General features: G+C 45.8%; 51 protein-coding genes and 1 pseudogene (2 of these 52 cut by a window edge). 29 read left to right on the top strand and 23 right to left on the bottom strand.

Features of this window, described 5'->3' with window-relative positions; all coding sequences use genetic code 11:
- Positions 1-486: the 3' portion of a sugar O-acetyltransferase gene (locus DWX33_RS04850; RefSeq protein ID WP_057317191.1), read on the top strand. It extends 99 nt beyond the left edge of the window; 486 of the gene's 585 nt are visible here — the last part of the coding sequence; the start codon falls outside the window, past its left edge; its stop codon occupies positions 484-486.
- Between the two features lie 80 nt (positions 487-566).
- On the opposite strand, the gene DWX33_RS04845 is transcribed toward DWX33_RS04850, so the two are convergent.
- The gene (locus DWX33_RS04845) at positions 567-1,460 is read right to left on the bottom strand and encodes an AraC family transcriptional regulator (protein WP_122379932.1); all 894 of its coding nucleotides are present in this window, start codon (positions 1,458-1,460) and stop codon (positions 567-569) included.
- 168 nt (positions 1,461-1,628) lie between these two features.
- Between DWX33_RS04845 and DWX33_RS04840 the strand changes: the two genes are divergently transcribed.
- The 5 genes from DWX33_RS04840 to DWX33_RS04820 all read left to right on the top strand — a co-directional run bounded on the left by DWX33_RS04840 (position 1,629) and on the right by DWX33_RS04820 (position 6,904).
- Entirely contained in the window at positions 1,629-2,405 is a 777-nt protein-coding gene (locus DWX33_RS04840) for a DUF1080 domain-containing protein (RefSeq protein WP_005854859.1), read from the top strand.
- A 21-nt stretch (positions 2,406-2,426) separates the two neighbouring features.
- On the top strand, positions 2,427-3,590 hold the full coding sequence (locus DWX33_RS04835) for a Gfo/Idh/MocA family protein (RefSeq protein ID WP_005854857.1): 1,164 nt from the start codon (positions 2,427-2,429) through the stop codon (positions 3,588-3,590).
- Positions 3,591-3,659: 69 nt separating this feature from the next.
- A complete protein-coding gene (locus tag DWX33_RS04830; protein ID WP_122379931.1) occupies positions 3,660-4,574 on the top strand; it encodes an endonuclease/exonuclease/phosphatase family protein in 915 nt (304 codons plus the stop codon).
- Positions 4,575-4,604: 30 nt separating this feature from the next.
- Positions 4,605-6,086, top strand: a complete 1,482-nt coding sequence (locus DWX33_RS04825; RefSeq protein ID WP_005864916.1) for a Gfo/Idh/MocA family oxidoreductase — start codon at positions 4,605-4,607, stop codon at positions 6,084-6,086.
- Between the two features lie 2 nt (positions 6,087-6,088).
- On the top strand, positions 6,089-6,904 hold the full coding sequence (locus DWX33_RS04820; protein WP_044544664.1) for a sugar phosphate isomerase/epimerase: 816 nt from the start codon (positions 6,089-6,091) through the stop codon (positions 6,902-6,904).
- A gap of 137 nt (positions 6,905-7,041) precedes the next feature.
- Here the strand turns inward: DWX33_RS04820 and lon are convergent, their stop codons facing one another.
- Positions 7,042-9,513, bottom strand: coding sequence for an endopeptidase La (gene lon / locus DWX33_RS04815; RefSeq protein ID WP_005854849.1), 2,472 nt, complete (start codon positions 9,511-9,513; stop codon positions 7,042-7,044).
- Positions 9,514-9,601: 88 nt separating this feature from the next.
- On the opposite strand from lon, the gene DWX33_RS04810 reads away from it, so the two are divergent.
- Positions 9,602-10,315, top strand: a complete 714-nt coding sequence (locus DWX33_RS04810) for a tRNA1(Val) (adenine(37)-N6)-methyltransferase (protein WP_036612898.1) — start codon at positions 9,602-9,604, stop codon at positions 10,313-10,315.
- On the opposite strand, the gene DWX33_RS04805 is transcribed toward DWX33_RS04810, so the two are convergent.
- Positions 10,300-11,271, bottom strand: coding sequence for a diacylglycerol kinase family protein (locus DWX33_RS04805; RefSeq protein ID WP_005854843.1), 972 nt, complete (start codon positions 11,269-11,271; stop codon positions 10,300-10,302). The genes DWX33_RS04810 and DWX33_RS04805 overlap by 16 nt on opposite strands.
- Before the next feature lie 198 nt (positions 11,272-11,469).
- Here DWX33_RS04805 and DWX33_RS04800 point away from each other — a divergent pair, with 198 nt between their 5' ends.
- The 3 genes from DWX33_RS04800 (at position 11,470) to DWX33_RS04790 (ending at position 14,815) form a co-directional block, all read left to right on the top strand.
- Entirely contained in the window at positions 11,470-12,657 is a 1,188-nt protein-coding gene (locus DWX33_RS04800) for an aminotransferase class I/II-fold pyridoxal phosphate-dependent enzyme (RefSeq protein ID WP_005854840.1), read from the top strand.
- A 174-nt stretch (positions 12,658-12,831) separates the two neighbouring features.
- The gene (locus tag DWX33_RS04795) at positions 12,832-14,322 is read left to right on the top strand and encodes a regulatory iron-sulfur-containing complex subunit RicT (protein WP_009018220.1); all 1,491 of its coding nucleotides are present in this window, start codon (positions 12,832-12,834) and stop codon (positions 14,320-14,322) included.
- On the top strand, positions 14,243-14,815 hold the full coding sequence (locus tag DWX33_RS04790; RefSeq protein ID WP_029257204.1) for a gliding motility lipoprotein GldH: 573 nt from the start codon (positions 14,243-14,245) through the stop codon (positions 14,813-14,815). The genes DWX33_RS04795 and DWX33_RS04790 overlap by 80 nt, the downstream gene beginning before the upstream one ends.
- On the opposite strand, the gene rodA is transcribed toward DWX33_RS04790, so the two are convergent.
- From rodA to DWX33_RS04745, 9 genes are all read right to left on the bottom strand, one after another.
- On the bottom strand, positions 14,775-16,220 hold the full coding sequence (gene rodA, locus DWX33_RS04785) for a rod shape-determining protein RodA (RefSeq protein ID WP_005854836.1): 1,446 nt from the start codon (positions 16,218-16,220) through the stop codon (positions 14,775-14,777). The two genes, DWX33_RS04790 and rodA, sit on opposite strands and share 41 nt — an antisense overlap.
- Complete coding sequence (mrdA, locus tag DWX33_RS04780; protein ID WP_122379930.1) at positions 16,210-18,078, bottom strand: penicillin-binding protein 2; 1,869 nt, start codon at positions 18,076-18,078, stop codon at positions 16,210-16,212. Before mrdA ends, rodA begins: the two co-directional genes overlap by 11 nt.
- Positions 18,068-18,586 carry a rod shape-determining protein MreD gene (mreD, locus tag DWX33_RS04775; protein ID WP_005864903.1) on the bottom strand — a complete coding sequence of 173 codons (519 nt, stop codon included), beginning with the start codon at positions 18,584-18,586 and terminating at the stop codon, positions 18,068-18,070. Before mreD ends, mrdA begins: the two co-directional genes overlap by 11 nt.
- A complete protein-coding gene (gene mreC / locus DWX33_RS04770; protein ID WP_122379929.1) occupies positions 18,579-19,433 on the bottom strand; it encodes a rod shape-determining protein MreC in 855 nt (284 codons plus the stop codon). The genes mreD and mreC overlap by 8 nt, the downstream gene beginning before the upstream one ends.
- Before the next feature lie 102 nt (positions 19,434-19,535).
- Positions 19,536-20,555, bottom strand: coding sequence for a rod shape-determining protein (locus tag DWX33_RS04765; protein WP_005854830.1), 1,020 nt, complete (start codon positions 20,553-20,555; stop codon positions 19,536-19,538).
- An 11-nt stretch (positions 20,556-20,566) separates the two neighbouring features.
- The gene (gene purH, locus DWX33_RS04760; RefSeq protein ID WP_122379928.1) at positions 20,567-22,090 is read right to left on the bottom strand and encodes a bifunctional phosphoribosylaminoimidazolecarboxamide formyltransferase/IMP cyclohydrolase; all 1,524 of its coding nucleotides are present in this window, start codon (positions 22,088-22,090) and stop codon (positions 20,567-20,569) included.
- A gap of 722 nt (positions 22,091-22,812) precedes the next feature.
- Positions 22,813-23,907 carry an acyltransferase gene (locus tag DWX33_RS04755; protein ID WP_122379927.1) on the bottom strand — a complete coding sequence of 365 codons (1,095 nt, stop codon included), beginning with the start codon at positions 23,905-23,907 and terminating at the stop codon, positions 22,813-22,815.
- A 614-nt stretch (positions 23,908-24,521) separates the two neighbouring features.
- Positions 24,522-24,872: a DUF86 domain-containing protein gene (locus DWX33_RS04750; protein ID WP_036612916.1), complete on the bottom strand. Its 351-nt coding sequence runs from the start codon at positions 24,870-24,872 to the stop codon at positions 24,522-24,524.
- Entirely contained in the window at positions 24,865-25,161 is a 297-nt protein-coding gene (locus tag DWX33_RS04745; RefSeq protein WP_005854828.1) for a nucleotidyltransferase family protein, read from the bottom strand. Before DWX33_RS04745 ends, DWX33_RS04750 begins: the two co-directional genes overlap by 8 nt.
- A 196-nt stretch (positions 25,162-25,357) precedes the next feature.
- On the opposite strand from DWX33_RS04745, the pseudogene DWX33_RS04740 reads away from it, so the two are divergent.
- The 3 genes and pseudogenes from DWX33_RS04740 to DWX33_RS04730 all read left to right on the top strand — a co-directional run.
- Positions 25,358-25,852 (top strand): annotated as a pseudogene (locus tag DWX33_RS04740) (Bro-N domain-containing protein); the annotation flags it as partial.
- Between the two features lie 160 nt (positions 25,853-26,012).
- A complete protein-coding gene (locus tag DWX33_RS04735; protein WP_005864892.1) occupies positions 26,013-27,629 on the top strand; it encodes an ABC-F family ATP-binding cassette domain-containing protein in 1,617 nt (538 codons plus the stop codon).
- Entirely contained in the window at positions 27,626-29,494 is a 1,869-nt protein-coding gene (locus tag DWX33_RS04730) for an LTA synthase family protein (protein ID WP_005864890.1), read from the top strand. The genes DWX33_RS04735 and DWX33_RS04730 overlap by 4 nt, the downstream gene beginning before the upstream one ends.
- A 63-nt stretch (positions 29,495-29,557) precedes the next feature.
- Here DWX33_RS04730 and rny read toward each other — a convergent pair whose 3' ends face one another.
- From rny to hpt, 9 genes are all read right to left on the bottom strand, one after another.
- Complete coding sequence (gene rny, locus DWX33_RS04725) at positions 29,558-31,096, bottom strand: ribonuclease Y (protein ID WP_005854819.1); 1,539 nt, start codon at positions 31,094-31,096, stop codon at positions 29,558-29,560.
- Positions 31,097-31,203: 107 nt separating this feature from the next.
- Positions 31,204-31,494 (bottom strand): cell division protein ZapA, encoded by a 291-nt coding sequence (locus DWX33_RS04720; RefSeq protein ID WP_005864888.1) that lies wholly within the window; start codon positions 31,492-31,494, stop codon positions 31,204-31,206.
- 5 nt (positions 31,495-31,499) lie between these two features.
- Positions 31,500-31,793 carry a hypothetical protein gene (locus DWX33_RS04715; RefSeq protein WP_122379926.1) on the bottom strand — a complete coding sequence of 98 codons (294 nt, stop codon included), beginning with the start codon at positions 31,791-31,793 and terminating at the stop codon, positions 31,500-31,502.
- A 150-nt stretch (positions 31,794-31,943) separates the two neighbouring features.
- Positions 31,944-32,144, bottom strand: coding sequence for a winged helix-turn-helix domain-containing protein (locus DWX33_RS04710; RefSeq protein ID WP_005854813.1), 201 nt, complete (start codon positions 32,142-32,144; stop codon positions 31,944-31,946).
- A gap of 122 nt (positions 32,145-32,266) precedes the next feature.
- Complete coding sequence (locus tag DWX33_RS04705) at positions 32,267-32,956, bottom strand: B3/4 domain-containing protein (RefSeq protein ID WP_005854811.1); 690 nt, start codon at positions 32,954-32,956, stop codon at positions 32,267-32,269.
- Positions 32,957-32,983: 27 nt separating this feature from the next.
- Positions 32,984-33,811: a peptidoglycan editing factor PgeF gene (gene pgeF, locus DWX33_RS04700; RefSeq protein ID WP_005864883.1), complete on the bottom strand. Its 828-nt coding sequence runs from the start codon at positions 33,809-33,811 to the stop codon at positions 32,984-32,986.
- Positions 33,783-34,943, bottom strand: a complete 1,161-nt coding sequence (gene obgE / locus DWX33_RS04695) for a GTPase ObgE (protein WP_005864880.1) — start codon at positions 34,941-34,943, stop codon at positions 33,783-33,785. The genes pgeF and obgE overlap by 29 nt, the downstream gene beginning before the upstream one ends.
- Before the next feature lie 15 nt (positions 34,944-34,958).
- Positions 34,959-35,531, bottom strand: a complete 573-nt coding sequence (locus tag DWX33_RS04690) for an adenylate kinase (protein ID WP_005854805.1) — start codon at positions 35,529-35,531, stop codon at positions 34,959-34,961.
- Between the two features lie 36 nt (positions 35,532-35,567).
- Positions 35,568-36,104, bottom strand: a complete 537-nt coding sequence (hpt, locus tag DWX33_RS04685) for a hypoxanthine phosphoribosyltransferase (RefSeq protein ID WP_010183721.1) — start codon at positions 36,102-36,104, stop codon at positions 35,568-35,570.
- Positions 36,105-36,227: 123 nt separating this feature from the next.
- Here hpt and DWX33_RS04680 point away from each other — a divergent pair, with 123 nt between their 5' ends.
- The 5 genes from DWX33_RS04680 (at position 36,228) to DWX33_RS04655 (ending at position 42,355) form a co-directional block, all read left to right on the top strand.
- A complete protein-coding gene (locus DWX33_RS04680) occupies positions 36,228-37,739 on the top strand; it encodes an NAD(P)H-hydrate dehydratase (protein ID WP_122379925.1) in 1,512 nt (503 codons plus the stop codon).
- A gap of 539 nt (positions 37,740-38,278) precedes the next feature.
- Positions 38,279-39,547, top strand: a complete 1,269-nt coding sequence (locus DWX33_RS04670; protein WP_048927652.1) for a DUF1080 domain-containing protein — start codon at positions 38,279-38,281, stop codon at positions 39,545-39,547.
- A 29-nt stretch (positions 39,548-39,576) separates the two neighbouring features.
- Positions 39,577-41,091 (top strand): Gfo/Idh/MocA family oxidoreductase, encoded by a 1,515-nt coding sequence (locus DWX33_RS04665; RefSeq protein WP_005854795.1) that lies wholly within the window; start codon positions 39,577-39,579, stop codon positions 41,089-41,091.
- A 21-nt stretch (positions 41,092-41,112) separates the two neighbouring features.
- Positions 41,113-41,967, top strand: a complete 855-nt coding sequence (locus tag DWX33_RS04660; protein ID WP_048927651.1) for a sugar phosphate isomerase/epimerase — start codon at positions 41,113-41,115, stop codon at positions 41,965-41,967.
- 97 nt (positions 41,968-42,064) lie between these two features.
- Positions 42,065-42,355: an RNA polymerase sigma factor gene (locus DWX33_RS04655; protein WP_008778163.1), complete on the top strand. Its 291-nt coding sequence runs from the start codon at positions 42,065-42,067 to the stop codon at positions 42,353-42,355.
- A 116-nt stretch (positions 42,356-42,471) separates the two neighbouring features.
- On the opposite strand, the gene DWX33_RS04650 is transcribed toward DWX33_RS04655, so the two are convergent.
- Both DWX33_RS04650 and DWX33_RS04645 read right to left on the bottom strand, forming a co-directional pair.
- Positions 42,472-43,341: a FecR family protein gene (locus DWX33_RS04650; protein ID WP_122379924.1), complete on the bottom strand. Its 870-nt coding sequence runs from the start codon at positions 43,339-43,341 to the stop codon at positions 42,472-42,474.
- A gap of 82 nt (positions 43,342-43,423) precedes the next feature.
- Positions 43,424-43,681, bottom strand: coding sequence for a sigma-70 family RNA polymerase sigma factor (locus DWX33_RS04645; protein WP_005854787.1), 258 nt, complete (start codon positions 43,679-43,681; stop codon positions 43,424-43,426).
- An 81-nt stretch (positions 43,682-43,762) separates the two neighbouring features.
- On the opposite strand from DWX33_RS04645, the gene DWX33_RS04640 reads away from it, so the two are divergent.
- From DWX33_RS04640 to bioC, 11 genes are all read left to right on the top strand, one after another.
- Positions 43,763-47,164 (top strand): TonB-dependent receptor, encoded by a 3,402-nt coding sequence (locus tag DWX33_RS04640; RefSeq protein ID WP_121773338.1) that lies wholly within the window; start codon positions 43,763-43,765, stop codon positions 47,162-47,164.
- Between the two features lie 17 nt (positions 47,165-47,181).
- Positions 47,182-48,828 (top strand): RagB/SusD family nutrient uptake outer membrane protein, encoded by a 1,647-nt coding sequence (locus tag DWX33_RS04635; RefSeq protein ID WP_122378797.1) that lies wholly within the window; start codon positions 47,182-47,184, stop codon positions 48,826-48,828.
- Between the two features lie 88 nt (positions 48,829-48,916).
- A complete protein-coding gene (locus tag DWX33_RS04630) occupies positions 48,917-49,657 on the top strand; it encodes an endonuclease/exonuclease/phosphatase family protein (RefSeq protein WP_036651545.1) in 741 nt (246 codons plus the stop codon).
- Positions 49,658-49,817: 160 nt separating this feature from the next.
- Positions 49,818-50,885: a DUF4831 family protein gene (locus DWX33_RS04625; protein ID WP_008773393.1), complete on the top strand. Its 1,068-nt coding sequence runs from the start codon at positions 49,818-49,820 to the stop codon at positions 50,883-50,885.
- Positions 50,886-50,911: 26 nt separating this feature from the next.
- The gene (locus tag DWX33_RS04620; protein WP_057326691.1) at positions 50,912-52,567 is read left to right on the top strand and encodes a peptide MFS transporter; all 1,656 of its coding nucleotides are present in this window, start codon (positions 50,912-50,914) and stop codon (positions 52,565-52,567) included.
- Positions 52,568-52,598: 31 nt separating this feature from the next.
- On the top strand, positions 52,599-53,063 hold the full coding sequence (locus DWX33_RS04615) for a hypothetical protein (RefSeq protein ID WP_122379923.1): 465 nt from the start codon (positions 52,599-52,601) through the stop codon (positions 53,061-53,063).
- A 6-nt stretch (positions 53,064-53,069) separates the two neighbouring features.
- Complete coding sequence (gene bioB, locus DWX33_RS04610) at positions 53,070-54,053, top strand: biotin synthase BioB (RefSeq protein WP_122379922.1); 984 nt, start codon at positions 53,070-53,072, stop codon at positions 54,051-54,053.
- On the top strand, positions 54,050-55,330 hold the full coding sequence (gene bioA / locus DWX33_RS04605) for an adenosylmethionine--8-amino-7-oxononanoate transaminase (protein WP_122379921.1): 1,281 nt from the start codon (positions 54,050-54,052) through the stop codon (positions 55,328-55,330). The genes bioB and bioA overlap by 4 nt, the downstream gene beginning before the upstream one ends.
- A gap of 30 nt (positions 55,331-55,360) precedes the next feature.
- Positions 55,361-56,524 (top strand): 8-amino-7-oxononanoate synthase, encoded by a 1,164-nt coding sequence (locus DWX33_RS04600; protein ID WP_122246720.1) that lies wholly within the window; start codon positions 55,361-55,363, stop codon positions 56,522-56,524.
- 44 nt (positions 56,525-56,568) lie between these two features.
- Positions 56,569-57,234: a DUF452 family protein gene (locus DWX33_RS04595; protein WP_122379920.1), complete on the top strand. Its 666-nt coding sequence runs from the start codon at positions 56,569-56,571 to the stop codon at positions 57,232-57,234.
- A protein-coding gene (gene bioC, locus DWX33_RS04590) for a malonyl-ACP O-methyltransferase BioC (RefSeq protein WP_122379919.1) crosses the window boundary here: on the top strand, positions 57,225-57,671 show its 5' portion. 315 nt of this gene lie beyond the right edge of the window; 447 of the gene's 762 nt are visible here — the first part of the coding sequence; it begins with the start codon at positions 57,225-57,227; its stop codon lies beyond the right edge, outside the window. The genes DWX33_RS04595 and bioC overlap by 10 nt, the downstream gene beginning before the upstream one ends.

Raw genomic sequence — 57,671 nt, 5'->3', positions numbered from 1 at the left:
TTCAAATACAACCAATTGCCCCCCGACCAAGAGGAAGAAAAAGATCGGATTCTAACCTCTTTTCTAGGCAAGAAAGGGAAGAACACCGTTATCCTATCCCCTTTCCAATGCGATTATGGCTATAATATCGAGATTGGGGATAATTTCTTCGCCAACGTGAATCTCGTTATCTTGGATGGAGCGAAAGTTCGTATCGGCAATAACGCATTCATCGCCCCGAACGTAGGCATCTATACCGCCGGCCACCCTTTTGACGTAAAGCAACGTAATGAAGGTCTGGAATACGCTTTTCCCGTGACTATCGGCGATAACGTATGGATCGGTGCGCAAGCCTGTATCCTTCCGGGGGTGACCATTGGCGATAACACGGTAATCGCCGGAGGAAGCGTCGTAACCAAAGATATTCCGGCCAATGTTATAGCCGCCGGCAATCCCTGCCGTGTAATCCGGGAAATAACGGAAGCCGACCGGAATAAATACCGCTAGCCCTAAGCTCCCGTTTAGGGTATCCCTAAGCCCTCGTTTAGGGCAGCCCTAAATTCCCGTTTAGGTTCATCGTAAATATCTCACTTCGGTAACGAGTGCCGGTAATCCTTGGGTGATGTCCCTATTATCTTCTTAAAGATACGGCTGAAATAGTAGGGATCGTCAAAGCCCAGTTTCAAGGCGACTTGATTGATCTTCATATTCGTATGTAATAATAGCTGGCAAGCCCGGTCTATTTTCATATGTAAGAAATAATTCATCGGAGCATAACCGGTTTCCTTGAAGAAAAGCCTGTACATATAAGATTCCGAATAGCCGAAATGAGAGGCCAATTCCTTTAATGTCAATTTATTCTCCAGATTCTCCGTCATGAAGTGGGTCGCCAAACTAATAAAGAACGTATTCTCCGCCTTGCTTTTGGAGAATTTAGCCTCCCTATACGTCTTCACATAGAGGAAAGAGGCGATCAAATGATTGAAACTTAAATTGACGTAATTAACCGTAGCCTCATCCGTCCCGCTCTCCAACACGTTCAATAGTTCATCGAAGAAGGCGATACGGTCGCCGATACGGGAATTATCATCCATGTCGATCGGGATCACCCCTTGCAGTTGATCGCTGATATACTTCGCCTTTTTCCCTTTAAAATGTGCCCAATAAATATACCAAGGATCATGCTCGCTCGAACCATATTGATGGGGCTTCTCTGCCGGGAGGATGAAAAAATGATTCTCGGGTACGACATATCGTTTTCCATCCAACACGTACCAACCCTCTCCTTTGGTGCAATAAATTAAAAGATACTCTCCACAACCGGACGCACGATCAATATAATGGCTTTCCGCCTTCGGAAAATACCCCATAGAGTGTACGACCAAGTCCGCGACCAACGGGTTGTTCAACGCTTGTTCTATAATGTAGAAAGGATAGACAATCAACCGCTGACCGGAAAAACCATGCTTTATTTTCGCCATAAACCAAAACTTTTAGATGGTTACTGAATAACGCAAAGATAATCCATTTTTTTTAGCTAGATACTCTATTATCCAAATCCTTTATGTGCAGTATTTTTGCCAATGAACAAATAAACCATATCAAATGGCGTTATCATAAGGAGATAATCAAACTAAATATTCTAACAGATGAAAAAGATCGTATCTATTTTTCTAGTAACCATTTACGGGATGTGTATGGTTGCATGTGGAAGTCGTTCCTCATCCACGGAAGTAAAAGATAATGTATTAACTGAGGAGGAAAAAGCGGAAGGCTATACCTTGTTATTCAATGGCAAGGATTTTACCGGTTGGAAAATGTTCAACGGGGGTGATGTCAAGGGATGGCAGGTAGAAGACGGGGTGATCGTCGGCTACGGAAACGGTGGTGACGTGATAGCGGATACTACGATCAAGGTAAGTACCGATATCGTTACCGTTAAGAATTACCATAATTTCCAGATCAAATGGGACTGGAAAATCGGAGCGCAAGGAAACTCCGGATTCTTATATCACGTACAAGAAGGACCTAAATACAAAGCTCCTTTTGAAACCGGCCCGGAATACCAGTTGATCGATGACGATAACTATCCTTGGGTCAGCGAGACCGGAAAAGAGGGATTGGAAGACTGGCAGAAAACGGGTTGCAACTACGCTATGTATGTACCGGAAACCAAACAGGTGAACCCTCCGGGAGAATGGAACTCCTCTATGGTACTTTACAAGGATGGATATGTTGAGCACTGGCTGAACGGAGAAAAACTTTTCTCTTTCCAAGAAGGGTCCGAAGATTGGAAGATGCGTCGTTATAGCGGTAAATGGGAAGCTTTCCCCGATTACGGTATCTCTACCACCGGTAAACTTTGTTTTCAGGACCATGGTAGTAAAGTATATTTCAAGAATGTGAAGATTAAGGATTTAGACTAATTGTATTAAGAAATCAATGCCATGAATAGAAAAGAATTCTTTAAAGTATCGGCCGCGGCAAGTCTTGCGTCACTACTATCACCCCTTTCCGCCTATGCGGAGAAATTCGAATCGGAAGGTAAAAAGGTGAAAGTAGCCGTTATCGGTTGCGGAAGTGTATCTACCCAATATTTTCCCCATATATCGAAATGCCCGTATGTAGAAATCGTGGCTTGTTGCGATATCAAACCGGATCGTGCTCAAAAGGCGGCCAAGCAATATAATATACCTAAATGGTACAAGCATATCGATGATATGCTTAGTGGTTCCAAGTTCGACTTGATGCTTACATTGACCGATATGCAGGTTCACGGAGAGTTGAACCGTAAGGCATTGATGGCGGGAAGAAATGTCTGGAGCGAGAAACCTTTGGCGAATTCCTATAAGGAAGGTAAAGAATTATACGATCTCGCTACTAGCAAGGGGCTTCGTATCTGGGGTGCGCCTGCCGTTGTAAACAGTCCTCAATTTGCCTTTATGGCCGAACAAATCAATAAAGGAACCCTAGGGAATCTGGCATGCGCGCACGGACATTACGGACATGAAGGTCCTTCTTGGTCCGCTTTCTTCTACGAACCGCTAGGTGGCAGTATGCCCGACTTAGGAGTCTATAACATCGCTACCCTAACCGGATTATTGGGACCGGCTAAATCCGTTGTTGCCATGACAACAATCGTAACCCCGGAGAGAACCGTAGACGATAAAGGCAAGATCAAAGTTCGAGAAGAAGATAATGCCATGATTATCATGGAACACGAGAAGGGAGTTCTTTCTCATATCGAGTGTGGTTTCAACTATTTCGATCCATACGGACATTTAGGTAAAGGACAGGAGAAAGCGACGATCTCCTTATACGGTTCACACGGCAATATGCATATGGTAGGTTACGACTGGGCACCGAACGGGGTGGACTTATCGACGATGGATCATCCGGTACCCCAACGTTTCGTTCCGGACACCAATGGCTATGTTTGGCAAGAAGGTGCTTCCGATATCAGCAAACACATGGCATTAAACACGGAACCACGTATAAATGTCGAGCATGCGTTACACGTATTAGAGATTATCGAGGCCGCCCGAAAATCACAAGCTACAGGTCAACGCATCCAGCTTGTATCGAAGTTTCCTTGGCCGATGGTAAAATAAATTAAGAAGTCTTAGTAGTGAAAAGAACGGGACATTTAATATATTTGTTCCTGTAAATACCAGAGAAACATGAGGAAGATAAGTGAAATTTTATGCTGCGTAGCCATACTTTGTTGTGCATTGAGCGCATGTAGCGACAAGCCGGCAACGGTAAAAGTCAGTAGTTTCAATATTTGGTTGAATACCCTAGGGGGAAAGCTTCCCCCTAGCCAGACAGCGAAAGTGATCGAGGCTAGCCAGACGGATATCGTAGGAATCCAAGAAGGGCATATCTATGAAGAAGACGGCATCAAGCACGATCATGTGCCGGAAATCGCGGAATCCCTAGGTTTCCACCTTTTCAACCAAGGGGAGGGACATTATATCTTATCTCGTTATCCGGTCGTTGACAGTACGGCTTCCCGCTACGGGGTGAAGATACAGGTAGGCAAAGACAAATTCTGCTGGATGTTTAATTGCCATCTATATTATATCCCGTATCAGCCTTATCAATTGAATGGGATTCCTTATGGCGATTATCCGTTTATCGATACCGAGGAGGAAGCTATCCGGTTCGCCAACGAGGCCCGACGTGAAGAAGTAACTCGTTATCAAAAAGATATACAGCAAGTCATGAAAGAAGGTTATCCTGTCTTTTTAACAGGAGATTTTAATGAGCCTTCTTTCTTGGACTGGACACAACGGGCCGCCGATGCCGGTATCCACAAGATCAAGGTGGAGTGGCCGGCAACCAAGGCTTTCTCTGAGATCGGGATGAACGACTCCTACCGGACAATCCATCCGGACGAGATCTCCACACCCGGCTATACATGGACTCCCGTTCCTAGCGAACAAGAAATACTAGACCGTCTGGATTTCGTACTATATTCCGGATGTAAGGTAACAGACTCATTTATCACAGGCGAAAGCGAGGCCACCTCGGACGTGGTAGTCTCCCCTTACCCTTCAGATCATAGAATGGTAACCTCCTGTTTCAATTTCTAACAGCAACTACTAAAAAACAAATTATACAACATGGAATCAAGAAGAGATTTTCTGAAAAAAGCAGCCGTAGCGGCAGCTGGTCTAACAATCGTCCCCTCTAAAACGATCGCTGGATTAGGCCATAAGGCACCAAGTGATACAATGAATATTGTCGGTATCGGTATCGGTGGTAAAGGCCACCCGAACTTGGTCGGCATGAAAACCGAGAACATCATCGGGCTTTGCGATATCGACTGGAAATACGCGAAGAACTGCTTCGAGGAATTCCCGGACGCAAAACGTTATTGGGACTGGCGAAAGATGTTCGATGAGTTGGGCGACCAGATCGACGGTGTCATGGTAGCTACTCCGGACCATACTCATGCCACGATCGCAGCCACGGCCTTGACAATGGGGAAGCACGTATATTGCCAAAAGCCGCTTACCCACTCCGTTTACGAGAGCCGTTTATTGACAAAACTCGCCGCTAAATATAAGGTAGCGACCCAGATGGGTAACCAAGGGAACTCCGGCGATGGTGTCCGTCAATTATGCGAATGGATCTGGAACGGAGAGATCGGTGAAGTAAAAGAAGTACACGCATGGACCAACCGTCCGATCTGGCCGCAAGGATTACAGCGCCCGACCGAAAAACAACGTTGTCCGAAGACGATGAATTGGGACTTATTTATCGGCCCGGCCGCCATGCGTCCGTTCCATGAGATCTATACCCCTTGGAACTGGCGCGGATGGTGGGATTTCGGAACCGGAGCTTTCGGAGATATGGCTTGCCACGTGCTCGACCCGGTTTATCAATCCTTGAAGTTAGGTTATCCGGATCGCGTACAAGGCCGTTCTACCCAGATCAATACGGAATCCGCTCCTCAATCGGAGGTGGTAGAATTCCGCTTCCCGGCTCGTGACAATCTTCCAAAAGTAGCCTTACCGGAGGTGAAAGTATATTGGTACGATGGCGGTATGCTTCCTCAGCGTCCGGACTTATTACCGGATGGCGTAGATATGATGCGTGACGGTTTGGGTGGATGTATCTTCGTAGGTACTAAAGACACGTTGATCTGCGATTGCGGAGGTTTCAACTCCCGGTTATTATCCGGCCGTGTACCTCAAGTAACCCCCTATTTGCGCCGTATCCCGAACGCTACCGGATACTTTGACGGTTTCCATGAGCAAGACTGGATCCGTGCTTGTAAAGAATCGCCGGAGAACCGTGTGGAAGGAACTTCCAACTTCGCTTATTCCGGACCATTCAACGAGATGGTGCTATTGGGTGTATTAGCGATCCGTCTACAAGGCTTGAACAAGAAATTGATGTGGGACGCCCAAAACATGCGTTTCACCAATATATCCTCTTCCGACGTATTGAAGATCGTAACCAGCGATGATTTCAAGGTGATAGACGGTCACCCCTATTTCGATACGAAATACGCGGAGTTCAATGCGCTAGAGGCTGCCAACGAATATATCAGACATACCTATCGTGAAGGCTGGAGCCTTCCGGAAATGCCGGTATAAGTATGAAACGATATATTATATTAGCACTATGTACGGTCATGCTCCTTGGGCAGGCCGTACAGCTGGCGGCGCAAAAAGCGGACTGGAAGGTGGGTATACAGACTTGGACTTTCCACAATCTTACGTTGATGGAGACCTTGGATAAGACCCAACAACTGGGCATGGGGTATGCGGAGGCTTTCTTTTTCCAAGAATTGGGCGCTCCGTTCCCAAAAGAGACGTATTTAAATTACGACTTGAGCGATGACGACTGCGCTTTATTACGCCATGAGTTCAAGAAAAGGGGAATCAAGCCGATCGCCTTTGGTGTAGCCTCTTATGGGACTAACGAGGAATGGGATAAGTTCTTCGCGTTCGCTCATAAAATAGGCGCGCATATCGTGACTGTCGAACCGGAGTTAAACCAGTTAGACTACATCGAATCCCTCGCCAAGAAGTACGATATGGAGGTAGCGATCCATAACCATCCGAGTCCATGCATTTACGCAAGTGCCGAGGTGGTAGAGAAAGCGCTGAAAGGCCGTTCTTCCTTGATGGGAGTATGCGCCGATATCGGCCATTGGAAACGGGTGGGTGAAGATCCGCTCAAAAATCTCCAGAAGTTATCCGGACGCATCAAGGTGGCACATTTGAAAGACCTCACCGACAAGATGGAAGACGCTACATGGGGAACCGGGATCTTACCGGTAAAAGCGTTCGTCAACGAGCTGAAGCGTCAGCATTTCAACGGGCTTATCTCCATTGAGTACGATGATTTCAAATCCGATATCCAAGAGATACGCAACAGCTTGGAATTCCTACGGAAATGCTCTAAATAGAAGTATACGCTTCCCTTAAAAACACCTATATCGGCGTAGGCCCACACGTATATACGTATAGGCTTACACCGATATTAATATGGGCCTACACGTATATACGTATAAGCCCACACCTATATATGCCTAAAAAGTCGTTATCAGAACAAGGGATTATCCACCTTTTCTCTCAGCAACGCAAGATCTACCACCTGTTGAATATCACTCACATAATGGAACACCAAGCCTTTCAAATACTCCGGTTTGATCTCATTGATATCCTTCTCATTCTCCTTGCAAAGAATCAACTCCTTGATCCCGGCACGTTTAGCCGCCAAGATCTTCTCCTTGATACCACCTACGGGAAGCACTTTCCCACGCAACGTGATCTCGCCGGTCATAGCCAAGTTCTTTTTCACCTTACGCTGAGTAAAGGCGGAGACAAGAGAAGTCACCATCGTTATTCCGGCACTCGGTCCGTCTTTCGGGATCGCCCCCTCCGGTACGTGGACATGCACATTCCAGTTCTCGAACAACTCCTCGTTGATATTAAACTGAGCCGCATGCGCATGGATATACTCAAGTGCCAACATGGCAGACTCTTTCATCACATCTCCCAGATTCCCGGTCAAAGTAAGCTTTGACCCCTTACCTTTACTTAAGCTCGACTCCACGAAAAGAATCTCACCACCAACAGCCGTCCAAGCTAATCCCGTAACCACGCCGGCATAGTCATTCCCTTGATATTTATCGCGGGAATATTCGACCGCCCCTAGATATTCATACAAATCCTCCGGCTTAATGCTCGTCGGGATAGGCTCGTCGCTAGCGACCTTACGGGCTAGCTTACGCATGATTTTAGCGATTTTCTTATCCAATTCCCGGACACCGCTCTCGCGTGTATAGGCTTCAACGATCACTTGTAAGGTTTTCTTGGGGAATTTCACGGAACCTTTCTTCAAGCCGTGTACATCCATCTGCTTAGGCACGAGATGCTTCGCTGCGATCTCTACCTTCTCCTCCATGATATAACCGCTCACCTCGATCAGTTCCATACGATCCAGCAATGGCTGGGAAATCGTATTCAAATTATTAGCGGTAGCGATAAACATCACCTTGCTTAAATCGTAATCGATATCCAGATAATTATCGTGAAACGCGTTATTCTGCTCCGGGTCCAAGACCTCCAATAAAGCGGATGCCGGATCCCCCTTGAAATCATTCGTGATCTTATCGATCTCATCTAAGATAAAGACAGGGTTCGATGTTCCCGCCTTCTGTATATTCTGGATGATACGTCCGCACATAGCACCGATATAGGTACGACGATGTCCGCGGATCTCGGCCTCATCGTGCAATCCACCTAAAGAAACACGTACATATTTGCGGCGCAAAGCCTCTGCGATGGAACGCCCCAATGAAGTCTTGCCGACTCCCGGAGGACCGTACAAACAGATAATCGGAGATTTCATATCCCCTTTCAGCTTCAATACGGCCAGATGCTCGATAATACGCTCTTTCACCTTCTCCAAACCATAATGATCACGATCTAAGACCTTCTGGGCATGAGACAAGTTGAAATTGTCCTTACTATACTCGTTCCACGGCAAGTTAACGATATTCTGGACATATTGCGTCTGTACGGAATAATCCGGAGATTGCGGATGCAATCGTTCCAATTTTCGCAATTCCTTCTCAAAGACCTGCGCTACCTCGGCAGGCCATTTCTTACGACTGGCTTTCTCCCGTAATTCTTTTATCTCCAACTCATTGATATTCCCGCCCAATTCCTCTTGAATGGTCTTGATCTGCTGTTGAAGGAAATATTCTTTTTGTTGTTGATTGATATCCTCATGCGTCTTCATCTGGATGGAAGCTTTCAACTCCACCAGCTGATACTCGCGGTTCAAGATAAAAAGTAACCGATACGCACGCTCTTTTAAGTCCCCGATCAATAACAATTGCTGTTTCTCGGCCGATCCACTCGGTATATTGCTACAAGAGAAATTGACCACATACAAGACATTCTTATTATTCTTGATCGAGAAGATCAAATCCCGGGGAGGTTCAGCCACGGCCCCAAGCATCTTGATGGTCAAATCCTTGATCGTTGAGATCAAAGCCTCGAACTCGCGGTCTGTCTTGTCCGGCTTCGTGTCCTCCAACACGGTGATCTTACCGGAAAGATACGGATCTGTCTCGGTCAACTCATTCAATTCAAAACGTTTCTTACCTTGAAGAATAACAGTAGTACTACCGTCCGGCATCTCTAAGACACGAACGATGTCAGCGATTACCCCGGTTGTATATAAATCCTCTAAGATAGGATCTTCCGTACCCATCTCTTTCTGGCAAACAACTCCGATCAAACTCTTTTTATGTACAGCCTCTTTAATCAGGCGCATCGATTTAGGACGCCCGATAATCACCGGCAAGGCAACACCCGGAAAGAGTACCATATTCCTTAACGGAAGAATGGGTATAGTGTCTCCAACTTTCTCTATTCCTTCTGTGAAATCCTCATCTACATCGCATTCTGTAAGAATTGGCATTACGATACCAATATTGTCATCCAAGTCATCAAACGAATTCTGGCAAAATACTCTCGTCTTTTCTTTCATATATACATTCATCATTGTATATGTTAATACAATAAACGTGCCAAAGTTACAGCTTTTCATTCAATTCTTACTAATTTCGCGGCATACAATCGATAGAGATATGGCAAATCCTTATTTTCAATTCAAGAAATTTACGGTATGGCACGATAAATGTGCCATGAAAGTCGGAACGGATGGCGTTTTGCTTGGGGCATGGGCTAGCACAGAGAGATGTCAGAGGATTTTGGATGTGGGAACCGGAACGGGATTGATCGCCCTCATGCTGGCGCAGCGTAGCACCGCGATTTTAGACGCTATCGATATAGATTCAGACGCATGTTTACAAGCTCAGGAAAACATCGCGAAATCGCCTTTCGCCAACCGGATACAAGTCTATCAAACCTCGCTCTCCGAATATATGCCGGATGAGAATATCAAATATGACTTGATCGTATCCAACCCACCCTATTTTATTGATTCATTGAAATGCCCGGATACTAAACGTAATCTAGCCCGGCATACGGATACTCTATCTCTCCCGGATTTATTGCGTGATAGCCGCAAACTGTTGGCACCCGAAGGAAATATCGCCTTGGTGCTTCCCTTCGAGCAACGGGAGTCTTTAATAGACATCGCTCGAGAAGAGTCTTTGTCTCCATCGAGAGAAGCCCACGTTTCCCCCATACCGGACGCCCCTCCTAAGCGTTTATTAATAGAACTCTCAGCGACGCCGGTAGCAAAGCCCAAGTCGTCTCATCTGACCCTAGAAATCGAGCGGCATCGATATAGCGAAGAATTCACCGCTATAGCTAAAGACTTTTACTTGAAAATGTAAGGAAGCTTTTTATCGAAGAAGCGAGTTACCTCGTCAAATAAATTATGTACCTCCTTGGTGAAAGACACAACCTCCGGAGTCAGCACATGTAAGGCTTTTGGTTCCACCGTAATATCGATACGGCGATCTGCCATGATCGGTTCTCCATCCAAGTGCATCACGCCCGGATGTTGGCGAATAATCGTGACTTGCTGGGCTTTCATCGTCTTAATCTTACTATTCCGATCAATCTGTTTGGTAAACAATTGAATGGCCAAAGGAGCGATATCCAATGGCATAAAAGGGGATAAGATCGTAACGTCCATCCGTCCGTCCTGTATATTCGCGTGCGGAGCGATAAACGCATTATTACCATATTGCGAAGCATTCGCGCAAGCGACTAGAAACGCCTTCTCCTTGATCGTCTGATTATCCACCACCAATTCATAAGGCTCAGGCTTATAGCTCAGATACTCCTCTATCGTATTCTTTATATAAGTAAGAGAGCCGCGCCGTTTCTCATTCGCGAATTTCTGGCTGACGGCGGCATCAAAACCGACTCCACAGGTACAGAAAAAGACCTGTCCGTTCGCCCGGCAGCAATCTATCGTCGTAACATGCCCTTTCGCGATCAGATCGATAGCTCTTTTCACGTCCATCGGTATGTGCAATTCTCTAGCTAAGCCATTGCCCGAACCTTTCGGGATGATACCTAAGATCGCATTCGAATGGATCATAGCTCTCGCTATCTCATTCACCGTCCCGTCACCGCCTACCGCCAAAATATATTCAGCTCCTTCCTCTATGGCTTGCCGAGTCAACTCGCTGGCATGGCCTGCATACTCTGTAAAAGAAATGTTTAACGAACAGTTCTTTTTCGAGCAGATCCCTTCGATCATCTTAGGTATCTTGCGCTTCGACCCTACACCTGATATAGGGTTTATGATAGCTTGTACTTTTATATCCCGTTCGCTCATCCTCACTTCTTCTTTTTTATTTGAGAGGACAAAAATAATGCTTTTATAAAACTTTTAAAGCATTTCGACTACTATAAGTTATTTTTTTACTACTTTTGCGGCTGGATTTGCCGAAACATGGGATTATGTACGCGGCGAACCTGTGTTCTTTATTAGAATAAATAAATAGCGAGATAAATCATTCTCTTTTATAATAATATGAAACTTTTACAAGAGAAACTAGCAAAGTACGACGCTCCTCAAAGAGCCATGGCAATGGGAATCTATCCTTACTTCAGGGAAATCCAGAGCGATCAGGACACGGAAGTTCTAATCAGCGGGAAGAAAGTCTTGATGTTTGGTTCTAATGCGTACTTAGGATTAACCAATCATCCTAAAGTAAAAGAAGCAGCGATCGAGGCCATTAAAAAGTATGGTACAGGTTGTGCCGGCTCACGTTTCTTAAACGGAACGTTGGACTTACACCTCCAGTTGGAAAAACGTTTAGCAGAATTTGTTGGTAAAGAAGACGCCATCGTATACTCTACAGGTTTCCAAGTTAATCTAGGTGTTGTATCCTGTATCACCGGACGTGAGGACTATATCCTTTGGGATGAGTTGGATCATGCATCCATTATCGAAGGACATCGTCTTTCTTTCTCCACGAAATTGAAATTCAAGCATAACGATATGGACTCCTTGGAGAAACAACTCCAGAAATGCGAGCCAGACAAGGTGAAACTTATCGTTATCGACGGTGTCTTCAGCATGGAAGGTGATGTCGCTAAATTACCGGAAATCGTAGCTCTCGCAAAGAAATATAACGCAAGTGTAATGGTTGACGAGGCTCATGGTATCGGTGTATTCGGTGATCATGGCCGCGGTACTTGTAATCACTTCGGCGTTACGAACGATGTTGATTTGATCATGGGAACTTTCAGTAAGTCTTTCGCTTCTATCGGTGGTTTTATCGCATCGGACGAACCGGTTATCAATTACTTACGTCACCACTCCCGTTCCTATATCTTTAGCGCAAGCAATACGCCTGCCGCTACTGCCGCAGCGAACGCGGCATTAGATATCATGTTAAGCGAACCGGAACGTATCCAACATTTATGGGATTTGACTCATTACGCATTGGATGGTTTCCGTAACATGGGTTGTGAGATCGGACATACTTCTACCCCGATCATCCCGTTGTTTATCCGTGACAACGACTTGACATTCCTTATCGTAAAAGAATTATTTGAGGCCGGAATCTTCGTAAACCCGGTAGTAGCTCCCGCAGTTGCTTCCGAGGATACACTGATCCGCTTCTCCCTTATGGCTACCCACACGAAAGAGCAACTAGATTACGCTTTGGAGACAATCCACAAGGTATTCAAGAGCCATGGGTTGGTAGACTAATCGTGTAAATATATAAGAAAAGGCCCGAAGGTTAGGTATAACACCTATCTTCGGGTCTTTTTTTATAACTGAAAAAATCATAACTATGATTTTGAATGGGAATAAATCACTATTTTTGCATATTTAGATAAATTGGGTGGTTATGTCGATGGCCCTCTTACAAATTAAAAATAAATGGATTTCATATTAGATAAAGGAAGTAGCCACATGGGCTGCAAAGGTTGCAGCAAAAGGCAAAACAATAAACTGAATACCTATGATTGGTTGTGCGATGTACCCGATGCGGAAGGCTCGACTGATTTCGTAGAGGTTCAATTTAAAAATACCCGCAAAGGGTATTACTTGAATAGTGCTAAAATACCTTTGGAAAAAGGTGATATAGTAGCCGTAGAGGCAAGTCCCGGTCATGATATCGGTACGGTTTCTTTAACGGGTAAATTGGTTCTGCTGCAAATGAAGAAGAACAATGTGCGCACGGAAGCCGAGCCTAAACGGATTTACCGAAAGGCAAAACCGACCGATATCGAGAAATATGAGGAAGCAAAAGCAAAGGAACATGCCACCATGATTCGCTCGCGGCAAATCGCGGCCGATTTAGGATTGAATATGAAAATCGGTGATGTAGAGTATCAAGGTGACGGTAATAAGGCGATCTTTTATTATATAGCGGATGAACGTGTAGATTTCCGTCAACTAATTAAAGTGCTAGCGGAGGCTTTTCGTGTTCGTATCGAGATGAAGCAGATCGGTGCTCGTCAAGAAGCCGGACGTATCGGTGGTATCGGCCCTTGCGGTAGAGAACTTTGCTGTTCCAGTTGGATGACAAGTTTTGTATCGGTCGCTACCGGAGCTGCCCGTTATCAAGATATTTCCATGAATCCCCAGAAATTGGCCGGACAATGCGCTAAATTGAAATGTTGTATCAATTATGAGGTAGATACATATGTGGAAGCCCAGAAACGCCTTCCTTCCCGGGAAATTGTCTTGGAGACCAAAGATAATAATTACTATCATTTCAAGACGGATATTTTCAAACGGGAAATTACCTATTCTACGGATAAATCATTTGCGGCTAATCTTATCACGATTCCGGCAAGCCGTGCTTTCGATGTCATTAACATGAATAAGAAAGGCATGAAGCCGATATCTCTAGAGGCGGATACGAAGCCACAACCACCGAAACGAGACGCTCAAGATATTCTTGGGCAAGAAAGCGTCACACGTTTCGACTCTGTTAAAAAGAAAAAGAAAAAACGTCCTGCCAACAAGAATAATGGCGAGAACAATGGAAACGGGAACGGAGCTAACACCACTGCGACGGCAGTTACCAACACCGACGCACCTGTTTCTGAGAATAAGAACAACGGAGGAAACGGAGCCGGTGGCAATAATCGCCGCAACGGAGGAAATAATAGGAATAGCAATCGTGAGAATAACCGGGACAGAGAGAATAACCGGGAGAATAACAAAGATAATAGCCGGGAAAACAGTCGGGAGAATCGGGAGAACAACCGAAACAATCGCCCGAAACAAAGGCCGAGAGCTAATAACGATAAGCAATCCAACAATGACAAGCCTGCGAATAATGACAAACCTCAGCAACCGATCAAACAGGCCAGACCTGATAAAACGGAGAATAGGCCAGAGACAAAGCCTGAGGCTTAAAAAGTTCATTGCCGCCTGTGTAACATGCTTCTTATGCTTCTCTTGCGAGAATGAAGCTGTATACGATCAGTATCAAGCTATCCAGAACACCTCGTGGGAGAAGAATAAGGAGTACTATTTCACTTTCTTGATTGAGGATATATCGGTTCCGTACGACCTAACCTTGGAAGTACGGAACAATAATATGTATCCGTATCAGAACCTATGGGTATTTTGCAGCGAGGAACTTCCGATAGGTCCTTTAAAAAGGGATACGATCGAATGTATGTTAGCTGATGAGTTTGGGAAATGGTATGGGGACGGGATCTCCCTGTTTCAATCCAGTTTCCCGATACGGTCTGCTTACTATTTCCCCGTTAAAGGGCAATATACCTTTAGCTTCCGGCAGGGGATGCGTAACGACCAACTTCCGGGCATTCAGGAAATCGGCTTACGGGTCTTACCTTCTTCCACTAACGCTCCTTCCGAGAAGCGTCCAAACGAAGAAAAATAAACAATAAGATCGTAAATCCCCAAAGCGAGGAACCTCCATAGCTAAAGAAAGGCAAGGGAATGCCGATAACCGGAGTCAATCCCGTCACCATGCCGACATTAATCGCCAGATGGAAAAAGAATATGGAGGCTACGCTATAGCCATAGACTCGCCCGAAAGCATTATCTTGCCGCTCCGCCAATACAATCAGACGAAGAATAAAAAGTCCGAATACGATCAATACGGCAGAGGCTCCCAAAAAGCCTTGCTCCTCGCCTACCGTACAAAAGATAAAATCCGTATCCTGTTCCGGCACATACTTCAATTTGGTCTGCGTCCCATTCAAGAATCCTTTTCCGGATAATCCTCCGGAACCGATAGCGATCTTGGACTGATTCACATTATACCCCGCCCCGCTTGGATCATCCTCCAAGCCTAAAGAGACTTTAATACGAATTTGTTGGTGAGGTTCCAATATGTCATTAAACACATAATCCACAGAAAATAGGAAACAGATAGAACCTAAAGCGAACAGAGCGATTAACGCATAATGCCATACCCAGTTTCGAATGGATAAATAGAATAAATAGATTGACGCGGCTCCTACCAAGCCTATCGATATCCAAGCGAAGTTTACCGGGACAAACAAAGAAACGACATACCCGATCAAGAATGTCGAAGCAATTCCCCCAAGCATGATCTTAACGCTTATATAATCCTTACGGACACTCCCAACTAATCCCATGGTTATTAATAAGACAAGGCAAGAGACGATTAATTCACCCAATGGGGTAATACCCACCATCACCTCTGAATATTTCATTCCCGTAACGAAAAAGACGACCGCACAAACTCCTATCAACAAAATATATCCAGTCATTCCTTCCCGGTATAACATCAGGAAGAATGCCAAGTAAACCAATGCCGACCCCGTCTCTTTCTGTAAAAGAATACAAACCATCGGCAAGAAGATCAAGAACAAAGTGATTGAGAAATTCTTGACCGTCGTTAGCTTAAAGCCATAGCCATTCATAAACTTCGCCACGGCCAAAGCGGTAGCGAACTTAGCCAACTCCGCTGGTTGCAAACGGATAGGTCCCAATACGAGCCAAGAATGCGATCCCTTGATATTAGGTGCTAAAAATATAGTGGCGATCAACAATACGATCACGCACGCATAGATCAGATAGGCGAATATATCGAAGAAGTCACTTTCCAGCATCAATATGACGAAAATAAGGGCGAGTGAGGTACCGATCCAAATCATCTGCATCCCCGGACGGCCCGACGGGTCGAACAAGCCAACGTTATCAAACTCGTAGCTCGCCCCACAAATACTAAACCAACCGGCGATTACCATAATCAAATACAACAAAATGGTAATCCAGTCTACCGACTTCCATATTTCCGTTTTCCTATAGCGCATTGTTCGGTAGTATTACGGCATTCATAATATATTCCTCCGTCGCCTTGTTAGCCTCGGATATTTCTCCTTTCAAATATTTCTCCAACATCAATTTACCGATAGGCACCGCATAGGTAGCACCGAATCCGGCGTTTTCCACAAACACGGCAATGGCGACCTTCGGCTTTTGATAAGGAGCGAATCCCATAAAAATAGAATGGTCTTTACCATGCGGATTCTCCGACGTTCCCGTCTTTCCACAAACCTCGATATCCGGTAAAGCCGCCCCACGACAGGTTCCACCATAAGCGGTTCCCGTAACAGCCCCTCGCATACCCTCGGCAATATAACTATAATAATGTGTATCCACCGATGTATAATGCCTCTTACTATATAACGTATCCAGCGGAGTGTCTTGGATCTCTTTCACGACATGCGGAGTAATATAATATCCCCGGTTAGCGACAGTAGCCGCCAAATTACAGATTTGCAAAGGCGTAGCCAATATCTCACCCTGACCGATAGCGATCGAGATAACCGTACTGGAATTCCAACGTCCCCGGTACACCTTATCGTAGAACTTACTATTCGGAATGAACCCTCGCTTCTCCCCCGGAAGATCGATTCCCAGCTTATAGCCATATCCCATTGAGACCATGTGGTTCTTCCAAACCTCAAAAGCCTCCTGTACCGACGGATATCGCTTCCGGCTGTCGATCATATCATGCAGTCCCCAAGGGAAAAAAGAGTTACAAGAGGTCGCCAACGCCCCGACCAGATTCAGAGGAGACGGATGCCCGTGACAAGCCGGCTTACCTCCCCGGAAGGTATATCCATGCGCACAGGTATATTGAGTTTCCGGAGTAATCACCCCTTCTTGCAAGAAGATCAAACCTTGGGTTGGTTTAAATGTAGATCCGGGAGGATATTGCGCCATGAGCGGGCGGTTGAACAGAGGTTTCAACGGGTCCTTTTGCAAAGCCACGTAGTTCTTTCCCCGTTGGCGCCCGATCAAGATACTCGGATCATACGTAGGAGCGGAAACCATACAAAGTACCTCCCCTGTCTCCGGCTCTATCATCACGATACCCCCTAATTTATTCTGCATTAATTTCTCCCCATAGGCCTGTAAATCCATATCCAAGGATAATTTCAAGTTCTTGCCGGACTCCGGCTGGATGTCGTGCCGACCTTCCTCGTATCGTCCCTTGATACGTCCGTGAGCGTCACGCAACAGGATCTCCACCCCTTTCACGCCCCGCAAATATTCCTCGTACGATTGCTCGATCCCGGTCCTGCCGGAGTAATCGCCTTGTGTATAATAAGCGTCATTCTCTATATCTTTCCGGTTTACCTCACCGATATTTCCCAGCACAAGAGCGGCATTGGGATACTCGTATTGGCGGATCGTACGATTCTGGATATAGAACCCGGGAAATTTATATAACTTCTCCTGCAACACGCCATATTCTTGTGCGGAAAGCTGATTCATAAAGACTTGAGGTACATAGGAAGAATAACCGGGATTTAACCGCCGGTTCTTAATATCCGCTATACGTTTGAGGAATTGCTCTTTCGTGATGCCCAGCACATCGCAGAAATCGAGGGTATCGAAAGGCTGTATCTCACGCATGATGAGCATCACGTCGTAAGCGGGCTGGTTATAGACCAATAATTTACCATTACGATCGTACATCATACCCCGGGAAGGATATAAGGTTTTTTTCAAGAAAGCGTTGCTATCCGCCCAAGCTTTATAATCGTTGTCGACCACTTGAAGGACAAACAAACGGATAATAAAGATGATAACCAACAGGATCACCGCCCCACTTAAGACATAGCGCCTGTTCTCAAACTCAAACTTGGTCTTATTCTCCACTTTTCTGAGACTCTATATTGAATGCTTCTACCGTACAAATCAATAAGGTTGTCATCACCACGCTCGAGAGGATACGGACAACCAGAAACAACGGGTCAAATAAAGTCAACGACTCAATCACAAAAAGAGTCGTATGTTGTATCAACACAAACGATAACACATATCGGAAAAAGCCTCCGAAACCAAAGGTCTTATAAGACGGGTAAATACCTTCCGGCAAATCTTTCCCCATGAATACACGGATTAACGGCTCCCTGCAAAATCCCGCCAATGTACAGGCGGCCGCATGCATACCCGGTGTGTTGCTGAACGTATCGATAACCACCCCGGCTATGAAAGAGAAGAAAACGACTTGCGTCCGTGAGCTACCGACTGGCATCTTAATGATGAAATAGAGATACAGAAACGGGGTAGCGATCCGCAAGAAATGAATGTTGTTCAAGATCAAGACCTGAATCAACACAAACACCACGAAATATATGAAACCACGCAGTAAATTATTAATCATTTCTCTTCGCCTCTTGTTCTACACCTATTTGCTCCGCCTGACGGAAATTCTTGATGATACGTACGTTGTTCAACGCCTGAAAATCCGTAGCCAGCTCAACCTGTAATGAATAGAAATTATCATCGTGTTGTTTCTCGAAATCAGCGACCGTACCTACGATAATACCCGAGGGGAATACGGCGGAGTAACCGCTCGTCACGATCGTATCGCCTTTCTGGAACTCCACATGGCGCGGCAACTCATCGAGGTTGGCGTACAGCGTATTGCGTCCATTCCAGCTTAATGACCCGAAATAACTACTACCTAATACCTTACAACTCAACCGGAACTTAGGATTCAGCAACGGAATGATCACGGAGAAATGATCGGAAACCGTCGATACGATACCAACCACACCTCGTTCCGAGACAACTCCCATATCGGGCATGATCCCATCCAGCTTCCCTTTATTCACGGTAATATAATTGGACAAATGCGTAACACTGTTGTTCACGACATCCGCCACGACAAACGAATAAGGAAATTGCTCCGTCGAATCCGGTGCGAATCCCTTAAAACTAACCGTATCCGCAACCAGCGCATCTAATTGATCTTGCAGATCCAGCATTTGCAATTCCAACTGTCCGTTACGCTCCAATAACTCCTTATTGATATCCCGAAGATTCAAATAAGAAGTGACAGATCCGGAGATCGAGGCGATATATCCTGTCACGACATTCGCTGAGCTGAATATAATATTCCGTTGGTACGCGTTATTACGATAGACCAACATCAACGAAACAGCCTCAAGCAGAATGAACAAAAACCAATGCCTCTTCCCGATCAGGAACTCTAGTAACTTACGCATAGGAATTGAAAACTGAAAGTTGAGAATTGAAAATTGAAAAGAACTAGACCTATCGGCTCGCTAATTTTCAACTTTCAATTCTCAATTCCCAATTATTTACTCTTATCGGATTAAGAAATTAAACTTCTCAATATTCTTCAAAGCGACTCCCGTACCTTTCGCCACGGCATGCAACGGATCCTCGGCGATATGGAACTGGATATTCATCTTATCCCGCAAGCGCTTATCCAAACCGCGAAGCATAGCGCCACCGCCAGCCAAATAGATACCGTTTTTCACGATATCGGCATATAACTCGGGAGGGGTTTGCTCCAAGGCACTCAAGATAGCCGCCTCGATCTTCGAGATAGACTTATCCAGACAGTGGGCGATCTCCTGATAAGAGACGGGTACCTCCATCGGTAAGGCAGTCATCTGATTCGGGCCGTGAACCACGTAATCCTCCGGAGCGTCTTCCAATACCGTAAGCGCGGAACCCACGTTGATCTTGATACGCTCGGCCATACGCTCACTCACCTTCACGTTGTGTTGGCGACGCATATACTCCACGATATCAGCCGTTAAATCGTCACCCGCCATACGGATTGATTTATTCGACACGATACCACCTAAGGATATGACAGCGATCTCGGTAGTACCACCGCCTATATCCACGATCATATTACCCTCGGGGGCCAAGACATCTATACCGACACCGATAGCGGCAGCCATCGGCTCAAAAACCATGTACACATCACGTCCACCGGCATGCTCGGCAGAGTCTCGCACGGCACGTATCTCTACCTCCGTACTACCTGAAGGGATACCGATCACCATACGTAAGGACGGAGCGAACCAGCGCTTCCTTCCGCTCGCCATCTTGATAAAGCCGCGAATCATTTGCTCGGCAGCGTAGAAATCCGCGATAACTCCCTCACGAAGCGGTCGTACGGTACGAATATTCGGGTGCGTCTTCTCGTACATCTCACGGGCCACCTTACCGACAGCCAGCACCTTGTCCGAGCGAGCATCCAAAGCAATCACCGAAGGTTCGTCTACCACCATCTTATCATTACACGTGATAATGGTATTAGCGGTACCCAAATCTATGGCAACTTCTTGTGTGAAAGAAAACAATCCCATTAGTCTTATTATTAATGTTTAAAATGACGAACACCTGTCTTCACCATAGCCAAACCATGTTGGTTACAGTACTCGACAGACAACTTATCATTGATAGAGCCTCCCGGCTGGATTACGGCCGTGATACCTGCTTGGTCTGCGATCTCAACGCAATCGGGGAACGGGAAGAAAGCGTCGGAAGCCATCACGGCGCCATTCAAGTCGAAGCCGAATGATTTAGCCTTCTCTATGGCTTGTCTCAAAGAGTCCACACGAGAGGTCTGCCCGATACCGCTGGCGCAAAGCTGCTTGTTCTTCACCAAAGTGATCGCATTGGACTTGCTGTTCTTCACGATCTTGTTGGCGAACAACAGGTCCTCAACCTCCGAGGCTGTCGGCTGCTTATCCGTCATAGGCTCCAAATCAGCCTTCCCTTGGATACTCAAGTCCTTCTCCTGCATCAAGACACCATTCAATAAAGAACGGAACTGCATCGGGCAAGTCTTGCAATCCTTACGGATCAAGATGATACGGTTCTTCTTCTGTTGAAGTACCTCCAGCGCGTCAGCGTCGTAAGCCGGGGCGATAATCACCTCGAAGAAGATCTTATGGATCTCCTCGGCCACTTCCTTGTTAATCGTAGTATTCGTGATCAAGATGCCACCGAAAGCGGAAACCGGGTCACCGGCCAAAGCCTCTTTCCAAGCCTCAACCACATTACCGCAGGAAGCGATACCGCAAGCGTTATTATGTTTTAAGATAGCGAACGTCAGCTCGTCGAACTCATCGATCAAGTTCACGGCAGCGTCGATATCCAATAAGTTGTTGTAAGAAATCTCTTTTCCATGGATTTGATCGAACATATCGTTAAACTTACCATAGAACTTAGCGGCTTGATGAGGATTCTCGCCATAACGCAAATGCATCGGGCTATCTACCGTAGCACGGAAATGGGAACCTTCGCGGCCATCAAAATAATTGAAGATAGCGGAGTCGTAACCCGAGGAAACGGCGAACGCCTCTTTGGCGAACCATCTACGATCCTCGATGCTTGTCTCAGCGCCCTTCTCGTTCAAAAGATCCATCAACGGCTGGTATTGAGCCTTGGAAGCTACGATTACCACATCCTTGAAGTTCTTCGCGGCGGCACGTATCAAAGAGATACCGCCTATATCTATTTTCTCAATAATTGCTTGTTCCTCAGCGCCGGAAGCGACAGTCTCCTCGAAAGGATATAGGTCAACGATAACCAAGTCAATCTCCGGGATCTCATATTCAGCTAATTGTTTCTGGTCATTCTCGTTCTCACGGCGAGCCAAGATACCACCGAATACCTTCGGATGAAGCGTCTTCACACGACCGCCCAAAATAGACGGATAAGAAGTCAAGTCCTCTACCGCATCACAAGGCAAACCCAATGACTCGATAAATGATTGAGTACCACCTGTTGATACAAAGCTCACACCCTCGCTATGCAATTTCTTTAGGATTTCGTCCAGCCCGTCTTTGTGAAACACAGAGACCAAGGCACGTTTCATTCGTTTCGTTGCAGCCATCTTTCTATTTTCGTTTACTTTAATGTTTTAGAGCACAAAAGTAGATATTTATTTCCAATCCAGCCTTATTATTCATATAAAAACAAGGCAACCATACCAAATTTCATCCATAGCCAAAGAAACATGAATCCATCGCACATGATACGGGAGACGGGGCACGCCCCGTCTCTACAACCTATGACATTGCCCTAAAATAATGAGATTTCCTTTGTTAATAATAGAAGATCGCCCAATTTGACATTCTGACATTTTGTATTCTAAAGCTCCAGAGAATCGAATATTTCGCCCCAGAGTACAGTCGGTTTCCATATTTGAGAATAAAAATCAGCAATTAGTTATCTTTCAAGGACATATCATTTTTGGAGCTTTTATTCTAGCGAGGATTCCCGTCTCTTATCACCCTCAAACATACAAACAATAGACTTCTTATTCGAAAACAATAGACTTTTCACTCGAAAACAATAGTGTTTCGCTCCGAAAACAATAGCATTCGCAGTCGAAAGCAACTAACAACGCCGCCGTAAACACCCTACAACTGGATCGTAACAACCTTACAATGCCTATCCGCAGACCCGAAAACCGGTAAAAACCGACCTTTTTCGCTCTCCTTTCCCTCCAGTTCACCCTGCCTATAAAAAGGCATTGTCAGCGTAAAACGCCAATCCTGACCAAATAGTCATAACAAAGCGCCTCCCACTGACAAGTCATCACCCCACAGAAAGCTATCGGCCTCCCGTGATTGCAGAGAGAAGCCTAGGTAGGAAGCGCCGAAGCATGGCATAGAAAGCCAAGCAGATCAAAATAGCTCCCAAAGCAACCCCGAAGTAAATCCCAATAATCGCCCATTCCGCAGAAGACCGGAAGAACCATAATATCAATCGATATATAAAGATCTGCACGATTACATGGGACGCAAAGACAAAGAAACTAGCCCCCTCCAAGAAGGAGTTAGTCCGCCAAAGAGCCTTTTCCAATCCATACGCAGAAAGAGAGATCGCAAAGACACAGCCCACAAGAATGCCTACATTATGCACATAAACATTCCATCCTAATTCCTTTGAAAGAAGATCCGCTAAAGCCAAAACCACATAAAGCAATGCCGCCCCCCGTAATAAAGGACGCATCTCCACTACAAAATTCCGCCGATGCACGCTATAGAAAGCACCAAGCGAGAAAAAGAACCAAGCGTTCGGACTTAAACCCGGCGTACTGGCCCCATCGTAAATGAGCCAAAGAAAGCCAAGTAGCGCTAACGCATATTGCCGTAAATAGCGTACCATAGCATACACCAATGGCGAGAATACCACCAATACCATCAAATCACGGATAAACCACAACGGATAGTTGATCGGCATCGGCATTCCTCCCGGCTCACTAGGTTCTCTCGCCCAAAAGATATCCCACCAATCACACCATCCGTAATCCAGCACAGGTTTAACCTCACCGGAAAGCACAGATGGAAACAAAAGTTCTATCAAGAGGTGCAAACCCACCAATGCTCCATTCCAAAATAGATAAGGCAACAGCAAGGTTTGTGCCCGCTTTCGCAATTTAGAGCCATACATAGGCCAACTAAAGGAACTCTTATAAAAGAACAGATAACCGGATATCAAGAAAAAAAGGGGTACGGCAGTACGTGCCAGCACTTGAGAAAACAGGTCCGCTATTAATTTATAAATGGGATATTCATCCATTACGGGAACCTTAACACCACCTATCGGCAATTCTTTATAATAGCAATGTATCAATACCACCCCCACGATCAAGGGAAAGCGCAAAAAGGCAATCGTCTTCGATTGCAACTCATCATTTGTCATCGTAAAAAGATTCGTTTTTAAATTGTTTGAAACTAAAAGTGCGCCACGCTCTGCATCTCCATCCAACAGGGAAAAGAATGCAAAAGCGTGTCGCACCCATTTCGAAACAAAATAAAACGGGGGCGCATCCACCTTTACCTTTCTCTGGGCTTTAAGAATAAAATTGGTCGTTTTTCTTCCGGAGAAATGCGGCGAAGCATAAATTAAGGAAATAAGGAAAGAATGGGTTTAAATCATAGGCTATACTATTATGGGGTTAATAAATAAGAGGCATAAGGACACAAAAAAGGTGTGAACCCTACTTATTCAGAACGTAGAAGGTACGACCAAGCACCCAAGCCCAAACCAAATAAGCACTAGGAACACACCCCGTTTGGGTGTACTCGCTAACGAACTTATTTCTTCTTGAGCTTTATTATTTGGTCGTTTTACTACATTAAGAAATAAATAGCAAATACTAATATGTCAATCTCTTATATCTCTATCGTTTACTCTCTGTTTCTTATTATTTCGTTTTTATATTCGCCGCAAATATACGACATAAAACTGTTCCATGCTAGATAAGCACCTACGAAATAGCAGGGTTTCTAAACATATCTAACACAACAACTCTCTCAACGACTCTGTTCTTTCTCTATCACCGCTTCTATTTGAGGTTGCAATTTTGGAATAATATTCTTTGCCACATCCCAAACAATCAGATAATTAACACCCATATAGTCATGAATCAACCGATCTCTCATTCCAGCCATATGTTTCCATTGAATGTCACTCCATTGATATTTAACATCTGCGGGAATTTTCTTAGTCGCTTCACCGACAATCTCCAAACTACGGCAAACCGCCCTCTTTAACGTTTCATCCGAAAGAAATTGATACATAGGCAGATCATCCGTAACTACAGAAAGGATGTAGTTACATTCCTCCAATATATGCAGCAAATAAGCGATAGGGGTCTTACACATATTCTACCTCCTTTAATATCTGCTGGCCAATAAAAGGGCTTAACCCTTTAAGGGTGACTATGTCCACTTTCAATCTGTCAAAAAGCTTCTCTAATATCTCACAAGCCAAAAGGAAATTGGAATAAGTCTCTTTATCATCCTCAAAGTCGATCAATATATCCACATCACTACTTTCCGTATTGCTCTCACGAACAGTAGAGCCAAAAAGCCCCAACTGCTTTACACCGCAACTCTGCGACAAAGGCTGCTTTGCTTTCCGAAGAAGAGATATGACAGATTGTTTATTCATTACACAATTGGATATTAATGTATAATGCAAAGATAAGCAATATTTTTCGTACCTTCTCATTTAAACCGCGTATCGTTTGCTTAAATGAGATTAATATACTTACTTTGCGATAAATAAACTTTTAATCAAACTATTAAACTATGGATATACTAAATTCTCATTTACCTTTGTCTATAACTACTCAAAGCAACTACAAATGACACAAAAAGAATCTATCCGCTTATTCGAAGAAAGAAAAGTTCGCGCCATATGGGATGACGAACAAGAGGAATGGTATTTCTCGATCGTTGATGTTATATCTATTTTAACAGATAGCCCCAACCCTCGAAAATACTGGAGTGTATTAAAAACCAGATTGAAAAGAGAAGGTAGCGAGTTGACTACAAATTGTAGTCAACTGAAAATGCAGGCCGCTGATGGCAAGAAATATTTAACCGACGTAGCCAATACCGAGCAACTCTTCCGCCTTATCCAATCAGTACCATCTCCAAAAGCAGAACCTTTTAAGTTATGGATCGCCCAAGTAGCGAAGGAACGTTTGGATCAAATGCAAGACCCGGAATTGTCTATCGAGCAAGCCATGGCCGATTATAAACGATTGGGCTATTCGGATAATTGGATCAACCAACGATTGAAATCCATCGAGATACGGAAAGATCTAACAGACGAATGGAAGAAAAGAGGACTGGAAGCCAAAACCGGGAAAAGCGTTATCTCACCGCTCAACGCCCAAAAGATAATTAGCCTAAAAAAGGGAGAGAACGAGCGGGATGTATGACATCCAATGATAAGATAAACAATATTTTTCGTACCTTTGCATCCTCAATCGCAATTTAATAGGTATACGAAATATGATAACAGTTAACAATCTGGACGTACAGTTTGGAAAACGCATCCTTTTTCAGGATGTGAACATGAAGTTTACACCGGGCAATTGCTACGGTATTATCGGTGCTAACGGGGCCGGAAAATCTACGTTTCTCCGTGTAATCAGCAAGCAATTAGACCCTACCAGAGGTAGCGTTAACCTAGGACCGGGCGAACGCCTTTCCGTATTGAGCCAAGATCACTTCGCGTTCGATGAATATACAGTTATGGATACCGTATTGATGGGACATACGACCTTGTGGGAGGTGATGAGCGAGAAAAACGCCCTTTACGAGAAGCCTGATTTCAGCGACGCCGACGGTATCCGCGTATCGGAACTGGAAGAGAAATTCGCCGAGATGGAAGGCTGGAACGCAGAGAGCGACGCCGCCAACCTATTGAGCGGACTAGGCATCAAGGAGGATTTGCATTATATGTATATGAAGGACTTGAGCGGTAAGCAGAAAGTACGTGTCTTATTGGCCCGTGCCTTGTTCGGACAGCCCGATAACCTATTATTGGATGAGCCGACGAACGACTTGGACCTTGAGACGGTTTCTTGGTTGGAGAATTATCTCTCTAATTTCGAGCATACCGTATTGGTTGTTAGCCACGACCGTCACTTCCTCGACTCCGTTTGTACGCATACCGTGGATATCGACTTCGGTAAATTACAATTATTCGCCGGAAACTATAGCTTCTGGTACGAGTCTAGCCAGTTAGCCCTTCGTCAACAGCAGAACCAGAATAAGAAAGCCGAGGAGAAGAAGAAAGAGTTGGAAGAATTTATCCGCCGTTTCAGCGCCAACGTAGCGAAGTCCAAGCAGACCACCAGTCGCAAGAAGATGTTGGAGAAGCTGAATATCGAGGAGATCAAACCGTCCTCACGCCGCTATCCGGGAATCTTGTTCACGCCTAACCGCGAACCGGGCAACCAGATCCTTGAGGTGAAAGGATTGTCGAAGAGTATCGACGGACAGGTATTGTTCAAGGACTTGAACTTCTTCGTGGAGAAGGATGACAAGATCGTATTTATCAGTCACGACCCTCGTGCCATGACCGCCTTGTTCCAGATCATCAACGGTGAGGAGAAAGCGGATGCCGGTACGTATCAGTGGGGACAGACGATCACGACCTCTTATCTTCCTCTCGATAACTCCAAATATTTCAATACAGATATCAACCTGCTCGATTGGTTATGCCAGTTCTCGCCGGATACTAACGAGGTATTCTTGAAAGGCTTCCTCGGACGTATGTTGTTCTCGGGCGAGGAGCTCATGAAAAAGGTAAGCGTACTTTCCGGAGGTGAGAAGATGCGTTGTATGATCTCACGTATGATGCTCACCGACGCCAACTGCTTGATCTTGGATACTCCGACCAACCACTTGGACTTGGAATCCATCCAAGCCTTCAATAATACATTGAAGACATTCAAGGGAAATATCCTGTTCTCCAGCCATGACCACGAGTTCATACAAACCGTGGCGAACCGTATCATCGAGCTGACTCCTAACGGTATCATCGATAAGATGATGGATTACGATGATTACATCACAGATCCGGCTATCGCTGAGTTACGGGAAAAGCTATATTCGAAATGAAAAAAAGATTATTATTCATACTAATCGTTTTTATCGCATGGCTACCGGTTTTTGTTATTCAAAAACCGGTATTTATGTTTTATCAGCATGCGTTGTCCGAGGCTTGTACCTTCACGGACTTCCTACAGGTTATGCTTCATGGGCTGAAGCTGGATTGTACGATAGCGGGATACCTTACGGCCATCCCTCTCCTATTGACTTTAGTATCAGTTTGGATTCCGGGCGTTTGGCTAAAGAAGGTATTGAAAGGGAACTTCTTGATCATGGGAATTCTGGTATCCGCGATCTTCTCCGTAGATGTGGCTTTATATAGCTTTTGGGGATTCAGGTTGGACGCTACCTTATTCTTCTACCTACAATCGCCCGCCGATGCGATGGCGAGCGTTCCGCTGGGAATGTTCTTTATCCAATTATTGGTATTCGTGGCATATGCGCTAGGTATCTATGCTTGGTTCACCTTCATCCTCCGGTTCGCGCCAGTAAAGCCTAGCTTTCCACCTACGGGATTGGAACAATTGGGAAGTACTTTCGCCATCCTCTTAGCAGGGGGAATATTGTTTATTCCGATCCGGGGAGGCGTAACTACGTCTACGGCAAATGTCGGCATGGTTTATTTCAGCCAGAACCAGTTCTTGAATCATTCGGCGATCAACCCGTGTTTCAGTTTGATAGCCTCATTGAGTAAGCAACAGGATTTTGCCTCACAATTCGATTTCTACCCGGAGGAAAAGCGGAAAGCCTTATTCGATACGCTCATTCAAGCCCAAGACTCCTTATGCCCGGGAGATTCCATACCTACAGAGCCTGTCAAGCTATTGACAACGACTCGTCCCAATATTCTCATTATCATCATGGAGAGTTTCACGGCAAATGCTATCGAGGCTGTTGGTGGTGAGCCGGGAATTACGCCGAACTTGAATCGGCTGAGCAAAGAAGGTGTATTATTCACGAACCTATATGCCAACTCGTTCCGTACCGACCGAGGCTTAGTCTCCGTATTGAACGGCTATTTAGCCCAACCCACCACCTCCATCATGAAGTATCCGGTGAAAAGCCAGACCCTTCCATCTATCGCAAAGAGTCTTAACAAAGAAGGATATACGGCGGATATGCTCTATGGAGGTGATATCAATTTCACGAATATGCAAAGTTATTTCTATAGTTCCGGCTACAGCAAGATAACGGCAGACCGTGATTTTCCCTTGAGCAGCCGTCTGAGTAAATGGGGAGCAAACGACGATATCACGTTCTCGCATCTTTACGAGGATATCAAGCAAAGACCAGTCGACGGCAAACCTTGGTTAAGTACATTCCTGACATTAAGTAGCCATGAGCCATTCGAGGTCCCGTTTCACCATTTGGAGCATCCTTATCTAAACTCCGTCGCGTTTACGGACAGCTGTATCGGCAATTTCATTGATACGTTCAAGGAACTGCCGGCATGGAAAAATACGGTAGTCATCTTTGTCTCCGACCACGGATACCGTTACCCTGAAAACATGCAGGAGTACGGACCTTTGCGTTTCCACATACCTATGCTATGGCTAGGCGGAGCGATCGCTGAACCTAAAGTGATCGATACGTACGCGAACCAGACCGATTTGGCAGCCACCTTATTAAATCAGATGGGTCTCCCCACGGATGAGTTCTCATTCAGCAAAGATATATTGAATCCTTGCGTCCCGCATTACGCCTTTTATACATTCAATAATGGATTTGGCTTTATAGACGAATCCGGTGTTTCCGTATACGACAATGAAGGGAACAAGATTTTAGTAGAAGAACCTGAAAGCGGAAACGAGACCCGCTTGGAGAAAGGAAAAGTCCTATTACAAACTTTATACGACGATCTGGGAAATCGATAACGACAGATATAAAAAAGGCCGACTTACACAAGCCGGCCTTTTTTATTTATATTAAATATATTCTTACTTAGCGTAGCTTACCGCACGAGTCTCACGGATCACCGTGATCTTAACCTGTCCCGGATAAGTCATCTCATCCTGAATCTTCTTAGCGATCTCAGCGGACAAGTTCTCGGTGTCCTTATCGTCAATCTTATCAGCGCCAACGATTACGCGCAACTCTCTACCCGCTTGGATAGCGTAAGTCTTGACAACACCCGGATACGATAAAGCCAATTGTTCCAAATCATTCAAACGCTTGATATAAGCCTCTACGATCTCACGACGTGCGCCCGGACGAGCACCTGAAATCGCGTCGCAAACCTGTACGATCGGAGCCAACAGCGTCTGCATCTCCACCTCATCGTGGTGAGCGCCTACGGCGTTGCAAATATCTGGTTTCTCCTTATATTTCTCGCAAAGCTTCATACCCAAGATAGCGTGCGGCAATTCCGGCTCATCATCGGGCACTTTACCTATATCATGCAACAATCCGGCACGTTTCGCTTTCTTCGGGTTCAAGCCCAATTCAGAAGCCATCACGGCACAAAGGTTGGCCGTCTCACGAGCATGCTGCAATAAGTTCTGTCCATAAGAAGAGCGATACTTCATCTTACCGATCATACGGATTAATTCCGGATGCAAACCGTGCACTCCCAAATCGATCACAGTACGCTTACCGGTCTCTACGACCTCGTCTTCCACTTGCTTCTTCACCTTCGTTACCACCTCCTCGATACGAGCCGGATGGATACGTCCGTCCTGCACCAATTGATGCAAAGCCAAACGAGCGATCTCACGACGAACCGGGTCGAATCCAGAAAGAACGATAGCCTCAGGCGTATCATCCACCACGATCTCAATACCGGTAGCGGCCTCCAAAGCACGGATATTACGTCCCTCACGACCGATGATACGTCCTTTGATCTCGTCCGATTCAATATGGAACACGGTAATAGAGTTCTCGATAGCCGTCTCCGTCGCTACCCGTTGGATAGACTGGATCACGATCTTCTTCGCCTCCTTATTAGCGGTCATCTTCGCCTCCTCGACGATCTCGTTGATGTAAGAAGCGGCTTGCGTCTTTGCCTCATCCTTTAAGGACTCGATCAAACGCTCTTTGGCTTCCTCGGCGGACAACCCGGAGATAGCTTCCAAATGCTCCACTTCCTTCTGATGAAGTTTATCCAAATCTTGCTTCTTCTTCTCCACCAACTCCAACTGAGAAGATAAATTCTCCTTTACAGCCTCTACCTCGTTATTCCTACGCTGTAACTCTTCCTGACGTTGATTCATCGTCAGTTCTCTTTGTTTCAATTTAGTCTCGACAGACTGGATCTTAGCGTTACGCTGTGATACCTGTTTTTCCAAGTCCGCTTTCAAATGAAGAAACTTCTCCTTTACTTCCAGCATCTTGTTCTTCTTTATCACCTCGGCCTCCTTCTCCGCCTCTTGAAGCACGGAGTCGTACTTCGACTTCAGAAGGAAACGCATGCCCAGCCACGCAAGCAACCCACCAATGATGAAGGTTACTATCGGTATGATTATATACATTCCAACCATTTAACTAATAATTTAAGATTCATTTATTTATATACAAAAAAAGCACTACCATCACACGGTCTCACCGTGCAAAGCAGTGCGGAAACTCTCTTCTTACAATATGTATGTTATTTCTTCAGATATCCTTCCAACTCGGTTGTAAGCTCCTGTATCTTATCCGTAAAAGGATTTGTATCATTCCGTTTTTCCAACTCCAGATTATGCATCGAGAGTTGAAAAGCCACCATGGCTAACAAATCTTTCGTATCCACCTCGACCGCGAAATGCTGCCTGTATTGAAGAATCTTGCTGTTGATCTGATCAGCGGCGGCACGTGCCAACTCTTCCTCATGACGTTTGATCGTAAGCGGATATTTCTTTCCGGCTATCACTATATTTATAAGAAATTCTTCGTCCATCGCTTCTATTCATTTAAAAGTGCGATGCACTTGTCTACTTCCCGCACTAATTTTGATAACCGCATCCGGGCGTTCTTCATATCTTCCTCGTTCGTGGAAACAATTCGCGCCGTCAGCATGTTATCACATTTGGCATTCAATCCTTCAATCATATCCTTCGCCTGCCGCAACTCCTCGTCTTTAAGGCTCAAAGCAGCTGTAAGTTCGTCAATTCTACGTTTCTGCTGATCGCATAACGCCATCAAATCACGAACTCTAACCTCAAATACAGCTAACAATCTCTTATGATCTTCGGTCATTTCACACCAAATTCTACACAAAAGTAAGTTTTTGAATTGAATTAACCAACTGTAGACTTAATTATTTTGACAGAAAACGTATGGACAAATAAAAAGGCCGTCCAAAAAAATCGAACAGCCCTCCCTAATTCTTGTAAACGTTCCTCTTGTTTACACTAAAGAAACATACATTTCACCTTCAATCTCCTCGAAAGCTAATTTACCTTCTTTCGCCAACCAACCAAAAGCGGCGTACATATCTTTTTCCGCTTTAATCTTCGTGGCTTTCTTCACTGCCTTAAAACTCATTTTACCGCCTTCATTTAAAACGTTCCATACAAGGCCGGCGTTTGTACCAATTAATTCAATCATTTTATGATAACATTTGATTACTGGGGACAAATTTATAGATTAAATGATTAAAACAAAAGATTATAGATGTTTTTTAGCATAAAAGATGGACATTTTTCGCTTTGTAAACAATATTAACACGGTTATAACGTTATTTTTCCTCTGTTTTCTCGGCATATCAGTTCCGCTTCCACGTTTACCGCTGAGACATATCTTTTTAATAAGTCAACCGAGTAACCACCCGCTTCCAATAAGCCCTCCTTACCGGAATAACCATTCAGAATCATTAACAATGAAGTGGTCGACATTTCAATCTTGGTACGTTCCTCATCGCTGGTAGGCGTTCCGACACCCGCTACTCCATCCCTGTAGACTGGAAGACCGGCGATATTCAATTCACCACGTCCGATACCGTGATAAATTTCCCCCTCTTTTCCGACACCTAGTTCCAATCCGCCTACAATCTTATCCGCGTCAAATCCTCCGATAGAATAACCGCTACGGATAGAAACCAGATTGACGATATCCACCAAGGTATCTATCTTATATAAAGGAAGCCCGCGAAGTATCCGCCGTCTTAACGCCTCGGCGGAAGGGCGATACCGATTCGGGTCTTTCCCCAGACGTTTATAAGCCTGACGGGTAGCGAAAATAGGAGTCCACTTATTAATATCCTCTATCTTACAGGTAGAACGGATGTCCTCCTCAACACGGGTTATTTCTTCCCAAAGTCGTTCATCGGGCTCCGTGTTCTTTACTTGGCAGGCGATAGCCAACACGTGAAGATCGGGGCAAGCCTCCGATATCTCAGATGAAAGAGTGATTGAAATCATGTCTATTATAAGTTTGAGCCAATATAACTAAGATTTTTTCAAGCATATCCCGGTAAGGATCCGGCCGCTTTTGACACTGAGGCGACGAGCGGAGAAATAATCCTCATACCGAATATAAGTACAGATGCCAGCGATCTCTATATGCCCGGAGAGCAATCCTGCCTCTAACAATTGTAAACGGTTGGTTTCCCATAGATCGATATGCGCTTTTTGAGTCTCCGCATTACGTCGAAGAATCCGCTCCATTGGGAAGCCCGCCATTTGAAAAGCTTTTACGACTTCCTCTCCCACCTCAAATGCCGCTTGACTGATAGAGGGACCTATTCCGGCAACCAATTGAGTAGGATCGCAATCGTATGCCTCGATCATCAAGCTTGCCGCCTTACGAGCTATGTGTAAAACCGTACCCCGCCAACCCGCATGGACGGCAGCTACCACTTTACGATCCGGCGCATATAACAAGACAGGGACACAATCCGCCGTAGATACGGCTACACATACATCCGGAACATTCGTCACCAAAGCGTCCACGCCTTCCAAACGTAGCTTTCGCTCTTTATCATTCAGCGAAAGGAAAGACGCGTCGATCGCCAATACTCGATCCTCATGGGTCTGATGAGGTATAACCATATTCTCTAGGGAAATCCCGACCGCATCCGAAAGAAGTTCCAAGTTCTTCCGGATGAAGCCCGGATCATCCTCGGTATAAACGCCCGGATTCATCGAAGCGTACGTTCCCGTACTCACGCCGCCATGACGTGTTGTCGTAAAATGAGAAATGTCGCGGTATCCGCTTAACCCGGAGAACCGCGACACCTCTATTTGCTTATTTTCTTGTATCTTCATCTTCATCATCGTCCCAGTATTCCTCGTATACCTCATCCGGGTCATCCTCGTCCTCATCCACGGGGAAGATGTATTCGTTGTCGTCCTCAAATTCCAACGTGCTTACATCTATATTCTTATGGACAATTCGCTCAGCCTCATGGAAATTCTCCTTATTCAGCTCTTTCCATAAAAGGTCTTTCAACTCGACAATACCCAGTCCCGTGATAGAAGATATAAAGACATACGGAATTCCCTCCGGCAAGTCTTGCGACAAAGCCTCGATCAATTCCTCATCCAGCATATCGCTCTTGGTGATCGCCAGTACACGACGTTTATCCAGCAATTCCGGATTATACTTCACTAACTCATTATGCAAGATCTCATATTCTTTCTTGATATCGTCTGCCTCAGCGGGAACCATGAACAATAACAATGAATTACGTTCGATATGACGTAAGAAACGAAGTCCCAAACCTTTTCCCTCGCTTGCTCCTTCGATAATACCCGGTATATCGGCCATTACGAACGAACGGTTATCGCGATAACTCACGATGCCTAAATTAGGCTCCAACGTAGTAAAAGGATAATTAGCGATCTTCGGTTTAGCGGCGGATACGACAGAAAGCAAGGTAGATTTACCCGCATTCGGGAAGCCTACCAAACCGACATCGGCCAGCAATTTCAACTGAAGAATCACCGTACGTTCCAATGCCGGCTCACCCGGTTGCGAATAACGGGGCGCTTGATTGGTAGCCGTCTTGAAGTTAAAATTCCCCAGACCGCCACGACCGCCTTTCAGCAACATCACTTGCTGACCATCTTCCGTAACGTCGCAAATAAACTCTCCGGTCTCAGCATCGTAAACAACCGTACCGCAAGGAACCTCGATTACTCGATCCTCCCCGTCTTTACCCGAGCTACGCTTCGCGCTACCACTCTCACCATTGGTGGCCATGATATGACGTTCATATTTCAAGTGAAGGAGCGTCCAGTAATTCCGGTTACCACGGAGATACACATGACCTCCTCTCCCTCCATCGCCCCCGTCGGGACCTCCTTTCGGAATGTATTTCTCACGACGGAAGTGAGAAGACCCTCTTCCACCCTTTCCTGAGCGGCAATAGATCTTGACATAATCTACAAAGTTCGATTCAGCCATATTGGTTTATTTCAATTATTTTACGTTATTAACCGCCTCTTTGATACGACCGAAGATTTCCTCGATTGTTCCCATCCCTTTGATGGCTACGTGCTTGCCTTCACCTACATAGTAGTCTGCCAAAGGAGCTGTTTGAGTATGGTAAACATCCAGTCTGGATTTGATCGTCTCCAAGTTATCGTCAGAACGTCCGGATACTTTACCGCGCTCCAATAAACGCTTGATCAACTCCTCTTCCTCTACTTGAAGGTTCAACATAACGGAAACGTCTGTTCCACGCTCGTTCAACATCTTCTTCAAGGCTTTCGCTTGAGGGATCGTACGAGGGAAACCATCGAAGATTACGCCCTTAGCCGGCTTCTTGCTATCCAATACATTCGCCAACATATCAACGATCAACTCGTCCGGAACCAATTGTCCCTTCTCGATATAATCCTTAGCGATCTTGCCCAGTTCAGTCTCAGCCTTCATCTCGCCACGCAATACGTCACCAGTAGAGATATGATCCAAACCGTATTCTTTAATAATCAACTCACTTTGTGTTCCCTTACCTGAACCGGGAGCACCAAAAATAACCACGTTCAACATACTATTGTTCCTTTATTATATATAATGTATACTATTTTATTCCACAACCTTGTAGATATCCTTATATGAGCGGCCCAACTCATCATAATCCAAACCATGTCCCACGATAAAATCAGCGGGTATCTGTAAGCCTACATAATCCGGAGTCAACTCGCATTTCAAGGATTCCGGCTTGAAAAGCATCGTTGCCAATCTTACATCGGCGGCACCCTCGCTCCGAAGCTTCTCCATCACGTAGCTCATCGTAAAGCCCGTATCGATAATATCCTCCAATAAGATCACCATACGTCCGCGAATATCAGCCTGCACCGGCATGATCTCATTCAATATGCCCGTACTGGAAGTTCCTTGATACGAGGAATAACGAGCGAATGTCAGCTCATACGGAACATCCAGCTCACGCATCAGCTCGGCGACAAACATAAAAGCCCCGTTTAGCACACCCACGAATAGAGGATTTTTCCCTTCCACATCCGCTTTAATCTGAACGGCCATTTTAGCGATAGCCGCCTGAATATCCGACTCCGGAATAAACAGTTCAAATTCTTTGTCTTTTAGACGAATTCTGTCCATAAATCTTTCGGTTTTCGAGGGGACAAATGTACAACTTTTTCGGCGATGCACAAAAAAGTGTAGCAACATACCAAAGTTTGTTATACATTTGTAAGCAGAATAAAACCCCAGACATCTAGAATTATGATTAAGATATTCGCTACAGACAAGGTAAAGGAGCTCGACCAATATACGATTCAACACGAGCCAATTAGTTCGATCGACTTAGTGGAGCGTGCCGCTACGACGTTCGTCCATGAGTTTTGCCGGCGCTACTCCAAGCAGGTCCGCATCGTGATTTTCGCCGGTCAAGGCAACAACGGAGCCGACGCTTTGGCCATCGCCCGCCTTTTGAACGAGGAATCATACCGGGTAGAGACGTATTTATTCAACCCGACGGAGCATCTGTCCGTAGAGTGTGAGCAAAACAAGCAGCGTCTGCTCGACATGGAACGGATCGAATTTACGGAAGTGTTCCGTGACTTTGAGCCGCCGACGCTAACCGACCGAGACGTGGTGATCGATGGCTTGTTCGGTTCGGGATTAAACCGTCCTCTCACCGGAGGTTTCGCCGCTATGGTCAATTATATCAACCAATCCGAGGCGGAAGTCGTAGCGATCGATATTCCTTCCGGCTTATTCGGGGAAGATAATCGTAAGAATGACTCGGAGGCGATCATCAAGGCCAGCTTAACCTTGACATTCGGCTTCCCGAAACTGGCGTTTCTTTTTCCGGAGAATGAGCAATACGTAGGCGAGTGGAAAATACTGGATATCGGAATCCATCCGGACGCAATTTATGAGACGGCTTCCCCTTACTCATTGGTTACGGAAGAAGATATATCCTATTCGTTAAAGTCTCGCAAACGTTTCGCCCATAAGGGAACGTTCGGACATGCTTTATTGATCGCCGGAAGTAAAGGAAAAATGGGAGCCGCCCTATTATCCGCAAAGGCATGCTTACGGAGTGGAGCCGGACTATTGACCGTGCATATCCCGACCCGAGGCGAATCAATCTTCCAGACCGCTTTCCCGGAAGCGATGTTAAGTCTAGACGCAAATCCTGATTATTTCTCTACGGTTCCCGAGATAGGTAGTTACTCCGCTGTTGGTATGGGACCGGGACTCGGACAGCATTTAGAATCCGCAGCAGCGATCGAACGTATCCTGCAATCCAGCACAAAACCAGTCGTTATCGATGCGGACGCTATTAATATAATGGCATCCAACAAGGACTTATTCAATAAGATCCCGCCACGGAGCATCCTCACTCCCCATCCGAAGGAGTTCGACCGGATAGCGGGTGAAAGCACGAACTCATACGACCGTTTGATGAAAGCGCAATCTTTCGCCGCCGAACATAAGATTTGTATCGTATTGAAAGGAGCTTATACCGCTATTTGTTCTCCGGCAGGAAACATTTATTTCAATAGTTGCGGAAATCCGGGCATGGCAACCGCCGGTAGCGGAGACGTGCTGACGGGTATCATCCTCGGCTTATTGGCGCAAGACTATTCTCCGGAAACTGCCGCTGTAGTCGGAGTATTCTTGCACGGCACAGCCGGTGATCTCGCCGCCGCTTTCCGCTCGGAAGAGAGCATGATCGCCAGCGACATCACGGATATGCTCGGAAAAGCGTTTAAGCAAATCAAATAAATCCAGCAAAAACAACGGACGTTTTTACTCTCGTTTGTTACAATTACTACCGCTATTCCATATATTATACGGACTTACAGTGTACATATAGAATGGTGGTAGTAAATTTTCATGGTACCCCAACGCCTTTTGCTATCACATTTCAACCTTTTCTTACTCACTCGATAATTGTCAGCGATATCTTTTATGACAAAGCCCTGTAAAGTAGAGTTATTGTAACTTTTAAACATGTATAGTTGTATCCCTATCATTTTATAGAAAAGCTTCAGTCGTTGATACCATAACTATTACAGCAACATTTGGCTACATCATATAATGTATTTAGTGTATCCAAATCAGATATACTGCGTTGGCGATGTTAGTATATATTACTTGGCAAAGTCAGTACTACTGCGTTTGCCGACTAATAAATGACCGATTGCCATACACTTCCGTTAAAATAAATAAAAAAGGAAAAAGAGCTTACGTATCCCTTGCCCCAGAGTTGTCTCATATATAAAACACCGACAAATTTGTATTAACAATAAAGCTATACGTACATGAAAATAACAATCGTATCGTTCGTAATGACAGCTGCTTTCGGTTTAATCGCCTGTGATAACACGAAGCATAACACATTGACCGAACAAGAGAAAGCGGAAGGTTGGGAACTTCTATTCGATGGGGAAACCTTGGATGGCTGGCGGGATTATAACGGAACCGCCTTGACCGGACCTTGGGAAGTTGTAAACGGAACCATCCAAGCGGACGGGCAAGGTAGCGATGCCAGCGGATACATCGTCACCGACAAGGCTTATGAGAATTTTGAGCTTTCGTGGGACTGGAAAATCTCGAAAGGAGGAAATAGCGGTTTATTATATCATGTGGTAGAACGTCCTCAATTCCCGGTTCCCTACGTTACCGGCCCCGAGTATCAATTGATTGATGATATCAATTTCGCGGAGCCATTGGAAGATTGGCAACGTTGCGGAGTGGATTACGCGATGTATTTACCGGACTTCAACACGATAAAAGTACATCCGGCCGGCGAATGGAACAACTCTAAGATTATTTTTGACAACGGACATGTCACCTACTTTATGAACGGGCACAAAACCGTAGAGTTCGATGCATGGTCTGATGATTGGTTCTCCCGTAAGAACAGCGGTAAATGGGCGAACGCTCCTGAATACGGATTAGCGCATAAAGGCTTGATTTGTTTGCAAGACCACGGTTATCCCGCATGGTTCCGTAATATCAAGATCAAGGAACTTCCCCGCAAGACACGAGAGGCTCGTTTATTCAACGGCGAGGACATTACGAACTGGGATAAATACGGCACAGAATTATGGTATGTAAAAGATGGTTTATTAATATGCGAAAGTGGCCCGGATAAACAATACGGCTATCTAGCCACCCGGGAATATTACGACGATTTTGACCTTTCCGTGGAATTTAAACAGGAAGCGGATGGTAATTCTGGCGTATTTATTCGTTCCTTTGTAGAAGAAAAAGATGTAAAGGTAAACGGCTGGCAAGTGGAAGTCGCCCCCAAAGGCTTTGACACGGGCGGTATCTACGAATCCTACGGACGAGGATGGTTGATACAGATCCCGGACGAGAAGGAGAACATCCTAAAACAAGGAGAGTGGAACACGATGCGTATCCGGGTACAAGGAGATAATGTACAGACTTGGCTCAACGGAGAGGAGATGGTAAACATCCGGGATGAAAAGATCGGAGCCGGTCAAGGGCGTATCGCGTTACAAATACATGATGGTGGCGGCATCAAGGTTCTTTGGCGCAACCTTCATTTACAAACATTATAGAATTATCGTTTTCTTAAAATTTAATAGTTATGAAAAACATTTCGAGAAGAAGTTTCCTCAAGACCGGAGCCGTAGCGGCAGCCGGACTAACGATCGTTCCGGGTTCCGTGCTCGGTAAATCCTTTGGCTATACAGCTCCTAGTGACAAACTGAATATCGCGGGTATCGGTGTCGGCGGTATGGGACGTCGTAACCTCGCCAACATGAACACGGAGAATATCGTAGCTTTATGCGATGTAGATTGGCACTATGCGGACAAGACCTTCAAGGACTATCCGAAGGCTAAACGCTTTAAAGACTGGCGTGTCATGTTCGATGAGATGGGTAAGTCCATCGACGCGATTATGGTAGCCACCCCAGACCATACACATGCCGGCGTGACCGCCCACGCAATCACGCTAGGCAAGCATTGCTATACGCAAAAACCGCTTACCCACTCCGTTTACGAATCGCGTTTGCTTACCAAACTGGCGAAGAAATATAAGGTAGCCACCCAAATGGGTAACCAAGGTAACTCATTCGACTGGTGCCGGCAGATCGCGGAGTGGATACAGTCTGGCGTAATCGGCGATGTATATGAGGTACATTGTTGGACAGACCGCCCCATCTGGCCCCAAGGCTTGATGAAGCCGAACGATACCCCGAAGTGCCCGAAGACACTGGATTGGGATTTATGGATCGGCCCGGCTCAAAAGCGGCCTTATAATCCGGTCTATACCCCTTGGAACTGGCGTGGATGGTGGGACTTCGGAACCGGGGCCTTGGGCGATATGGCTTGCCATATCATGGACCCGTTGTATTGGGCACTCGACTTAAAATATCCGACCAGCGTAATCGGCAGCTCGACTTTGAGTAATCTGTACTCCCCTCCTCACGCACAGATCGTAACGTATACATTCCCCGCACGTCCGCCCAAAGGAAATGTCAAGATGCCGGAAGTAAAAGTCTATTGGTACGATGGAGGCTTGATGCCTCCCCGTCCGGAAGAATTGAAAGACGGGCAGATGATGGGCGACGAGAACGGCGGTATCATCTTCATCGGAACGAAAGGAAAGATCATGACAGGCTGTTACGGAATGAACCCGACCTTATTACCGGTTTCCGACATGGAACATTTCAACCAGCCCAAACCGACGATCCCGAGAGTGAAAGGTGGCAATGGAGACATATGGTCTACCAACGCCCATGAGCAAGACTGGATCCGTGCATGTAAGGAATCCCCGGAAAATCGTACGGAAGCCTCATCCAACTTCCAATTCTCCGGTCCGTTCAACGAGATGGTCGTGATGGGAGTCTTGGCCGTTCGCCTCTCCGGACTGCAAGGTTTGCATCGTGAGTTGCAATGGGATGGAGAGAATATGCGGTTTACGAACATCTCCCCGAACGATAAGATCAAGATCGTCACGGTGGATGATTTCAAGGTAATTGACGGAGATCCGCGTTTCGACCGTCGCTTCGCCGAGTTTAACGCCGCAGAGATGGCCAACGAATGGATCAAGCATACGTATAACAACGGTTTCTCTCTGCCGGATATGCCAAGATAAACCTTTTAATAACAACCGAATATGATAAGACATATCTATAAAATAATGATAGCGATCGTTTGCTGCCTATTGGCTATTCCAACCGAAGCGCAAACGAAGGCCGAGAAGAACGGATGGCGTCTAGGGATGCAATCCTATAGTTTCCACCTGTTCCCTTTGACGGAAGCTCTCGATAAGACACAAGAACTGGGATTGAAATACATCGAGATTTATCCCGGCCATAAGCTCGGTGGTAAATGGGGAGATAAAGTATTCGATTTTAACCTCGATGCACAAACTCAGAAAGAGATCAAGGAGCTTGCGGCATCCAAAGGTATCAAGATCGTAGGAACCGGGGTGTATGTAGCCGAAAAGTCGTCCGATTGGGAAAAGATGTTCAAATTCGCGAAAGCGATGGACCTAGAGTTCATTACTTGCGAACCGGCTTTAAGCGATTGGGACCTGGTAGAAAAATTGTCCAAGCAATACAACATTAAGATCTCCGTCCATAATCACCCGCAGCCTTCCGAGTATTGGAAACCGGAGAACTTGTTGAAAGCCATTTCCGGACGCAGCCACTTGCTAGGTTCTTGTTCAGATGTGGGGCATTGGCGTCGGGAGGGGCTAAACCAGATTGATTGCTTAAAGCAACTCAAAGGTCGAATCATCTCTTTGCATTTCAAGGATATCGCCCCGAAAAAAGCAGGAGAGAATGAGCAGCACGACGTGATCTGGGGCACAGGCATCCTAGATGTAAAGGAAATGTTGAAAGAACTCAAATCCCAGAATTTCAAGGGAGTATTCTCTATCGAGTATGAATACAACTGGGAAAACTCAGTACCGGATATTAAAGAATGTATCCAATATTTCAATAAAACCGCAAACGAAATCTTATAATAGGGTTAGCATTAATTGACAGGCAGTAAGCGTATAGGCCCAAGGAATGTTCTCCTTGCCTATACGCTCCACCTTTCTAATAATACACGGGAATAAAATGGCATCTGACAACAAAATAATCGAATTGATCAAACAAGGAGATATAGCCGCCTTTAATACCCTGTTCAAGTCTGTTTATCTCCAACTTTATATACATTGCCGAAAATTTATCCCCGACCCGGAAGACGCAAAAGACATCTTACAAAACGTCTTCCTCCGCTTCTGGGAAAAGCGTGAGAACATCGATATTCACACGTCTTTAAACGCTTATTTATACAGGGCTATACAGAACGAATGCCTCAATTACCTTCGTTCTACCGGAACTCCCTATCTGATTAGCCATAATTAATAAATTTAAGATTAATAATAAGATCTAACAATGTTACGTTTTTATCCGTATTACACTAAAAATCATCCATTTCTCATAAGCAAGACTGTTTTTAAGATTAATAATTCAATGATTTATTATTTGATTACTATAGTATCTTTCAGTATTTGATAGCGAATACCCGTATTCGTCTTTATCACATTGAGAATCTCCGATAAATCTTCGTTGTTACGGAAACTACCGCTAAACCTTAATTTTTTTATCCCTTGATTTTCATAACGAAATACAACGTTATAGTTCCTTTCCAACAACTTTGTTATATCTTGCAGATACATCATTTCAAAAGACAAGAAACCTCCTCTCCATTGAGCGAATAGTTTCTTATCGTAAGGTACTACTTCTATCTTATTTCTACTTTTATCATAAACCGCCACTTGGTTAGGCTCAAGTAAGACCTCTTGTTTAGTCAACGTAGGTTGTACGGCGACCTTGCCATTGAACAAGGTTGTGGTTAGTTGCGAGTCTTCCATATAAGCGGAAACATTAAAGGCCGTACCAATCGCTTTCACATCGATACCGTTTGCCTTTACAACAAATGGTAAGTCTTTATTCTTTGCGACTTCAAAATAAGCTTCTCCATCCAAATAAATGCTACGATTGGAATGGCCGTAGTTCTCCGCATATTCTAGAGTTGTACAAGAGTTAAGCCAAACCCTCGTACCATCCGGTAATTGCAAATAGCTCTTCTCTCCTTTGCTCGTTACTAATTTATAATTTCCAACTGTCGATAAGTTCTCTTGATTCGTAAGATACAACGTTGATAGCGAAACACCTATGCCCAAAAGCACGGCAGCGGCATATTTCATGTATTGAAGGAATAGCCTTCTTGTTTTCATTTTGGAAATAGTTTTTTTCTCTATGGATGAAAACAAACGCTCCCACTCCCTATCAACATCTACTTCGTCTTTGAGACTTTCCGCAATTATATTTTTTATATATTCTTTCATTGTTTTTTCTCGATTCTATATGTATGACACTTCAAAACGATGTGCTACTTACAAGATTGATAGATTTTTGTATTATATTTTTTCAAGAAACCAGATAGTCTTTCAATCTACTTTTCAAAATCTTAAGGGCTCTATATATCTGTGTTTCCACTGTACGGACGGAGATATCCAATTTATCTGCGATCTCTTGGTTCTTGAGTCCATTTATACGACTCAATTTAAAAATGGATTTACATTGATCTGGTAATTCCTCTATCGTATTTTCCGTGATTCGTTCTATTTCAAAAATACTAAGTATCGAATAAGGATCATTATCTTCCACAGCCTCTTGTTTATCCATCTCTGATATTTCATATCGGGGAATGTCAATGGTTCCGGTAGAACTAATTACAGAACCCTGAAAAAATCATTATTTTTAGGTTTGTGCTTAACCTTTTTCCAGCCGTACACAGTAGCGGCATCAGCACAAATTATATCCTTAAATATCACAAAAGGAACTATCACTGAAGTTTTTAAGGCGATTGAAGACCAAAGTGAATATAAATTCTTTTATAATGACAATCAAATCAATTTGAATAAACGGGTTGATGTCAGTATCCATGAAGAATCCATAGAACAAGTATTAAACAATGTCTTTAGAGGTACGGATATTACGTATAAGATCGTCAAGAATCACGTAGTACTTACCAACAAGACCATGAAAGATACGGAGTTGCCATCCACCAACCAAAATCGCAAACGGCTAACCGGACAAGTAGTAGGACAAGATGGGGAGCCTCTGATCGGAGTAAACGTTGTAGTGAAAGGTACGACAATCGGATCAATGACCGATATGGACGGAAACTACATTCTAGAGAATGTTCCCTCCAATGCTACCGTTGAATTCTCGTACATCGGCTATCTCCAACAAAGTATCAACGTAGGCAATAAAAGTAACCTCAACGTCACTTTAGCGGAAGATACTCAAAAGTTGGATGAGGTAGTAGTTGTTGGTTACGGTTCCTTCAAGAAAAGAGATTTAACCGGAGCTGTTTCTCAAGTAAAAGGAGACGAGATCTCGAACCTACCGCTTCGCAGCGCCGCCGACGCCTTGCAAGGAAAAGCAGCCGGTGTAACCATAACATCTAGTTCCGGTAGCCCAGGTTCACTCGGTAATGTCCGTATCCGTGGTGTCGGTACTATCAATAATAATGATCCGTTGTATGTAGTAGATGGTCTACCTCAAGGTGATATCGGTTGGTTAAATGCCCGTGATATCGAGAGCATAGAGGTATTGAAAGACGCTTCCGCACAAGCGATCTATGGTGCCCGTGCTGCCAACGGTGTGATCCTAGTATCCACAAAGCGAGGAGCTTCCGGCGAGAGTTACCGAAGCAACATCGAGTTTGATATGAACATTGGTTTCCAAGATGTAGTGAAAACGTATGACATGCTAGACGCCGAAGGTTTCATGGAGTATAAGAACCGGGCTTACGCCGCATCCGGGAAAGCCTTGATCGATGATTTCGCCACATCAGAGAAGCGAGAGCAGATCCTTACTTTCCTAGGGAAAAACGGAGGACGATCCGGTACGGATTGGTGGAAAGAGAGCACCCGTAAACCCAAGGAAGCTATCAGTCAGAATTACAACCTAGCTTTCTCCGGAGGTATGAAGAAACTCAGATACCGTGCTAGCTTCGGCTATATGGATCAACAAGGAATCTTGAAAGGTTCCGACTATGAACGCCTCTCCGGTCGGTTGAACGTAGACTCTGAGGTAACCAAGTGGTTGAACCTCTCCGCAAATGTGAACGTCACGTACGAATCCAGGCGCAACCTAGATGAGAATAACTCTTACACAGCAACCGTGTTCAGTACCCTTGCGGCAGACCCAATCACTCCGGTATATCGCGACAACCTAGTGGATATCCCAGATTTCTTGCAAAACCGGATTATGGGTGGTTATGAGCCGACCAATCCTTGGTCTCGCTATACAGGCGTGATTTACTCAAACAAACCGAACACGGTTGGACAGGTAGACCGCTCCGCATTAAATCAATGGCACGGGATCGCCACGAAAAGTAATATCTCCGGCGAAGTCAAGTTGTTACCCTTCTTAACCTTCAAATCCAGTATCGCTCTTGACTTAGTCCGTAACCAAAGCGACTCTTTCCGTCCTTCTTACTATCTGGATGGAGATGAGTACTCCACTTATGCGGGCGCCAGTCGGAGCGTAGCGAATAAAGATTACTGGGTATTCGACAATTACCTAACTTACAATCAAAAATTCGACAAACATGCGGTAACAGCCATGGTCGGTACCTCCGCGGAGAAAGAACGCTACGAAGAGATCTACGCCTATAAAGAAGGACAGGTCAACAACAACCCGAACCAGCAGATCATCAACGCCGGTACCATGAATCCCGCCGCATCAGGCTACTACGCCACAAGTACGCTGAATTCTTATTTCGGTCGTGTATTTTATTCCTTTGACAACCGTTATATGATCACAGCCAATATCCGTTGGGATGGATCCTCTAAATTTGCGGATGGTAATCGCTGGGGTTGCTTCCCCTCCGTATCCGCCGGTTGGAATTTCTCGGAAGAGAGCTTCATGAATAACCTTGAGTGGCTGTCACAAGGTAAGTTAAGAGCAGCTTGGGGTGAGATCGGTAACCAGACTATCTCCTCCGGAGCCTATATGAATACATTCGGAAATGGTAGCTACTACCTCTTCGGTAATCCGTATCAGACGAACTTGTATGCCGGACGTACGCAGGTGGGTAATCCGGATCTGAAATGGGAGACTACTCGCCAACTGGACTTCGGATTGGATTTGGCCTTTTTCCAAGGTTCCTTGAGAGCAACCTTCGACTACTTTGACCGTCAGACAAGTGATATGTTGGTGCAAGTACCCGTGCCCAGTTCACTAGGATTCCCCAACACGCCGTGGATGAATGCCGGTAGCGTAAGCAATAAAGGTTTTGAAGTAACGCTAGGATACGACGGTAAGATCGGGAACGACTTCCAATATCATATCAACGGAAACGTATCCACCTATAAAAATAAGGTAAAAAGCCTAGGCAGTGGAGCGAATATTCCGGGTAAAGGCATCCATCTAGGATACTTCTCCTATACGATGACAGAGCCAGGACAACCGATCGGTTATTTCTACGGATATAAAACCGATGGTGTCTTCCAGACCCAAGAAGAGATCGACAACTACAAGAACAACGGTCAAATGGTAATGCCAAACGCAAAGCCGGGCGACTTAAAGTTCCAAGATTTAAACAAAGATGGTAAACTAGACGACGAAGACCGCACGATGACAGGAAATCCTCATCCAGACTTCACCTTTGGTTTGACCTTAGGCGCAGAATGGAAAGGATTCGACATTTCCGCCTTCTTCCAAGGATCAGTCGGCAACGACATCTTAAACATATTGAAATATGACATCTATTCAGGTACCGGTTGGTACAATGCTCCGAAAGATATATTAACAACCTACTGGAACGGACCAGGTAGTACAAACGAGAACTTCGCAATCGATGCGGATAGCCGCATGAACTTGGAAATGTCCGATTGGTATGTGGAAAACGGTTCTTATGTTCGTTTGAAGAACCTGACAATCGGTTATACGCTTCCGTCCGAATGGACTAAGAAGATCACGATCAACAACCTTCGTTTCTTTGTTGCCGCACAGAACTTATTCACGATCACCGGTTATTCCGGACTAGATCCTGAGATCGGAGAGATCAATAACTCGCCTCTTTACAAAGGCTGTGATATGGGATTCTATCCGCAACCGCGTACATTCATGTTCGGTCTTAGTTTGAAATTATAATCTTAAAATGAATTATTATGAAATCTATAGTTAACATAGGGAAATTACTTGTATCGATCGCATGCGTCGGTGCCCTTACGACAAGCTGTAACAGCGACTTTCTAGACCGCCCGCCATTGGGAACATTGGATGAGGTAACTTATCTGAGTACCAAGGATGCCGGCTACAAACTTTTGGTCAATTGCTATCAGCCCTTACAGGATAGCTGGAACTATCAGGACATGAAATTTGTCTTGGGAGATCAATTGAGTGATGACTGCTCCAAAGGCGGCTCTGATGCAGGAGACCGCGTTCGTATCACGGAAATCGCCCGCGGAACACCAATGGCGACTAATCAAGTCTTGTCCGACCTTTGGACTCATCGCTACCAAACAGCGATCTCAGCCTGCAACGTATTCCTGTCGCTAATCACACCTGAATCAGAATTGATCGATGATGCCGGAGGCTTGGTCAGCACAGAAACCAAACAGCGATGGATCGCAGAGGCTCAATTCATGCGTGCGTTCTATTACTACGACCTAGCTACAATCTTCCAGAATATTCCACTAATTGACAAGCCCATGGAAGTCGTCGACAAAAGTACGATCACGAAATCCAGCAAGGAGGAGGTCATGAACTTTATCCTGAAAGACCTGAACACCGCAATTGCCGAACCTAATCTACCTAATGCAAAAAGCCTTCCGACCAGCGAGATTGGGCGAATCACCAAAGAGGCCGCCATGGCTTTCCGTGCTAGGGTATTGATGTTCTACGGCAACTACGGAGAGGCTCTGAAAGACCTGAAGGCAGTTGTCGAATCCGGAAGCTATGAATTAGTAGATGACTACGAGAAGCTATTCAATAGCGCTACAGAGGGCTATATGTCAAAAGAGTCCGTCTTCATCACCCTGCGCTCTTACATTCCTAGCTACACTGGCGGTAGCGTTTGTCCACAAATGAATGTCGGTCGCGGTATTGCCGGCGGATGGGGCGGCGAGTGTCCGACGAAGGATTTGGTAGACGAATATGAGGTAGGCGATCCACGCTTGGTACACACGGTATTGTCATCCGGCGATATATTCGTCAAGAACGATGGTTCCGAAGAGGTACACGACTATTCCGGCTACGACAATTTCCCACAGCAACACAGCCGCAAGCAGTATCCAGACTTCTCCAGACGGCCACTAAACGATTTATTGAACACAGATTGGACCCACTATCACATCCGCTATGCCGATGTATTGCTGATGTACGCTGAGTGCCTGATCGAGACGGATGGCGACAAACAACTGGCGGCCGACCTGATCAACCAAGTACGTTACCGTGCCTTCGTGACAACCTCCTTGACAGATAGCTACGCAAAATACCGTAAGTTCAATCTCAAGGAGAGCGATCGAGTGACCGAGGATACTTTCAACGCTAAGTATAAAGTGAAAGCTTCCGATGATCTGCGTGCCGCCGTTCGCCACGAACGCCGTATCGAACTTGCAGGCGAGGGATTACGCTTCTACGACTTAATTCGCTGGGGCACCTTCGTATCTACGATGCAGAAATTCGGCAAGACTGATGAGGGCAAGTATTCCGGTGCCGGGACACTCGTCACCGATAAGACATACCCCTACCCGATTCCACAAAGCGAGATCGACTATGTAGGAGGCGCATTAACACAGAACGATAATTATTAATCTTCAATTTTTATAACTGTAGCCCCCCGCAGACAGTCCTTTCTTGTTGTCTGCGGGGGTTTCTATTCACGAAATACCTTAGAAATCCATGAAACGAATCTTATTTCTCCTAACCATCGCCCTCCTAAATTTGGGAAGTGGCCTATGCAAGACACGACAATCGTTAAGAATCATGAGCTACAACATCCGCATCGGGATCGGTATGGACCAACAGACCAATTTGAAGCGAATCGCTGAAGTGATCAACAAGGTCCAGCCGGACTATGTCGGGCTACAAGAGGTGGACAGTGTATGCGAACGCTCTGGATGGATCAACCAATATGCAGAATTGGCACGGTTGACCGGCATGTATCCAATCTTCGCACCCGCCACAGAACGTTCTAAGGGATTATACGGAATCGCCGCACTCTCCCGCAAGAAACCTCGCAGCTACCAATACATACCCCTGCCGGGAAAGGAAGAGCCACGTACCTTCCTTTGTCTCGAATATCCGAACTATACCTTGTGTAACACACATTTCTCGCTCGACCCAGACTCTCGCCTGGCCTCTATACGACTCATCAATGAGACGATGAAAAGAGAAAACAAACCAATCCTGATCACCGGAGACTTCAACATGGAGCCAGACTCTAAAGAATTCAAGGCGATGAAACAAACGTGGAGGCTCTTATCCGACCCTACGTTAGAGACCTACCCCTCGGATCATCCCCGCTTGCGTTTAGATTATATCTTCGGCGACCTAAAGCATGAATTTAGGATTATCAACGACCAAGTGATCGATATCCAGTCGTCCGATCACCTGCCGATCTATATAGACGTGCTATTTTAAGCTTTCTCCCCGGACATCCTCAGAATCCCGAACAATACGAATCTAGAAATTCTTAACGTTGTCCGGGATTTTCATGCAATAAGAATGCTTCCAATTGGTTTTAAGCAAAATATTTCCTAGTTTTGCGCAATAATATTACAGAATTAAAATAAACTGGGATATGAAGAATATAATCATTATAGCTAGTTTACTCCTCGGAATGCCGCTTATGGCACAAACCAAGGTGGTAAAAAAGAACGCCGTAAAAGCAAATAATTTCGGAATCACCTACTCGTTGCCCAAGACCTCGCTAGTCGTAGACGCCGAAGTGACGAAAGTAACTTGTAAAGCCGGGCCTTACTACCAATATGCAGAGAAGTATCTAGGCGTAAAGGATGCAGTCACGGAAGACAAGGTTTATTTCGATCTCGGAAAAATCAGTCTGATCAACCGGGGATTACCCGATGCGGATAATACCTATATCGTAGAATTCAAGCAAGGTACGGTCGCCCCTTACGCTTATCTTACCGAAGATGGATTATTATGCTCGATAAACGCAGAATATACGCCTGTTGAATCCGAGCTAGATGCTGTAAAGAAAAATAAAGGTCCTCAGCAAAAAGTGACAGACGCTTCCGTTTTCTCGGAGGAATTACTAATGGCAGGCTCCACCGCCAAACAAGCGGAGGTGGCCGCTAAACAAATTTACCGTATCCGGGAAAGCCGTTTGAACATCTTGACCGGCGAGGCGGATAATTTACCCCCCGATGGTGAAGCCATGAAACTGGTGATCCAGCAATTGGAGGAGCAAGAAAAAGCATTAACAAACCTATTCACCGGAATCTTGACCAAAGAAACCGAGCATTATGAGGTAAGCATTATCCCTCACGACAACCTAGACAAAGAAGTATTGTTCCGTTTCTCCAAGCAGCTAGGTATCGTAGACGCTGACGATTTGGGCGGTACCCCTGTCTATATGAACTTGAAAGCGACAGAAAGAGCTCCGATCCTTGATGCCAAGGAAGCCGAGAAGAAAGACAAATCATTGAAAGGAATCGTCTACAATGTTCCGGGAAAAGCCAGCATAGAAATACTAATGAACAAAAAAACACTCTACAAAGGAGAGGCCCAAATCACTCAATTCGGAACACGGGAAGGATTAGCCCCTGTTATGTTTGAGGATAAGAAAGCCCCTGTCAAGGTTCTTTTCTATCCGGAAACCGGCGCCATAAAGCAAATTATTCAATAAGTATAAACTAATATTATCTAAAACACATGTTACAAGGACAACCTAAAGGTCTCTATGCCCTAGCACTCGCAAACACGGGCGAACGCTTCGGTTATTACACGATGCTTGCGATTTTCACATTATTCTTGCAAGCGAAATTCGGCTATACGGCCGCTGAGACATCAACGATTTTCGCTAGCTTCTTAGCGTTCGTGTATTTTATGCCATTGATTGGCGGTATGATGGCCGATAAGTTCGGTTATGGAAAGATGGTTACCTCGGGTATCATCATCATGTTTGTCGGTTATCTTTTATTAGCCATCCCAACAGATGCCGCCTCGGGAAAAATCATGATGTTCGGCTCGCTAGCGCTAATCGCTTGCGGTACCGGATTATTTAAAGGTAACTTACAAGTGATGGTAGGTAATCTTTATGATGCCCCGGAATATAGAAGTAAACGTGACCAAGCCTTTAGTTTGTTTTATATGGCGATCAATATCGGTGCCATGTACGCACCTACGGCTGCCACTAAAATGACAGACTGGATGTTGGGTAAGTATAACCTTTTCTACGAGTCACAAATTCCGGCACTCGCTCACCAATTCTTAAACGGAACAATCTCCGCAGAGAACAAAGAGGCACTCGCCGCTCTGCAAAGCGCACAAGGTTTCACTGGCGATATGGCTACGTTCTGTTCCACGTATATCGAGAAGTTGTCCGAGGCATACAACTATGGATTCGGCGTAGCTTGTATCTCATTGATCATATCGATGGCTATCTATATGGGATTCCGCTCTACCTTTAAGCATGCGGATGTCAATACCAAACAAGCACAGGCTTCCCACGCTCCGCAAGAGGAATTGTCACCTGCCGAGACGAAACAACGTATCACCGCCTTGCTGCTGGTATTCGCCGTGGTATTGTTCTTCTGGATGGCTTTCCATCAAAATGGTCTGACAATGACGTTCTTTGCTCGCGACTATACGGCCAACCAAGTGACCGGACTGGATCGTATCGGCTTTGATGTGATTAACTTAACATTATTGGTTATCGCCGTGTATGGAGGATTCGCTATCGCACAATCCACAACGAGCAAAGGTAAGACGATCGCCAGCATCGTGACCGTGGGCGCATTAGCCGCTCTAGGTATCAAATATATGGCTCTGCCGGAAACCGTAACGATCCTTCCGCAGACCTTCCAGCAATTTAACCCGTTCTTCGTGGTTGTATTGACTCCGGTATCGTTGGCGATCTTTGGTTATCTGGCTAATAAGAAGAAAGAGCCGTCCGCTCCTCGTAAGATCGGATTGGGTATGATGATCGCCGCTTGCGGTTTCTTGATCTTGGCGATCGGTTCTATGGGCTTGCCTACACCGGACGCTTTAGCGGCGGATAGCAAATTGCAGGTATTGGTTTCTCCGAACTGGTTGATCTCAACTTATCTGGTATTGACCTTCGCCGAATTATTGCTTTCTCCGATGGGTATCTCTTTCGTATCCAAAGTGGCTCCTCCTAAATACAAAGGTATGATGATGGGTGGTTGGTTCGTGGCTACGGCTATCGGTAACTATCTGGTCGCTATCATCGGTTATTTGTGGGGAAGCATGCAATTATGGATGGTATGGAGCGTGTTGATCGTTCTTTGCTTACTGTCTGCGTTGTTCATGTTCTCTATCATGAAGAAACTGGATAAAGTGGCTTGACAATTGAAAATTGAGAATTGAAAATTAGAGGATGAGGAAGTCGTATACATATCGTTCGCAGGCACTCCGTTTCAGAAGATGGAGCCGGAAGGCGTATGCGGCTTTCATCAGTATACAGAGGGCTGTTACGATCGGACAATTATCCTTTTCCGTAGCCGATCGCTTCGAGAAAAAGAACCAGTCTTTACATACCGGTATCGGTACGTTCACGGACGGATTTTTCGAAGAGGATGACGAGGAGAGGGAGAATACCGAGGAGAACAAACGGAGCCTCGCGATATCGCATGGACTGTTTACGGCATTACTCCCGGTATTGGTATCAAATGAGATCGCTCATCCGGCTCATCGTGTAGCTCACTATACATTATATAATATAGTAAAGGCGGGAAGTATTCTTTCGGATACTTTCCGCCTTTCTTATTTCCATCCGGTTGTAGAGACGGGACGTGCCCCGTCTCTACAACTGGGTATATATATACACGGAATTATTAAATGAGAGAAAATGACAATAGAAGAAGCAAAGCAGTACATCCTAGAGGGTGGGAAGATTACTGAGGAACAGGCTTTAAGCTTGACGAATCACCCGGACAAAGAGGCGCTTTACAAGGCCGCCCACCAAATCACCCGCCATTTTATGGGGAATAAGTTCGACACTTGTTCCATCATCAACGCCAAAAGCGGTAATTGCAGCGAGGATTGTAAATGGTGCGCGCAGTCGGGACATTACAAGACCCTCGTAAACTTATATCCTTTGCTTCCGGCCAAGGAATGTGTCTATCATGCGGTATATAACCGGAAACAGGGTATCCGGCGTTTTGCCTTGGTGACTAGCGGTAAGCGAGTATCGGATAAAGAATTGGAACAGATCACCGATACGATCCGGCAAATCAAGCGGCAAAGCGATATTAAATGCTGTGCCTCCATGGGATTGCTAACCCGCTCCCAACTCCAATCGCTTTACGATAGCGGAGTGGAGAATTATCACTGCAATATCGAGACCGCCCCTTCCTATTTCCGTCAACTTTGTTCCACGCATACGATCGAGCAGAAGATGGAAACCATCCATACCGCCCGGGAAATCGGTTTCCGTATCTGCTGCGGCGGCATTATCGGTATGGGCGAGACGATGAAGGAGCGAATCGAGATGGCTTGTTTCTTACAAAAAGAAGGTATCTTATCCATCCCTCTCAATTTATTACAGCCGATACCGGGAACTCCTATGGAGAATACACAGATCCTAGAAGAAGAGGAATGGCTAACAACGATCGCCCTTTTCCGCTTGATCAATCCGAACGCATTTCTCCGTTTCTCCGGCGGACGGGCACAATTAAGCGAGGCCACGCAACGGAAATCCCTATATATCGGGATTAACTCCGCGATCATCGGAGACTTATTAACGACTATCGGAAGCAAGGTAGAGGAAGACAAAGTCTTATTTACCTCCGAAGGCTATTCACTCACCGAAAACACCGATTGGGAAAAATGACAACAACCGAACTTTTACAATACGACCGGGATCATCTATGGCATCCCTACACCTCGACCATCGATCCACTTCCCGTCTATCCGGTATCCAAAGCGGAGGGCGTAACGATAACCCTTGCGGACGGCAGGGAGCTAATAGACGGAATGTCTTCTTGGTGGGCGGCAGTCCACGGATACAACCATCCGGTACTTAACGCGGCGGCTAAAACCCAACTGGATAAGATGAGCCATATCATGTTCGGGGGATTCACGCACGAGCCGGCTGTCGAGTTGGCCGCTAAATTACTACCGCTATTACCCCCTTCTCTAGAAAAGATATTCCTAGCGGATAGCGGCTCGGTCGCCGTGGAGGTAGCCTTAAAGATGGCGATCCAATACTGGCAGTCCAAAGGCATACCGGGAAAACATACCTTCGCCACGATCCGTAGCGGTTATCACGGGGATACTTGGCACGCCATGTCGGTATGCGATCCGGTGACAGGTATGCATGGGATCTTCTCGGGAAGCCTACCCATCCAATACTTCTTGCCTCAACCTTCGGTCCGATTCGGCGAGGAATGGAGAGAGGAGGCCATGGCTCCCTTGCGGGATTTACTAGAGCGGCATGCCGACGAGATCGCCGCCTTGATCTTGGAACCGGTCGTACAGGGGGCAGGAGGCATGTATTTCTACTCCCCCACTTTCCTCGTTCGTGCTCGGGAACTTTGCGACCAGTATAACGTCTTATTGATATTCGACGAGATAGCGACAGGCTTCGGACGTACCGGAAAGTTGTTCGCATGGGAACATGCGGGAGTCGAACCCGATATCATGTGTATCGGAAAGGCATTGACGGGAGGTTATCTTACGCTTTCCGCCACGATCACGACAAAGCCGATAGCCGACACGATCTGTTCCGGCGAGGCGGGATGCTTTATGCATGGACCTACGTTTATGGGAAATCCCTTGGCATGCGCTATCGCTTCGGCCTCGATCTCTTTATTGATCGCCAGTCATTGGCAGGAGAAAGTGAAGCTTATAGAGGAACAATTGCGGGCGGAGTTAGCGCCAGCCGCCAAACTGCCTGAAGTCGCTGAGGTACGGGTATTGGGGGCGATCGGGGTGATCGAGATGAAGCATCCGGTGAATATGGCGGTATTGCAACGTCGATTCGTAGAGGAAGGGATATGGGTACGTCCGTTCGGACGGCTGGTTTACCTCATGCCTCCTTTCATTATCTCCATGAATGAACTATCCAGACTAACCTCCGGATTATTGAGAGTATTAACGCATAATTAACATATCTACAACCGGGTAATATATAGATATATGAAATCATATAACGAGCAACTTACGGCTTTACGAGCCTCCGGGAATCTTAGGCACCTACCGGAAGTCGAGCATCAAGGAATATGGATATTAAAAGAGGGAAAGCGTATGCTGAATCTCTCTTCCAACGATTATCTTGGATTAGCCAGCCGGCAGGATTTACAAGAGGAGTTTCAAGCATCCACACAAGACCGCTTCTATCCCTACTCCTCCTCATCATCCCGCTTGCTGACGGGTAATTTCTCCGTATATACGAAACTGGAGAAACAGATCGCCCGCTCCTTCGACCGGGAAGCCGCATTGATCTTCAATAGCGGCTATCATGCCAACACCGGAATCCTCCCGGCCTTAACCGATAAACAGACCTTATTACTCGCCGACAAGCTGGTGCACGCCAGCATCATCGATGGCATCTTGTTGAGTGGCTCCCCATTCCTCCGTTACCGCCACAACGACTATGACCAACTGGAACGCCTCGTACAAAAGAACGCCTGTCAATACGAGACGATCATCATCTTGACCGAAAGCATTTTCAGCATGGACGGGGATGTAGCGGATTTAAACCGCCTGATAGCTATCAAAAGGCAATATCCCAATATCCTATTGTACGTAGACGAGGCTCATGCCATCGGAGCCCGTGGAAAGACGGGGCTAGGTATCGCCGAGGAACAAGGCTGTATCCAAGAGATCGATCTATTGGTCGGTACTTTCGGCAAGGCGTTAGCGTCTATGGGGGCCTATTTGGTTTGTTCCCGTACGATACGGGAATATCTGGTCAATACGATGCGACCGCTCATATTCAGTACGGCCCTGCCACCGTTCCAAATCGCATGGACTTCTTTCATCTGGGAGCAACTCCCCTCGTTCACGAAGGAACGGGAGAATCTTCTAGCGTATAGCCGATTGTTAGCGGAGGCTTTAACGGGCAAAGGAGGCGAGATCAGCCAAAGCCACATCATCCCCTTCATCGTGGGAGAGAGCGAGGATTGCGTACGGAAAGCGGAAGAGCTACAACGAAAAGGCTTCTACTGTCTCCCCGTTCGCCCGCCGACAGTGCCCAAAGGTACCTCCCGTATCCGCTTCTCCCTTACGGCAAACCTCACGATAAAAAATATGCATCAACTGATTGTAGAGACGGGGCGTGCCCCGTCTCCCACCGACTGATAGAGAACTGGATAGATAGTATGTATATAAATTGAATTGATAGTATGTATATAGATAAGATAATAAATAAGCGATCCCCTAGTCTGATCCTCTGTCTCGCCGGCTGGTCCACCTCGCCGGAGCTTTTCCGCCATCTGGAAGTACCGGAGCAGACAGACCTATGGATTGCCTACGATTACAGGACGCTCGCGTTCGAAGAGACATTCGCCCCCTATAAGGAGGTGCATCTGGTCGCTTGGTCTTTAGGCGTATGGGTAGCCACCCGGCTCTGGGCAGGCAAACGATCCTTTACCACGGCGACCGCCCTGAACGGTACCCCTTTTCCCATGCACGATACGCTAGGCATCCCGACCGCGATCTTCGAGGGAACCCTCCATCATATCAGCGAGGAAGGCATGCGTCGCTTTAACCGCAGGATGTGCGGAGACAAGGAGACATTCAATCGCTATTCGGAACTCTCACCACGTCCGCTGGAGGAAATCAAGGAGGAACTGGAATCTCTATATAATCAGATCCTCCCGGAAAAGCTCGAATCAGCCGATCCACGGATATCCACCTTCTGGGATCAAGCCATCCTATCCACCGAAGATAAGATATTCCCGGCAACCAACCTCCGGAACTACTGGCAAGGCCGTTGCCCCATCCAAGAGATCAAGGCGCCTCATCTTCCTTTTTACCACTATCAATCATGGAACGAACTATGGAAGTAATCGAACAAGAACGGATCCGCCGGCGTTTCAGCCAAGCGGTGAATACATACGACGATCACGCGGATGCCCAGAAACGGATATGCGCCCATCTGGTACAGCTATTGACCGTATACACCTCCTCTCATTTCCGCAGGGTGCTGGAAATCGGTTGCGGAAGCGGCGGATTCACCCGTTTATTAAAACAAGAATGCCAAATCGAGGAATGGGTACTCAACGATCTTTGCGAGACTTGGCAAAGCGCCATCGAGGAGTTGTTTCCTTCCGCCCCTCCTCTATTCTTGGCCGGTGATGCCGAGCGACTGGCTTTTCCCGGCACGTTCGACTTGATTGCCTCGGCCTCCGCCCTGCAATGGATGAAAGACCTTCCGCGTTTCCTCCATAAGCTATCGTCCACCCTATCGCCCGGAGGCATACTGGCTTTCAACACCTTCACGCCG

This window comes from Parabacteroides sp. AF19-14 (assembly GCF_003635485.1).
Classification (GTDB): Bacteria; Bacteroidota; Bacteroidia; order Bacteroidales; family Tannerellaceae; genus Parabacteroides; species Parabacteroides distasonis.
The sequence above is the reverse complement of the archived record's forward strand: the minus strand, read 5'-3'. Positions and strand labels throughout refer to the sequence as shown.

Coding starts and splice junctions, on each gene's coding strand:
- DWX33_RS04840 (WP_005854859.1), top strand. CDS start 1,629: ATGAAAAAGATCGTATCTATTTTTCTAGTAACCATTTACGGGATGTGT.
- DWX33_RS04670 (WP_048927652.1), top strand. CDS start 38,279: ATGAAAATAACAATCGTATCGTTCGTAATGACAGCTGCTTTCGGTTTA.
- DWX33_RS04595 (WP_122379920.1), top strand. CDS start 56,569: ATGTATATAGATAAGATAATAAATAAGCGATCCCCTAGTCTGATCCTC.
- DWX33_RS04750 (WP_036612916.1), bottom strand. CDS start 24,872: ATGTGTAAGACCCCTATCGCTTATTTGCTGCATATATTGGAGGAATGT.
- DWX33_RS04630 (WP_036651545.1), top strand. CDS start 48,917: ATGAAACGAATCTTATTTCTCCTAACCATCGCCCTCCTAAATTTGGGA.
- DWX33_RS04830 (WP_122379931.1), top strand. CDS start 3,660: ATGAGGAAGATAAGTGAAATTTTATGCTGCGTAGCCATACTTTGTTGT.
- DWX33_RS04715 (WP_122379926.1), bottom strand. CDS start 31,793: ATGACCGAAGATCATAAGAGATTGTTAGCTGTATTTGAGGTTAGAGTT.
- bioB (WP_122379922.1), top strand. CDS start 53,070: ATGACAATAGAAGAAGCAAAGCAGTACATCCTAGAGGGTGGGAAGATT.
- rny (WP_005854819.1), bottom strand. CDS start 31,096: ATGGTTGGAATGTATATAATCATACCGATAGTAACCTTCATCATTGGT.
- DWX33_RS04710 (WP_005854813.1), bottom strand. CDS start 32,144: ATGATTGAATTAATTGGTACAAACGCCGGCCTTGTATGGAACGTTTTA.
- DWX33_RS04755 (WP_122379927.1), bottom strand. CDS start 23,907: ATGACAAATGATGAGTTGCAATCGAAGACGATTGCCTTTTTGCGCTTT.
- DWX33_RS04625 (WP_008773393.1), top strand. CDS start 49,818: ATGAAGAATATAATCATTATAGCTAGTTTACTCCTCGGAATGCCGCTT.
- DWX33_RS04645 (WP_005854787.1), bottom strand. CDS start 43,681: ATGGATAAACAAGAGGCTGTGGAAGATAATGATCCTTATTCGATACTT.
- DWX33_RS04720 (WP_005864888.1), bottom strand. CDS start 31,494: ATGGACGAAGAATTTCTTATAAATATAGTGATAGCCGGAAAGAAATAT.
- mreD (WP_005864903.1), bottom strand. CDS start 18,586: ATGATTAATAATTTACTGCGTGGTTTCATATATTTCGTGGTGTTTGTG.
- DWX33_RS04810 (WP_036612898.1), top strand. CDS start 9,602: ATGGCAAATCCTTATTTTCAATTCAAGAAATTTACGGTATGGCACGAT.
- DWX33_RS04690 (WP_005854805.1), bottom strand. CDS start 35,531: ATGTTGAACGTGGTTATTTTTGGTGCTCCCGGTTCAGGTAAGGGAACA.
- DWX33_RS04820 (WP_044544664.1), top strand. CDS start 6,089: ATGAAACGATATATTATATTAGCACTATGTACGGTCATGCTCCTTGGG.
- DWX33_RS04825 (WP_005864916.1), top strand. CDS start 4,605: ATGGAATCAAGAAGAGATTTTCTGAAAAAAGCAGCCGTAGCGGCAGCT.
- DWX33_RS04765 (WP_005854830.1), bottom strand. CDS start 20,555: ATGGGATTGTTTTCTTTCACACAAGAAGTTGCCATAGATTTGGGTACC.
- DWX33_RS04735 (WP_005864892.1), top strand. CDS start 26,013: ATGATAACAGTTAACAATCTGGACGTACAGTTTGGAAAACGCATCCTT.
- bioA (WP_122379921.1), top strand. CDS start 54,050: ATGACAACAACCGAACTTTTACAATACGACCGGGATCATCTATGGCAT.
- DWX33_RS04620 (WP_057326691.1), top strand. CDS start 50,912: ATGTTACAAGGACAACCTAAAGGTCTCTATGCCCTAGCACTCGCAAAC.
- DWX33_RS04635 (WP_122378797.1), top strand. CDS start 47,182: ATGAAATCTATAGTTAACATAGGGAAATTACTTGTATCGATCGCATGC.
- DWX33_RS04660 (WP_048927651.1), top strand. CDS start 41,113: ATGATAAGACATATCTATAAAATAATGATAGCGATCGTTTGCTGCCTA.
- lon (WP_005854849.1), bottom strand. CDS start 9,513: ATGAATGTATATATGAAAGAAAAGACGAGAGTATTTTGCCAGAATTCG.
- mreC (WP_122379929.1), bottom strand. CDS start 19,433: ATGCGTAAGTTACTAGAGTTCCTGATCGGGAAGAGGCATTGGTTTTTG.
- DWX33_RS04790 (WP_029257204.1), top strand. CDS start 14,243: ATGACAAACCTCAGCAACCGATCAAACAGGCCAGACCTGATAAAACGG.
- rodA (WP_005854836.1), bottom strand. CDS start 16,220: ATGCGCTATAGGAAAACGGAAATATGGAAGTCGGTAGACTGGATTACC.
- hpt (WP_010183721.1), bottom strand. CDS start 36,104: ATGGACAGAATTCGTCTAAAAGACAAAGAATTTGAACTGTTTATTCCG.
- DWX33_RS04845 (WP_122379932.1), bottom strand. CDS start 1,460: ATGGCGAAAATAAAGCATGGTTTTTCCGGTCAGCGGTTGATTGTCTAT.
- DWX33_RS04655 (WP_008778163.1), top strand. CDS start 42,065: ATGGCATCTGACAACAAAATAATCGAATTGATCAAACAAGGAGATATA.
- DWX33_RS04805 (WP_005854843.1), bottom strand. CDS start 11,271: ATGAGCGAACGGGATATAAAAGTACAAGCTATCATAAACCCTATATCA.
- DWX33_RS04835 (WP_005854857.1), top strand. CDS start 2,427: ATGAATAGAAAAGAATTCTTTAAAGTATCGGCCGCGGCAAGTCTTGCG.
- obgE (WP_005864880.1), bottom strand. CDS start 34,943: ATGGCTGAATCGAACTTTGTAGATTATGTCAAGATCTATTGCCGCTCA.
- DWX33_RS04650 (WP_122379924.1), bottom strand. CDS start 43,341: ATGAAAGAATATATAAAAAATATAATTGCGGAAAGTCTCAAAGACGAA.
- DWX33_RS04730 (WP_005864890.1), top strand. CDS start 27,626: ATGAAAAAAAGATTATTATTCATACTAATCGTTTTTATCGCATGGCTA.
- DWX33_RS04705 (WP_005854811.1), bottom strand. CDS start 32,956: ATGATTTCAATCACTCTTTCATCTGAGATATCGGAGGCTTGCCCCGAT.
- DWX33_RS04615 (WP_122379923.1), top strand. CDS start 52,599: ATGAGGAAGTCGTATACATATCGTTCGCAGGCACTCCGTTTCAGAAGA.
- DWX33_RS04800 (WP_005854840.1), top strand. CDS start 11,470: ATGAAACTTTTACAAGAGAAACTAGCAAAGTACGACGCTCCTCAAAGA.
- DWX33_RS04600 (WP_122246720.1), top strand. CDS start 55,361: ATGAAATCATATAACGAGCAACTTACGGCTTTACGAGCCTCCGGGAAT.
- DWX33_RS04795 (WP_009018220.1), top strand. CDS start 12,832: ATGGATTTCATATTAGATAAAGGAAGTAGCCACATGGGCTGCAAAGGT.
- DWX33_RS04665 (WP_005854795.1), top strand. CDS start 39,577: ATGAAAAACATTTCGAGAAGAAGTTTCCTCAAGACCGGAGCCGTAGCG.
- pgeF (WP_005864883.1), bottom strand. CDS start 33,811: ATGATGAAGATGAAGATACAAGAAAATAAGCAAATAGAGGTGTCGCGG.
- DWX33_RS04745 (WP_005854828.1), bottom strand. CDS start 25,161: ATGAATAAACAATCTGTCATATCTCTTCTTCGGAAAGCAAAGCAGCCT.
- DWX33_RS04680 (WP_122379925.1), top strand. CDS start 36,228: ATGATTAAGATATTCGCTACAGACAAGGTAAAGGAGCTCGACCAATAT.
- purH (WP_122379928.1), bottom strand. CDS start 22,090: ATGGCTGCAACGAAACGAATGAAACGTGCCTTGGTCTCTGTGTTTCAC.